50 protein-coding genes (1 of these 50 running past the window's edge) are annotated in these 56,363 nt (G+C 66.1%); 27 read left to right on the top strand and 23 right to left on the bottom strand.

Annotation, left to right across the window (positions count from 1 at the left end):
- Positions 1 to 293: the 5' end (the start) of a S41 family peptidase gene (locus LK540_RS12420; protein ID WP_229437614.1), read on the bottom strand. It extends 1,126 nt beyond the left edge of the window; the window shows 293 of its 1,419 coding nt (coding positions 1-293); it begins with the start codon at positions 291 to 293; the stop codon falls past the left edge of the window.
- 223 nt (positions 294 to 516) lie between these two features.
- Between LK540_RS12420 and LK540_RS12415 the strand changes: the two genes are divergently transcribed.
- On the top strand, positions 517 to 2,526 hold the full coding sequence (locus LK540_RS12415) for an MHYT domain-containing protein (protein ID WP_229437613.1): 2,010 nt from the start codon (positions 517 to 519) through the stop codon (positions 2,524 to 2,526).
- A gap of 17 nt (positions 2,527 to 2,543) precedes the next feature.
- Here the strand turns inward: LK540_RS12415 and LK540_RS12410 are convergent, their stop codons facing one another.
- Positions 2,544 to 3,128 carry an O-methyltransferase gene (locus LK540_RS12410; protein WP_229437612.1) on the bottom strand — a complete coding sequence of 195 codons (585 nt, stop codon included), beginning with the start codon at positions 3,126 to 3,128 and terminating at the stop codon, positions 2,544 to 2,546.
- Positions 3,129 to 3,302: 174 nt separating this feature from the next.
- Here LK540_RS12410 and LK540_RS12405 point away from each other — a divergent pair, with 174 nt between their 5' ends.
- The 4 genes from LK540_RS12405 to mnmC all read left to right on the top strand — a co-directional run bounded on the left by LK540_RS12405 (position 3,303) and on the right by mnmC (position 8,436).
- On the top strand, positions 3,303 to 4,976 hold the full coding sequence (locus LK540_RS12405) for an acid phosphatase (RefSeq protein WP_229437611.1): 1,674 nt from the start codon (positions 3,303 to 3,305) through the stop codon (positions 4,974 to 4,976).
- Between the two features lie 260 nt (positions 4,977 to 5,236).
- Positions 5,237 to 6,043, top strand: coding sequence for a DUF4142 domain-containing protein (locus LK540_RS12400; RefSeq protein ID WP_229437610.1), 807 nt, complete (start codon positions 5,237 to 5,239; stop codon positions 6,041 to 6,043).
- A 168-nt stretch (positions 6,044 to 6,211) separates the two neighbouring features.
- The gene (locus tag LK540_RS12395) at positions 6,212 to 6,778 is read left to right on the top strand and encodes a DNA-3-methyladenine glycosylase I (RefSeq protein WP_229437609.1); all 567 of its coding nucleotides are present in this window, start codon (positions 6,212 to 6,214) and stop codon (positions 6,776 to 6,778) included.
- On the top strand, positions 6,775 to 8,436 hold the full coding sequence (gene mnmC / locus LK540_RS12390) for an FAD-dependent 5-carboxymethylaminomethyl-2-thiouridine(34) oxidoreductase MnmC (RefSeq protein WP_229437608.1): 1,662 nt from the start codon (positions 6,775 to 6,777) through the stop codon (positions 8,434 to 8,436). The genes LK540_RS12395 and mnmC overlap by 4 nt, the downstream gene beginning before the upstream one ends.
- Before the next feature lie 113 nt (positions 8,437 to 8,549).
- Here the strand turns inward: mnmC and LK540_RS12385 are convergent, their stop codons facing one another.
- Positions 8,550 to 9,197, bottom strand: a complete 648-nt coding sequence (locus tag LK540_RS12385; RefSeq protein ID WP_229437607.1) for a TonB family protein — start codon at positions 9,195 to 9,197, stop codon at positions 8,550 to 8,552.
- A 279-nt stretch (positions 9,198 to 9,476) separates the two neighbouring features.
- On the opposite strand from LK540_RS12385, the gene LK540_RS12380 reads away from it, so the two are divergent.
- Together LK540_RS12380 and LK540_RS12375 are read left to right on the top strand one after the other, a co-directional pair.
- Positions 9,477 to 10,193, top strand: coding sequence for a sensor histidine kinase KdpD (locus LK540_RS12380; protein ID WP_229437606.1), 717 nt, complete (start codon positions 9,477 to 9,479; stop codon positions 10,191 to 10,193).
- Positions 10,190 to 11,884, top strand: coding sequence for a tetratricopeptide repeat-containing response regulator (locus tag LK540_RS12375; RefSeq protein ID WP_229437605.1), 1,695 nt, complete (start codon positions 10,190 to 10,192; stop codon positions 11,882 to 11,884). The genes LK540_RS12380 and LK540_RS12375 overlap by 4 nt, the downstream gene beginning before the upstream one ends.
- 216 nt (positions 11,885 to 12,100) lie before the next feature.
- Here LK540_RS12375 and LK540_RS12370 read toward each other — a convergent pair whose 3' ends face one another.
- The 3 genes from LK540_RS12370 to LK540_RS12365 all read right to left on the bottom strand — a co-directional run bounded on the left by LK540_RS12370 (position 12,101) and on the right by LK540_RS12365 (position 16,147).
- A complete protein-coding gene (locus tag LK540_RS12370; RefSeq protein WP_307729175.1) occupies positions 12,101 to 14,524 on the bottom strand; it encodes a hypothetical protein in 2,424 nt (807 codons plus the stop codon).
- Between the two features lie 30 nt (positions 14,525 to 14,554).
- Positions 14,555 to 15,361, bottom strand: coding sequence for a patatin-like phospholipase family protein (locus LK540_RS25345; protein ID WP_307729174.1), 807 nt, complete (start codon positions 15,359 to 15,361; stop codon positions 14,555 to 14,557).
- A 147-nt stretch (positions 15,362 to 15,508) separates the two neighbouring features.
- On the bottom strand, positions 15,509 to 16,147 hold the full coding sequence (locus tag LK540_RS12365; RefSeq protein ID WP_229437604.1) for a PhaM family polyhydroxyalkanoate granule multifunctional regulatory protein: 639 nt from the start codon (positions 16,145 to 16,147) through the stop codon (positions 15,509 to 15,511).
- A 112-nt stretch (positions 16,148 to 16,259) separates the two neighbouring features.
- On the opposite strand from LK540_RS12365, the gene LK540_RS12360 reads away from it, so the two are divergent.
- Complete coding sequence (locus tag LK540_RS12360) at positions 16,260 to 17,390, top strand: DUF3108 domain-containing protein (RefSeq protein WP_229437603.1); 1,131 nt, start codon at positions 16,260 to 16,262, stop codon at positions 17,388 to 17,390.
- 2 nt (positions 17,391 to 17,392) lie between these two features.
- Entirely contained in the window at positions 17,393 to 18,139 is a 747-nt protein-coding gene (locus LK540_RS12355; RefSeq protein ID WP_229437602.1) for a DUF3108 domain-containing protein, read from the top strand.
- Between the two features lie 50 nt (positions 18,140 to 18,189).
- On the opposite strand, the gene LK540_RS12350 is transcribed toward LK540_RS12355, so the two are convergent.
- On the bottom strand, positions 18,190 to 18,378 hold the full coding sequence (locus LK540_RS12350; RefSeq protein WP_229437601.1) for a hypothetical protein: 189 nt from the start codon (positions 18,376 to 18,378) through the stop codon (positions 18,190 to 18,192).
- Positions 18,379 to 18,748: 370 nt separating this feature from the next.
- Between LK540_RS12350 and LK540_RS12345 the strand changes: the two genes are divergently transcribed.
- Genes LK540_RS12345 through LK540_RS12335 form a run of 3 tightly spaced genes read left to right on the top strand, consistent with a single transcriptional unit; the run spans position 18,749 to position 23,642 of the window.
- Positions 18,749 to 20,116 (top strand): hypothetical protein, encoded by a 1,368-nt coding sequence (locus LK540_RS12345; RefSeq protein WP_229437600.1) that lies wholly within the window; start codon positions 18,749 to 18,751, stop codon positions 20,114 to 20,116.
- Positions 20,109 to 20,813, top strand: coding sequence for a hypothetical protein (locus LK540_RS12340; RefSeq protein ID WP_229437599.1), 705 nt, complete (start codon positions 20,109 to 20,111; stop codon positions 20,811 to 20,813). Before LK540_RS12345 ends, LK540_RS12340 begins: the two co-directional genes overlap by 8 nt.
- Positions 20,814 to 20,819: 6 nt before the next feature.
- Complete coding sequence (locus LK540_RS12335; RefSeq protein ID WP_229437598.1) at positions 20,820 to 23,642, top strand: ATP-binding protein; 2,823 nt, start codon at positions 20,820 to 20,822, stop codon at positions 23,640 to 23,642.
- A 311-nt stretch (positions 23,643 to 23,953) separates the two neighbouring features.
- Here LK540_RS12335 and LK540_RS12330 read toward each other — a convergent pair whose 3' ends face one another.
- Positions 23,954 to 24,466 carry a hypothetical protein gene (locus tag LK540_RS12330; protein ID WP_229437597.1) on the bottom strand — a complete coding sequence of 171 codons (513 nt, stop codon included), beginning with the start codon at positions 24,464 to 24,466 and terminating at the stop codon, positions 23,954 to 23,956.
- Positions 24,467 to 24,600: 134 nt separating this feature from the next.
- Here LK540_RS12330 and LK540_RS12325 point away from each other — a divergent pair, with 134 nt between their 5' ends.
- The gene (locus LK540_RS12325) at positions 24,601 to 24,768 is read left to right on the top strand and encodes a hypothetical protein (RefSeq protein WP_229437596.1); all 168 of its coding nucleotides are present in this window, start codon (positions 24,601 to 24,603) and stop codon (positions 24,766 to 24,768) included.
- Positions 24,769 to 24,811: 43 nt separating this feature from the next.
- Here LK540_RS12325 and LK540_RS12320 read toward each other — a convergent pair whose 3' ends face one another.
- Positions 24,812 to 29,257, bottom strand: coding sequence for a translocation/assembly module TamB domain-containing protein (locus tag LK540_RS12320; protein WP_229437595.1), 4,446 nt, complete (start codon positions 29,255 to 29,257; stop codon positions 24,812 to 24,814).
- On the bottom strand, positions 29,257 to 31,122 hold the full coding sequence (locus LK540_RS12315; RefSeq protein ID WP_374041357.1) for an autotransporter assembly complex family protein: 1,866 nt from the start codon (positions 31,120 to 31,122) through the stop codon (positions 29,257 to 29,259). Before LK540_RS12315 ends, LK540_RS12320 begins: the two co-directional genes overlap by 1 nt.
- A 152-nt stretch (positions 31,123 to 31,274) precedes the next feature.
- On the opposite strand from LK540_RS12315, the gene queC reads away from it, so the two are divergent.
- Positions 31,275 to 31,991 (top strand): 7-cyano-7-deazaguanine synthase QueC, encoded by a 717-nt coding sequence (gene queC, locus LK540_RS12310; RefSeq protein WP_229437593.1) that lies wholly within the window; start codon positions 31,275 to 31,277, stop codon positions 31,989 to 31,991.
- Positions 31,992 to 32,171: 180 nt separating this feature from the next.
- Here queC and LK540_RS12305 read toward each other — a convergent pair whose 3' ends face one another.
- The gene (locus LK540_RS12305; protein ID WP_229437592.1) at positions 32,172 to 32,546 is read right to left on the bottom strand and encodes a hypothetical protein; all 375 of its coding nucleotides are present in this window, start codon (positions 32,544 to 32,546) and stop codon (positions 32,172 to 32,174) included.
- Positions 32,547 to 32,763: 217 nt separating this feature from the next.
- Between LK540_RS12305 and LK540_RS12300 the strand changes: the two genes are divergently transcribed.
- The 3 genes from LK540_RS12300 to LK540_RS12290 all read left to right on the top strand — a co-directional run bounded on the left by LK540_RS12300 (position 32,764) and on the right by LK540_RS12290 (position 34,115).
- Positions 32,764 to 33,024 (top strand): hypothetical protein, encoded by a 261-nt coding sequence (locus LK540_RS12300; RefSeq protein ID WP_229437591.1) that lies wholly within the window; start codon positions 32,764 to 32,766, stop codon positions 33,022 to 33,024.
- Between the two features lie 55 nt (positions 33,025 to 33,079).
- Positions 33,080 to 33,580, top strand: coding sequence for a hypothetical protein (locus tag LK540_RS12295; protein WP_229437590.1), 501 nt, complete (start codon positions 33,080 to 33,082; stop codon positions 33,578 to 33,580).
- 70 nt (positions 33,581 to 33,650) lie between these two features.
- The gene (locus LK540_RS12290) at positions 33,651 to 34,115 is read left to right on the top strand and encodes an HAD domain-containing protein (RefSeq protein WP_229437589.1); all 465 of its coding nucleotides are present in this window, start codon (positions 33,651 to 33,653) and stop codon (positions 34,113 to 34,115) included.
- 48 nt (positions 34,116 to 34,163) lie between these two features.
- Here LK540_RS12290 and LK540_RS25250 read toward each other — a convergent pair whose 3' ends face one another.
- Both LK540_RS25250 and LK540_RS12285 read right to left on the bottom strand, forming a co-directional pair.
- A complete protein-coding gene (locus LK540_RS25250; protein WP_267498772.1) occupies positions 34,164 to 34,295 on the bottom strand; it encodes a hypothetical protein in 132 nt (43 codons plus the stop codon).
- Positions 34,296 to 34,310: 15 nt separating this feature from the next.
- A complete protein-coding gene (locus LK540_RS12285; RefSeq protein ID WP_229437588.1) occupies positions 34,311 to 34,625 on the bottom strand; it encodes an EthD family reductase in 315 nt (104 codons plus the stop codon).
- 199 nt (positions 34,626 to 34,824) lie between these two features.
- On the opposite strand from LK540_RS12285, the gene LK540_RS12280 reads away from it, so the two are divergent.
- Both LK540_RS12280 and LK540_RS12275 read left to right on the top strand, forming a co-directional pair.
- A complete protein-coding gene (locus LK540_RS12280; protein ID WP_229437587.1) occupies positions 34,825 to 36,777 on the top strand; it encodes a GAF domain-containing protein in 1,953 nt (650 codons plus the stop codon).
- 115 nt (positions 36,778 to 36,892) lie between these two features.
- Positions 36,893 to 37,231: a hypothetical protein gene (locus LK540_RS12275; protein WP_229437586.1), complete on the top strand. Its 339-nt coding sequence runs from the start codon at positions 36,893 to 36,895 to the stop codon at positions 37,229 to 37,231.
- A gap of 107 nt (positions 37,232 to 37,338) precedes the next feature.
- Here the strand turns inward: LK540_RS12275 and LK540_RS12270 are convergent, their stop codons facing one another.
- From LK540_RS12270 to LK540_RS12255, 4 genes are all read right to left on the bottom strand, one after another.
- Positions 37,339 to 37,746 carry a PPC domain-containing DNA-binding protein gene (locus LK540_RS12270; protein WP_229437585.1) on the bottom strand — a complete coding sequence of 136 codons (408 nt, stop codon included), beginning with the start codon at positions 37,744 to 37,746 and terminating at the stop codon, positions 37,339 to 37,341.
- A gap of 105 nt (positions 37,747 to 37,851) precedes the next feature.
- Positions 37,852 to 38,325, bottom strand: coding sequence for a hypothetical protein (locus tag LK540_RS12265; RefSeq protein WP_229437584.1), 474 nt, complete (start codon positions 38,323 to 38,325; stop codon positions 37,852 to 37,854).
- On the bottom strand, positions 38,313 to 39,842 hold the full coding sequence (locus LK540_RS12260) for an HD domain-containing phosphohydrolase (RefSeq protein ID WP_229437583.1): 1,530 nt from the start codon (positions 39,840 to 39,842) through the stop codon (positions 38,313 to 38,315). Before LK540_RS12260 ends, LK540_RS12265 begins: the two co-directional genes overlap by 13 nt.
- Before the next feature lie 175 nt (positions 39,843 to 40,017).
- Positions 40,018 to 40,755: a DNA-formamidopyrimidine glycosylase family protein gene (locus LK540_RS12255; protein WP_229437582.1), complete on the bottom strand. Its 738-nt coding sequence runs from the start codon at positions 40,753 to 40,755 to the stop codon at positions 40,018 to 40,020.
- 130 nt (positions 40,756 to 40,885) lie between these two features.
- On the opposite strand from LK540_RS12255, the gene LK540_RS12250 reads away from it, so the two are divergent.
- Entirely contained in the window at positions 40,886 to 41,422 is a 537-nt protein-coding gene (locus tag LK540_RS12250; protein WP_229437581.1) for a DUF3016 domain-containing protein, read from the top strand.
- Between the two features lie 138 nt (positions 41,423 to 41,560).
- On the opposite strand, the gene LK540_RS12245 is transcribed toward LK540_RS12250, so the two are convergent.
- From LK540_RS12245 to LK540_RS12225, 5 genes are all read right to left on the bottom strand, one after another.
- Positions 41,561 to 42,004 carry a thioesterase family protein gene (locus LK540_RS12245; RefSeq protein WP_229437580.1) on the bottom strand — a complete coding sequence of 148 codons (444 nt, stop codon included), beginning with the start codon at positions 42,002 to 42,004 and terminating at the stop codon, positions 41,561 to 41,563.
- A 19-nt stretch (positions 42,005 to 42,023) separates the two neighbouring features.
- A complete protein-coding gene (locus LK540_RS12240; protein WP_229437579.1) occupies positions 42,024 to 43,502 on the bottom strand; it encodes a PQQ-dependent sugar dehydrogenase in 1,479 nt (492 codons plus the stop codon).
- Positions 43,503 to 43,603: 101 nt separating this feature from the next.
- Positions 43,604 to 43,921 carry a hypothetical protein gene (locus LK540_RS12235; protein WP_229437578.1) on the bottom strand — a complete coding sequence of 106 codons (318 nt, stop codon included), beginning with the start codon at positions 43,919 to 43,921 and terminating at the stop codon, positions 43,604 to 43,606.
- Positions 43,918 to 44,745 carry a hypothetical protein gene (locus tag LK540_RS12230; RefSeq protein ID WP_229437577.1) on the bottom strand — a complete coding sequence of 276 codons (828 nt, stop codon included), beginning with the start codon at positions 44,743 to 44,745 and terminating at the stop codon, positions 43,918 to 43,920. The genes LK540_RS12235 and LK540_RS12230 overlap by 4 nt, the downstream gene beginning before the upstream one ends.
- Positions 44,746 to 44,762: 17 nt before the next feature.
- Positions 44,763 to 45,299: a DUF882 domain-containing protein gene (locus tag LK540_RS12225; protein WP_229437576.1), complete on the bottom strand. Its 537-nt coding sequence runs from the start codon at positions 45,297 to 45,299 to the stop codon at positions 44,763 to 44,765.
- Between the two features lie 122 nt (positions 45,300 to 45,421).
- On the opposite strand from LK540_RS12225, the gene LK540_RS12220 reads away from it, so the two are divergent.
- Together LK540_RS12220 and LK540_RS12215 are read left to right on the top strand one after the other, a co-directional pair.
- Positions 45,422 to 46,612, top strand: coding sequence for a PQQ-dependent sugar dehydrogenase (locus tag LK540_RS12220; protein WP_229437575.1), 1,191 nt, complete (start codon positions 45,422 to 45,424; stop codon positions 46,610 to 46,612).
- A 76-nt stretch (positions 46,613 to 46,688) separates the two neighbouring features.
- Positions 46,689 to 47,279 carry an isochorismatase family protein gene (locus LK540_RS12215; RefSeq protein WP_229437574.1) on the top strand — a complete coding sequence of 197 codons (591 nt, stop codon included), beginning with the start codon at positions 46,689 to 46,691 and terminating at the stop codon, positions 47,277 to 47,279.
- A 61-nt stretch (positions 47,280 to 47,340) separates the two neighbouring features.
- Here the strand turns inward: LK540_RS12215 and LK540_RS12210 are convergent, their stop codons facing one another.
- Positions 47,341 to 48,339: an LLM class flavin-dependent oxidoreductase gene (locus LK540_RS12210; protein ID WP_229437573.1), complete on the bottom strand. Its 999-nt coding sequence runs from the start codon at positions 48,337 to 48,339 to the stop codon at positions 47,341 to 47,343.
- Positions 48,340 to 48,537: 198 nt separating this feature from the next.
- Between LK540_RS12210 and LK540_RS12205 the strand changes: the two genes are divergently transcribed.
- The 5 genes from LK540_RS12205 to LK540_RS12185 form a co-directional block, all read left to right on the top strand.
- Positions 48,538 to 49,824 (top strand): serine hydrolase, encoded by a 1,287-nt coding sequence (locus LK540_RS12205; protein ID WP_229437572.1) that lies wholly within the window; start codon positions 48,538 to 48,540, stop codon positions 49,822 to 49,824.
- Between the two features lie 131 nt (positions 49,825 to 49,955).
- Positions 49,956 to 50,681 (top strand): hypothetical protein, encoded by a 726-nt coding sequence (locus LK540_RS12200; RefSeq protein ID WP_229437571.1) that lies wholly within the window; start codon positions 49,956 to 49,958, stop codon positions 50,679 to 50,681.
- A gap of 341 nt (positions 50,682 to 51,022) precedes the next feature.
- Positions 51,023 to 52,600 (top strand): TolC family protein, encoded by a 1,578-nt coding sequence (locus LK540_RS12195; protein ID WP_229437570.1) that lies wholly within the window; start codon positions 51,023 to 51,025, stop codon positions 52,598 to 52,600.
- Positions 52,601 to 52,613: 13 nt separating this feature from the next.
- Positions 52,614 to 53,399: an efflux RND transporter periplasmic adaptor subunit gene (locus LK540_RS12190; protein ID WP_229437569.1), complete on the top strand. Its 786-nt coding sequence runs from the start codon at positions 52,614 to 52,616 to the stop codon at positions 53,397 to 53,399.
- A gap of 44 nt (positions 53,400 to 53,443) precedes the next feature.
- The coding region (locus LK540_RS12185) for a DUF4347 domain-containing protein (protein ID WP_229437568.1) at positions 53,444 to 56,363 on the top strand (2,920 nt) is incomplete at its 3' end.

Genomic DNA, 56,363 nt, shown 5'->3' with positions numbered 1-56,363 from the left:
CCCACGTATTCTCCCAGCCGGTCCTGTTCCAGCCCGGCCAGCTCGTCCTTGCCGAGGTATTGCGAGTGCGGATCGAGCGAAGCGAGCATGCCGCCGATGGCGGCCTGCAGGAGCTTGCGCTCGTCGGGCGCTTCCACGTACTGCGACTTCACCAGCGCATACGCCGCGATCAGCTGGTCGAGCTCTTCCTTGGGCAGGGTGACGGAGGCGTTGTCGGCGGCATGGGCCGGGGCGGCGCAGGACAGGGCGGCACAGGATAGCGAAACGAGCAGGGCGAGGCGGCGAAATGGCATGGTGGTTTCCTTTCTGCCAGCAATTCTGTCGCGACCTGGCGTTAGCTGCGGTTATGCATTCGTAAGCAACTGTAAGCGGGGGAATGCCGATTTCGATGTATCTTTACGGAAATATTGCCGTCTTTTGATGCGTCTGGCTCAAGCGGGTTTATACTGCGGGCGCGGATGTATTTACGCTAACGAGTCCGGCCGGCAAGCCGCACTGCAGGAGACCCATCACCCCATGCTCATAGGACGTTACGACCCATCCCTGGTGCTGGTCTCGGTGCTGGTGGCGATCTTCGCGTCGTACACCGCGCTCAGCGTGGCCGGCCGTGTCAAGCAGGCGCATGGCGCCGCCAGCCTGGCCTGGACCGCGGGCGGAGCGCTGGCCATGGGCAGCGGCATCTGGGCCATGCACTTCATCGGCATGCTTGCCTTCAGCCTGCCGATCCCGCTGGGCTATGACGTGCCGCTGACCCTGCTGTCGCTGCTGCTGCCGGTGCTGGTGTCCGGCATGGCGCTGTGGCAGCTGCGCGCGCCGCTGCTGCGCCCGCGCGACCTGGCCTCGAGCGCACTCCTGATGGGCCTGGGCATCAACGCCATGCACTACACCGGCATGGCGGCGATACGCATGTCGCCGGCCATCGACTACGATCCCTGGCTGTTTGCGCTGTCGGTGCTGATTGCCGTCGGGTCCGCCGCCGGCGCGCTGTGGATCGCCTTCCGCCTGCGCCAGGGCACGGCCGGCGCCTGGGTGGCGCAATCGGCGGCCGCCGTGGTGATGGGTTTTGCCGTCGCCGGCATGCACTACACCGGCATGGCCGCCGCCGGCTTCCCGGAAGGGAGCGTGTGCCGCGCGGCCACCGGCTTGATCGGCCAGCAGAACCTGGCGCTGATCGTCACCGCCGTCATCGTCGGCCTGCTGGTCGTGGCCTTGCTGTTCTCGGTGCTCGATGCGCGCCTGCAGGCGCGCGCCGCCAGCCTGGACGCTTCGCTGGCCGTGGCCGAGGAGCGCAAGGCCCTGTACCTGCAGGAAGTCGAGGCCCGCGTCGAGGCCGAGCGCATCAACCAGCTGAAGGACGAATTCCTGTCCACCGTGTCGCACGAACTGCGCACGCCGCTCAATGCCATCCTCGGCTGGTCGCAGCTGCTGGCGCAAAAGCAGGCGCCGAGCGAGGAGATGCTGCGCAAGGGGCTCGACACCATCGAGCGCAATGCGCGCGTGCAGGTGCAGCTGATCGACGATTTGCTCGACATGAGCCGCATCCTGTCGGGCAAGGTAAGGCTCGACCTGCAGCCGGTGAAGCCGGCCGAATTCGTCGGCGCCGTGGTCGAATCGCTGCGCCCGACCGCGATGGCCAAGCGCATCCGCCTGGAGGCCGAGCTCGACGAGGAAGCGGGTCCGGTGCTGGCCGACAGCGGCCGCATGCAGCAGGTGATGTGGAACCTGGTGTCGAACGCGGTCAAGTTCACGCCCGGCGGCGGCCTGGTGGAGGTGGCGCTGTGGCGCGAGGGCGAGCAGGTGGCGATCCGGGTGCGCGACAACGGCGCCGGCATCCACGCCGACTTCCTGCCGCACGTGTTCGACCGCTTCCGCCAGGCCGACACCTCGACCACGCGCCAGCACGGCGGCCTCGGGCTGGGCCTGTCGATCGTGCGCCAGCTGGTGGAGCTGCACGGCGGCACGGTGACGGTCGACAGTGCCGGCGAAGGGCAGGGCGCCAGCTTCACCGTCTGCCTGCCGCTGCAGCCGGCGCTGCCCGACTGGAGCCTGGCGCCGGCCGCATCCGGCGAAGACGGCGCGCACCCTGGCGCGGGAGTCTTGCCCGACTTGTCCGGCATGCGCGTGCTGGCGCTGGACGACGATCACGATTCGCTCGAGATGCTGCGCACCATCCTGGCCGGGGCCGGCGCCCACGTCGCCGTGGCGCGCACGCCGCAGGAGGCGTTCGAGCTGCTGCGCGTGGAACGCCCGCAACTCTTGATCAGCGACATCGGCATGCCGGGCATGGATGGCTTCGAATTCATCGGGCGCCTGCGCAACCTCGACGACACCGGGCTGTGCCTGATGCCGGCGCTGGCCCTGTCCGCCTTTGCGCGCAAGGAAGACCGCGACCGCGCCTGCGCCAACGGCTTTACCGATTACCTGGTCAAGCCGGTCACCCCGAGCCTGCTGGTCGAGGCGGTGGCGGCGCTGCGGCCCGCGGCGCTGGCGGCGCGCACACCGTCAAGTCCTGAATTCAAGTCCTGAATTTCAGGCAGGGGCAGTCAGGTCTTCACGGCCAGGAATTCGCCCTTGCCGACCGGGACCAGGCTGGTGCTGAAGGCGGCGTCGTCCTTTACCGCGGCGACGAAGTCCGCCATCTCGTGTGCATGCGAGCTCGCGTTGTCGACCACCAGCAAGCCGCCCGCGCGCAGCACGCGGCGCAAGTCCGGCCACCAGGCGAGATACAGGCTGCGCGCCGAATCGAGGAAGACCAGGTCAGCCGAGGCGTCCGGCGCCTGCGCCAGCCAGGCGCCGGCGTCGCCTTCGACTTGCGTGATGACGCCGTCCAGGCCGGCCGTGGCGATGTTTTCGCGCGCCATCGCCACCTTGTCCGGCGCGCGCTCGATCGTCGTCACGGCGCCGCCGATGGCGCGCGCGGCGTCGGCCAGCCACAGCGTCGAGTAGGCGTTCGAGGTGCCGATTTCCAGCACGCGGCGCGCCACCGTCGCGCGCACCAGCACGGACAGGAATTCGCCGGTGTCGGGCGTGATGTTCAGCATGCGCGTGCCGCTCTTGCCGACGGCGGCGTCGTTCGTGTTGCCGAAGTCGGCGAGTTGTTCGAGCTGGCGTTTCAATGCGAGGTCCATGTGGGTTTCCTTGATGACTAACCTGGCCATGCTGCCATAAATGCATCGCGCTTGCCGCGGGCTGGATGTTGTTATCCCACGTCCATACGCTATGTCCGCCGGCAGCTGTGGGTTCCCCTTGGGAAAGAAAGGAACGATAATCATCGTTTCCGGTTAGCGAATACAGGAGCAGTAATGCAAGACCACGACCATCGCGACGATCACAATCCCAGCGACAAGCGCGATAACGCCCAGCCCGCCAGCCCGGGCCGCCGCCGCATCTTCCAGGCCGCCGCCGCGGCCGGAATCGCCGGCAGCCTGCCGTCCGCCGCGCAGGCCGCGCCGGCCAAGCGCGCCGCCGCCGCCAAGCCGGCCTCGCTCGACGCCAAGCTGAAGGCGAACGTCAAGAACGTGGTCGTGATCTACCTCGAGAACCGCAGCTTCAACAACTTGTTTGCCAACTTCCCCGGCCTGGCCGCGCCGCTGCCGGCCAGCGCGCCGCAGAAAGACCGCGACGGTTCCATCCTGCCGACCCTGCCGAAGATCTGGGGCGGCATGGTGCCGGGCCGCCAGGACATCGGCGGCAAGGAATACCTGATCGGCGAAGACAAGATCGCCAACCTGCCGAACGGCCCGTGGAAGCTGGTCGACGGCGACGGCAAGCCGCTGCCGGAAGGCCTGGTCACGCGCGACCTGGTGCATAATTTTTATCACAACCAGATGCAGATTAACGGCGGCAAGAACGATGGCTTCGTTGCCTGGGGCGACTCCGGCGCGCTGGTGATGGGCCATTACGGCGAGACCGACAAGCACCTGGGCCTGTGGCAGATCGCGCGCGAATTCACCCTGTGCGACAACTTCTTCATGGCGGCATTCGGCGGCTCTTACCTGAACCACCAGTTCCTGATCAGCGGCCGCACGCCGGAATTCTTCAACGCCGCCGAGACCCCGGCGAAAAAGAAGATCGCCGTGCTGGAAGACGGCCCGCAGGGCACGCGCCTGGCCGTCGCCCCGGATTCGCCGAAGTCCGCGCTCGACGGCAAGCCGAAGTTCGTGCACTCCGGCGCCATCACGCCGGACGGCTACGCCGTGAACACCATGGCGCCGCCTTACCAGCCGAGCTGGGTGCGTCCGGCGCCGGGCGGCGACGCGAACGTGGCCGACGCCAGCGACCCGTCGGTGCTGCCGCCGCAAAGCTACGACACCATCGGCGATTTGCTGTCGCGCGCAGGCGTGAGCTGGGCCTGGTATGGCGGCGCCTGGCAAGCGGCGATCGACGGCCGCGGTGCCGGCCAGCGCCCGAACTTCCAGCACCACCACCAGCCTTTCAACTACTTCAGGCAGTTCGCGCCCGGCACCAAAGCGCGCGAAGAACACCTGCGCGACGGCGGCCTGGGCGACAGCCCGATCTCGAACAAATTCATCGCCGACGCGGTGGCGGGCAAGCTGCCGGCCGTGAGCTTCTACAAGCCGCAAGGTAACCTGAACCTGCACGCGGGTTATTCGGACATCGAGTCGGGCGATGCCCACGTGGCCAACGTGATCGAACACTTGAAGAAGTCGCCGCAGTGGCAGGACATGGTGGTCGTCATCACCTTTGACGAGAACGGCGGCTGGTGGGACCACGTGGCGCCGCCGCAGGGCGACCGCTGGGGCCCAGGCTCGCGCATTCCGGCCATCGTGGTGTCGCCGCATGCGAAGAAGGGGGCAGTGGACCACAACTACTACGACACGACCTCGATCCTGCGCCTGATCACGCGCCTGCACGGATTGCCGCTGCTGGAAGGCCTGGCGGCGCGCGATGCGGCGTTTGCGTCGCGTGGCGCGCGCGGGCCGGGGGATTTGACTGCGGCGCTGAGCTTCCGCTGATCCGCATTTTCCTGGATGGCCGGCCGGATTTCCGGGCCGGCCATTTTTTTTTATATCCATATTCACAAAAATGTTGCCAAGCGGCTAACGCGCGCTGGGTTCGTCAACGCGGCGATACACTGCGGTTTGGCTCGAATCTGTTGTCGTTCCGTTACCGCGTGTGCGGTGCGGGCCGCCTGCGGATATGCCGATGTCACATTGAACAGGAACCGGCACAGGAGACGTGATGCCGGCGCCTTCCCCAACCCCAGGAGAGCATCATGCAAAAAAACAAAGCACTGAAAGGACTGCTCGCCGTATCGGCAGCAGCAGCCATGTTCGCAAGCTATGGCGTCCACGCACAAACCGCAACCGAACTGCAGAGCCAGGGCGCGCAAACCGGCACCAACATGACCGGCAAATCGGCCGCTGACGGCGCCGTGAGCAACACCAACAGCCAGGGCATGGAAGACCGCAGCGCCCAGGTCGGCTCCAGCACCGCCGGCCAGACCGGCTCGTCGTCCTCGTCGTCGCACAGCGCGCACGGCATGAGCGGCAGCACCGGCGCCTCGGCTGCCGGCATGGACCAGTCGTCGGGCGCCTCGGGCGCAGCCGGCGCCACCGGTTCGAGCCTGAGCAAGGCCGACAGCAAGGGCATCATGGACATGGCAATGGTGAACATGGCCGAAGTCGAAATGGGCAAACTGGCACAGAGCAAGAGCCAGAATCCGGAAGTCAAAACCTTCGCCCAGCAAATGATCGACGACCACACCAAGGGCCTGCAGGAAGTGCAAGCCGTGGCGCAAGCCAAGGGCGTGACCCTGCCGACCGAACTCGACGCCAAGCACAAGGCCATGTCGGAAAAGCTGGCCAAGCTGAACGGCGAAGCCTTCGACCGTGAGTACATGAAAGTCGGCGGCGTGGCTTCGCACAAGGAAGCCCTGGCACTGCTGAAGAAAAACCAGAAGTCCGCCAAGGATGCCGACGTCAAGGGCCTGGCCGCCAAGATGCAACCGACCGTCGAGCAGCACCTGAAAGCTGCCCAGCAGGCGCCGACCGCCAAGTCGGGCACCACGTCGGGCAAATAAGCGGGCAAGTAAGCGGGTAAATAGGCAGATCGATTGACCATCGCCATGCGGTGGTCGATTGATTGCTGAAAGAGCACGCGAGGTCTTCGGACTCTGCGTGCTCTTTTTCGTTTTGCCGAGGCGGTGTCTTCTCTGTCTCGCCGCTTTCGCCTGGCGTATACTTCAGGCATGACGATCCCACGCTGCAGCTGGGCCAATCCGGCCAATCCCCGCTACCTCGACTACCACGACCACGAGTGGGGCACGCCCTGCCATGACGAGAACCGCCTGTTCGAGATGCTGAACCTGGAAGGCGCCCAGGCCGGCCTGTCCTGGGAAACGGTACTGAACAAGCGCGACAGCTACCGCGCCGCCTTCGACGGCTGGGACGCCGAAAAAATCGCCTGCTACGACGAAGCCAAGGTGGCCGAGCTGTTGGCCAATCCCGGCATCGTGCGCAATAAGTTGAAAGTGGCCGCCGCCATCAGCAACGCCAAGGCCTATCTCGCGCTGCGCGCCGAAGGCCAGACCCTGGACAGCTATTTGTGGGGCTATGTCGACGGCAAACCCATCGTCGGCGACTGGAGCGACGGCACGCGGCCGACGAAGACGGCGCTGTCGGACCGCCTCTCGAAAGACCTGTCGAAACGCGGCTTCAAGTTCGTCGGCTCGACCATCATCTACGCCTACATGCAGGGCATCGGCATGGTCGACGACCATGCACCGCACTGCTTCCGTTACGCGGGCGCCAAGTGAATCCATCGTCGTTCTGGCAGGGGCGCGAACGCTATACGGTGTTCGACACGCGCCATGGCGACGGCAGCCGGGTGCAAGCACTGGTCGAAGCCTGGCGCCGTGACCCTGCGCGGCCTGCGCGCCTGCACATCGTGGCGCTGGCGGAGGGCCTGCTGCCGGGTTTTCATCGCGTGCCGCAGGAGGATGACGCCGTCACGCTCGATCTGCTGTGCGCACCGCTGGAAACGGCGCTGGCCCAATTGTCGGCGCGGATCGACTTCGCGTATGTGCATGGGGTGCCGGAAGCCGGCTTCGCCCGCGCGCTGGCACGGCTGGTGGCGAGCGATGCGGTCCTGGCCGCCGACGCGCTCGACGCGCAGCAGGTGGCCGCGCTGGCAGCGCAGGGTTTCGTGTTCGACGAGGACAAACGCGGCGCACGCTTCGCCAGCCGCAAGCCGCGCCAGCCTTTGCCAACTGTGCCGCCGCGCCATGCCATCGTGATCGGCGCCGGCCTGGCCGGCTGCGCCGCTGCCCAGCGCCTGTGCGCGCGCGGCTGGCAGGTGACCCTGGTCGAACGCCACCCGCAGGCGGCGATGGAAGCCTCTGGCAACCTGGCCGGCATCTTCATGCCGCTGCTCTCGAAGGACGACAACATCCCGACGCGCCTGACGCGCGCCGCCTACCTGTACGCGCTGCGCTACTGGGACAGCATCGGCGGCATCGGCCGCGCAATCGAAGGCGCGGCCTGCGGCGTGATGCAGCTGGCGCGCGATCCTGGTCACGCCGATGCCTCGCGCGCCATTGCGGCGGCAGGTTCGACTCCTCCGGAGTTTGCAGAATGGCTGGAGTCGCCGGAGGCGGAGGCCTTGCTTGACCTGCCGGCGCCCGACGGCGCCTGGCTGTTCCGCCAGGGCGGCTGGGCGCGGCCCGGCAGCGTGTGTGCGGCGATGATGGCGGCCTGCGGTGACCGTTTGACGGCGCGCTTCGGCGTCGGCAGTGTCACGCTGGAACGCGTTGGCGATAGCGTTGATGATGACTGGCTGGTGCGCACGCTCGACGGCGCCGTCGTTGCACAGGCGCCGACCGTGGTGCTGGCCGGTGGTGCGGCCTCCGGCGCCTTCGCGCAGGCGTCGCGCCTGCCGCTGTCTGCCTTGCGCGGCCAGGTCACGCACCTGGATGCATCCACGCTGCCGTCGCTGCCCTATGTGCTGTGCCGCGAAGCCTACCTGACCCCGGCTGCGAACGGCCTGGCCTGCGCCGGCGCCACCTACGATCTCGACGCCGATCCAGCCTTGCGCGCAGCCAGCCAGCAGGAAAACATCGAACGCCTGCAGGCGCTGGTCTCGAACCCGGAGGCGGGCAGGGATGCACCGCTGCAGGGCCGCGTCGGATTCCGCTGCGTGGCGCCGGACCGCCTGCCGCTGGTCGGCGCGCTGCCCGATTTCGATGCCGCCGGCACGACCGAGCGTTTGCGCGACGTGCCGCGTTATCCCGGCCTGCATGGGCTGCTCGGTTATGCGTCGCGCGGTTTGATCTGGGCACCGCTGTGCGCCGAGCTGCTGGCGGCGCGCCTCGAAAACGAACCGCTGCCGCTGGAGGCCAGCCTCGTCGATGCGCTCGATCCGGCGCGCTTTGTGTTGCGTGCGCGGCGTAACAGCCGGGCGCCCCAGGGCGACTGACAAACTTGTCGGGTTACCCGGTCTGGATGTCTGCGCATCCCGCCTCACGGTGCGCAAACGATGAAATGGCTGCAACTGGCCATGATGGCGATCCAGCGCCCTGGATCTGTCGTTCAAGGGACCGGGGCATCGGCTTCCAGACGCTGGATGGCGAATACGTCACCCTGTGCCGCGGCTTTCTTATACCAGCGTAAGGCTTCGGCCTGATCCGCCGGTCCGCCAATGCCTTGCTCGTGAAGCTGTCCTATCTTGAACTGGGCATGCACATGACCGAGGTCTGCCGCACGTTTGAGCAGGGCCCGAGCATGCTCCTGATCGGCATCGGATGGGGGATGCTTCAGCTTCAGCAAAGCATAGTAGTAAAGTGCGTTCGCATCATCCTTGTTTTTCTGCAGGGCCAGATCGAGCCGCATCGACACGCGGGACATATCGGAATCCGCTTCCAAAAACCAGTTATACGAGACTGAAGCCCATACCGGTATTGGCTGGCCATTCGATGTGACGGGCCGGAACACGCATGTCGACAGTATTTCTTGCGGAGCCCTGTCGAGCGTCGCCGAACCGCTGGGATTCAAGATGACCGTCTTCTTGACGATACCGTCGGTACCAATGAGGAAGCCGATTTCGGTGATGCCTTCTTCGCTCAGGCGGAGTGACTCAGGAGGGTACTGGATCTTGTCGCAGGGCTTGGTCTGCACGCGGTTTGCCGTCTCTTCGGCAGCGGCCAGGTTGACCGTGCAAGCCAGGAGAATGAGTGCCATGAAGCGTCGCGAGGCGGGAACGCGCATAGTGTCCTATCAATTTGTGTGAATGAGGATGGCGACCAGGGCATGCGATTCCTGTTTTAATCCGTCCAAATCCGCTGCCGGCTGTATTGAAGTGTACGATCTTGTTGCAATTTCAGCAAGAAATGAGTTGTAGCGGACACGCACACACTGTTGCGCCAGAATAAACCGCGTATCCGCTGCGCTGGCCTGATGTTATCTGTGCGTATAATTGGCCTGTGGCAACTTTTCTGCGCCGGAAGGAGGGCGCCGGCGATGGACGACACCCAACACTCCCAGCAGCTCGCCCTGTTCCTGGCCTCGACCGCGCACGACATGAAGAACTCGATCAGCGTGCTTTCGGGAACCCTGGAGCGCCTGCTCGACGGCGCTTCGCCGCAGACCGACACCGCCGATCCACAATTCGCGCAAATGGCGCAGATGCTGTACCAGACGCGCCGCCTGAACGACAACCTGATGCAGCTGCTGGCCTTGTATAAACAGGTTGGCCAGCCCGAATATCCTTTCGACGTGCAGCCCATTCCGGCCATCGAACTGGCGGAGCAGGTGGCGGCCCTGGGAAGGGTGCTCCTGCAATCGCGCGGCATCGCCTTCGAAGTCGAGGTCGATCCGAACCTGATCTGGCACCTCGACGAAGATCTGATCGTCGGCGTGGTGTCGCACGCCGTCAACAATGCCGTCAACTACACGCGCGACCGGATTCGCCTGTCGCTGCGCCAGCACGATGAGGTACTGGAAATCCGCGTCGAGGACAACGGCGCCGGTTATCCGCAAGCCTTGCTCGATGCCGGCGCCGCGGCGATGAGCGGCGTGTCCAGCGGCGTCGACTTCCGCACCAACAGCGCCGGCCTGGGTTTGTACTTCGCACGCGAGGTCGCGCGCATGCACCGCCACCGCGGCCGGCATGGCGCGGTGCGCCTGGAAAACGGCGGCAGCTTTGGCGGCGGCTGCTTCATCCTGACCTTGCCATGAGCAGCCCGCTGGAGCGCAAGGCCGAGCAGATCGACTGGGCCGGCAAGAACTACCTGGTGGTCGACGATTTCATCGGGGTGCGCCAGCTGCTGCGCGAAAGCCTGCGCAGCCTCGGCGCCCGGAACATCGACCAGGCCGCGAGCGGCGGCGAAGCGATCGCCTTGTTGGCGAAAACACGCTACGACGTGGTGCTGTGCGACTTCAACCTCGGCGACGGCAAGAACGGCCAGCAGGTGCTGGAAGAAGCGCGCGTGCGCAACTTCCTCTTGCCGTCGAGCGTGTGGATGATGGTGTCGGCCGAGAAGAGCGTGGAATCCGTGATGGGCGCGGCCGAGCACCAGCCCGACGCCTACCTGGTGAAACCGATCACCGAAGGCGTGCTGCTCACGCGCCTGAACCGCGCCTGGCACCGCAAGCAGGTATTCCGCCCGATCGATCAGGCCTATGCCGAGAAGGATTACCTGCGCGCGGCGCGCTTGTGCGACGAGCAGATCGCCGCCAGCCGCGTGCACGAGACCGAACTGCTGCGCATGAAGGCGCGCCTGATGGAAAAGAGCGGCGAGCCGGAAAAGGCGCGCGAAGCCTACGAGCGCGTGTTGGCCGGGCGCGAATACCAGTGGGCGCGTTCCGGCCTGGCGAAGATCCGCATGGTGAACGGCGAACTCGAACAGGCGCGCCAGATGTTCCTCGGCGTGATCGCGGAAAACCGCTACTACATCGACGCCTACGACCAGCTGGCCCAGGTGTATCAAAACATGGGCAAGTACGAGGAAGCCTGCAGCATCCTCGAACGCGCGACCAAGCTGTCGCCGAACTCGGTGCCGCGCCAGCGCAATCTCGGCAAGGTCTGCCTGAAGCTGGGCAACGTGGCGATGGCGGAAAAGGCCTTCCGCAAGTGCATCGCGATCGGCGAATACTCGGTGCGCAAGACGCCCGACGCCTACTTCGGGCTGGCGCGCGTGTGCGGGCTGAAGAACGATCCGAAGGAGGCGCTGGTGCTGCTGGGTGCGGCGCAGCGCGAGTTCGGCGCCGAGCACCCCGACATGCCGCTGCGCGCCAAGATCACCGAGGGCCTGGTCTACCACGAAAGCGGCGACTACCGCCATGCGCGCAAGGCCGGTGACGAGCTGGAAGCGCAGCTGAATGCGCGTCCCGAACGGCCCGACGTGCCGACCTGCCTGGAGATGGCGACCTTGCTGTTCGCGGTCGGCGTAAAGGATGCGCCGGTCGAGCTGCTGTGCTACGTGGCGCGCAACAACCACGACAACGCGGTGCTGCTCGACGAAGTGCAGGCGATTTTCGAGAAGGCGCGCATGGGCGAGGAGGGCGCGTCGCTGATCCGCGCGGCGAAGAAGGAAGCGTCGGACCTGATGAACCAGGGCGTGCTGCTCTGGAAGACCGGCAAGCTCGGCGAGGCGGTGGCATGGATGCGCAATGCGCGCACCAAGCTGCCGAACAACCAGCGGATTTTGTTCAACGCGGCCCAGGTGCTGGTATCGCACATGAAGGAAAAGGGCTATGACGAACTGATGGCCGCCGAGGCGCACGAGGTGCTGGCGCATGTGGACCAGCTGCAGCCGGGGCAGCAGCGGTTTGCGCAGTTGATGGAGCAGCTGGCGGCGCTGGTGCCGAAGGTGGAAGAGGCGCCGGCCGAGGAAACACCGACGCCGCCAACGGAGCCCGAGGCCTGAACCGTACGGTGGCCACTCCGTGCCCACGCGGGTACGTGTTCGGCCGTAGTCAGCGGCCGTGATCATTCGCCCCGAAACCTCACCATCATTGGATAAACTGGCGAGACGCATTTGGAAACGCTGCGAACATGCATTAGGCGCGGCGACATCCGGCGCCAACATTGACCATCGTTCCGCGTGGGCACGGGGTGCCCACCGTACGGTCGGCACAACGGGTTACCGGAACTCGTCGCGGCTGCCTGGAGGTTGTGGTGTTGGCACCGGCGCCGCCACCAACCCATGCGCCCCCATCAAATGCGCACACAGCTTCGCCACATCGTGCGACCCATCCGCTCGCTCCGAGGCCGCCGCCGCCGCGGCCAGCGCCGCCTTGGTGATGTGGTACCCCAGCGCCCGGTAACTTTCGAACTGGGCCTCGTTGAACCACTGGTCCGCCGTGCTCTGGTGCGGGTAATCCGGGTGCGCCTTGCGGTAGTTGAGCACATCGGCATTCTCCGAGCCCACGATGGCCGGCTTGATGTACAGGAGCGTGCCATCCACGCCGCCCGCATCCACGTGGCTGTAGCGCACCGTCCCCACCGCGCAGCTGGCGCCGCACAGACTGGTCGAGGGCAGCAGGTCCATCTTCGAGACGTCGATCTCCACGTTCACATGCAAATCGGTGGCGCATTTGCGAATGGCGTTGCCGAGGTCCTCGAAGGCCATGCCGCGGTCGCTGGCGACGTCCACCGCCACGATCAGGCGGCAGCGGCGGCGCACCAGTTCGTAGATGCCGAGGTTCTCGAAGTGGCCGCCGTCCGACAGGTAGACGTAGTTCGCGTCCGCATTCGTCATCCCGAACAGCTCCGCGATCAACGAGAACAGGCCGATCCCCGGCGAGGAATGCGTCCACACGGCCTTGCGCGGGTTCGGGCACCAGCGCCCCAGACGCACGTTAAACATCGTCATCAGGAAGTTCAGCGGCGGCGAGGAGTGGGTGCCCATGTTCGGGCTGGCCGCCGCGCCGGACATCGCCACCGCCATGCCGAGGCGCACCTTGGCGTCGTCGTCGCCGGCGCCGGACTTCGAGGCGTATTCGCGCGTGGGGCGGTAGGCGCCGCGCTGGGCGTCGCGCAGGCCCTGCTTCGGTCCCTGCGCCGGCATCAGCGGCATCTCGAAGCCGCAGTAGCGCGGCGTGAAGGCAAACGAGGCCGCCTTGCGCGTCTGCCAGGCCAGCTCTTCGCCGCTGACCAGGTTCAGCGCCGTGTTCACGATGTGGTAGGGGCGCTGGTCGGCCATGTCGGCCAGCTGCGGGTCGTCTTCCGGGTCGAAGCCGGTGAAGGGGTGCGGCTTGCGCGTGCCGCTGCTGGCGCCGAAGTAGGCGCGCACCAAGCGGTTCCGGTACAGCATGTAGAGCGAGAACTTGTTGATGTCGACGCGCCAGCCGAGCAGCAGCGCGGCGCCGAGGAAGAGCGCGAACGCCAGCAGCAGCGTGGCGCCATCGGTGGCCAGGGTGGCGTTCGCGTGGGCCGCGTACACGCAGGGCAGCGATATGGGCTTCGGGCAGCGCACGTCGGGCATGGCCACGCTGGCCTGCACCAGGGTCGAGAGCAGCATGAACACGCCGACCGTGAAGAAGTAGGGCGCCAGGCGCGCCGCCAGTTCGCGCTTGGCGCAGTTGCTGCCCGGCGCACCGGTGGCGCTGCCGCTGCCAGCCTTTAGCCCGATGATGGTCATCACCAGCCAGCCGGCGGCGGTGCCGGCATTCGCGATCGGCTCGTAGGTCAGCCAGGCCCAGTGCAGCAGGGGCGCGGCAAAGAAGGCGACGCCGAACATGATCACCCAGCCGATCGAGAAGATCGAGGACCAGGCGCCTTGCCGGCTCCACCACTCGCGGCTGGCGTCGCTGTACAGGCGGCCGATCAGGCCGATCATCAGCGTCATCGTCACCGAGAACAGCGTCATCATCAGCGGCATGCCGAAGGTGGACAGCGCGATCGCGTTGTTCAGGATCGGGTGCTGCTGCGGATCGGGCAGCAGGGCCAGGCCGGCCAGCAGCAGCAGGGTGCCGACCGCCAGCGCGCCGATGGCGCAGGCGAAGTGGCTGAAGCCTTCCAGCAGTTCGGCGCGCGAGACGTCAGCCGGAAAGCGGCAGCGCCCCAGTCGCCGTTCCAGCGCCAGCGCCGCGGCGCCGATCAACAGCGCCACCGTCAGCATCGGGATCGCCGGCCAGGCCAGCATGCGTGCGCTCGCAAGCGGCATCAGCTGGACCACGGTGGCCGGCGCAAAGGCCAGCGCCGCCTCCAGCGACACCGCCAGCACCGCACCCGCCCCGGCCAGGCAGATGACGTAGCCGGCATTCCGGTAGGGGCTGGTGCGGTCGTGCGCCAGATACCAGCCGCAAGCCCAGACGATGAAATACACCAACCCCGGCACCAGCAGCCAGGCCAGGCCCCAGCCGGCAAAGCGCACCGGCAGCCCGTCTTCCCAGAGCGCCGGCACCGCACCGCCGTAGCGCCACAGCCCGATGCTGACCAGGAAGCCCGCCGCCAGCAGCGGCAAGTTGATGCATACCAGCACCGCGCCCTGCTCGAGCGGAAAGCGGCGCAGCCCGCGCGAGCTTTCCGGCTTGCTGGAAATGCTGAGGGCAATGCAGAACACGGCGACCAGGAACAGGGCGATGCCGAGCAGCTAGGCGGCATCGGACCAGGCGGCCCAGCGCCCGTCCGGGCCGATGATGCGGTGCACGCCCCAGACCGCAAAGCGCGGCAGCACCAGCAGGGCGCAGAGCCAGGCCACCAGCATCGCCAGGTTCAGGCAGGTGTTGCGCACATAGGTGCCGATCAGGGTCCAGGTGTCGGCGCTGAAAGTGCCGCTCTTCGGCGACAGGTAGTTGCTGTACTGGCGCAGGAACTGGATTTCGGTCGGCTCGCAGGACACGGCCTGGCCGGCGCTGCCCTGCGTGAGCATGGCCTCGACCTGGCGCACGTCGCCGCGCCGCTCGCGGATGCATTTCGACAGCCAGCCGCCAATGAAGCCGCCGCCGGATACGGTCGACAGGTAATCGAAGTCGCGCAGCAGGCGCAGTTCGGCCAGGGCCTGCAGGGCGCCGAGGTTGAAGGTGGCGCTGCGTACCCCGCCGCCCGAGAGCGCCAGGCCGGCGAGGGTGCCATCGTGCGAGCGCTGCAGCAGCGCGCAGCTGGAGGCCGGCATGACCTGCGTGGCGTCGCCGTCCGGTCGCGGGCGCAGCAGGTCGAGTTCGTTCTGGAAGACTTCGCCGAACACGCTGCCGCTGACCGCATCGAGGCGGCGCCAGGTGGCTTCGTCGAGCGGGCCGCTGGCGGCGATGCCCTGCGCCTTGCGGAAGGCGGCAATGGCGCCCGCCAGTTCTTCCAGGGTAGACGCGCAGGGCGGCACGGTGCAGCCGGCGCTCTCCAGCTTGCGGCGCAGGTCGCCTACCTGCTCGGCCGTCAGTTGGGAAAAATCGAGATGGGCCATGTCTTGCCTCCCACAAAGTAAGTGCGGATGGGAAAGCATGGAATGTCAAGCGCCCCAGCCGTACTGATCAGTTCAGCACGGTTGGGGCGCTTGTGATGCCCGTCAAATCAAATGCCGGGCGAACGGCAGGGAGTATTGCCGGAAGACTTAACTTTTATCGGCTTTCGTGCGGGTCGTGCGGGCGCCCATGTCGGTGGGTTCTTTCACAGGCTGTTCCCTGGCGGCCGGCGCTTCCGGCGCGGCGGCGGTGGCGGAACCGTCAGGCGGCATGGCGCTTGCCACGGCCTGGCGGAACTGTTCCTGCAGCAGATTCCACCACGCGACGGCGGCGGGCATCGTGGCGTCTGCGCCAGCTGCTGGCCCCGAGGCCGGGTCGGCGCCGGCGCCCGGCGTGTTGCTGCCCGGTTCCGGCGCGCCGCTGGCGGTGAAGAAAGCGGAGAAGGGCGGCAGCGAGGCGGTCTGGTCGCCACCCTGGCCGGCGTGGCCGCTGAGCGCCTGGGTCATGCTGTCGCTCATCGATTTCAATGCGGCGATGGTGCCGCGCTGCACTTCCATGGCCTGGATCGAGGTGCGCAGCATCGACAGGTTCAGGTTCAGCCAGCTTTCCACGGCCTTCAGGTCGGTGATCCGCTTGTCGAGCTCGTCCGTGGACAGTCCGCCGCCGAGGCTGCCGGCCCCCATGCCCGGCATGCCCATGCCGGGCACGTTCATGCCGCCCCACAGATTCTTTACGAACTCGAGCGTATCCGTCATGCCGGGCACATTCTGCGATGGTGGTTTGAGCATGCTTGGTCTCCGTTGGTTGTTGGCCTAGCGTAGCAGATAAAGGAGGCGGGTTCAAAGGCTGGCGCAAGCTGCTGGACAGCAGGCGTGCACGTGGCCGGGTACACTATGGCCCATGGGTATCGCTTCCTACATTGCCGGACGGCGCCGCGCGCTGGTGCTGGGCACGCTGATCGTGCTGCTGCACGCGCTGCTGTTTGCCTGGATGGGCGGCCATGTGGGCCTGCCGCGCACGATCGCGCCGCCGGCGATGGACATGGTGCAGACGCGTCTGCTGCCGGAACCGGCCGCGCCGCCCCCGCCCGACGCCGCGCCGCTGCCCCAGCCGGCACCGCTGCCGCCGCCGCCCCTGCCCGAACTGCCGCCGCCGCCGCTGCCTGAGCCCGGCCCGGTGCTGGCCGACGACGCCATCGGCCCGCCGGTCGCACCGGGCACGGGCGGTACGGGGGAAGGCATGCCGGCCGCAGGCGAGGCGGCGCCCGCGCTGGCCGCAACGCCCGCGCCCGCACCTGCACCCGCACCCGTGCCCGAGCCTGCGCCGGTTCCCGAACCCCAGCCGGAACCGCGCCGCTACAAGGTCGACATGCCGCCGCCGGCGAAAATGACGATGGACGTGGCGCGCACCGACAAGGACGGCACCCAGTGGAGCGGCGAAGCCCAGCTCGACTGGACCTACCGCGACGACACTTACCACATCAATTTCGAGGCCGGCATCCGCGTCGTGTTCACGCGCGTGAACCTGGCGGTGCTGACCAGCGACGGCGCCGTGGCCGCGACCGGTTTCGCGCCGATCAAGATGACGGAAAAGCGCCGCGGCCGGGCGCTCACCGCCACCCACTTCGACTGGGGCGCCAACAAGATCAGCTTCTCGGCTTCGCAGAAAAGCTTCCCGCTGGCGGCCGGCGCCCAGGACAAGGCTAGTGTTCCATTGCAACTGGCCGCCATCGCGCGCGGGGATGTCGCACAATTGAGCGGCAACATAGACATGCTGGTCGGCGAAGACCGCGACGCCGCCGTGTTCCGCTTCGTCGTGGTCGGGCAGGAAGAAATCGACACCAAGCTCGGCAAGCTGCAAACCTGGCATCTGTCGCGTCCGCCGAAAGAGGGTTCCTACCGCTCGCGCCTGGACGTCTGGCTGGCGCCTGCGCATGGCTGGTATCCGGTGCGGATTCGCAATACGGAGGCCAACGGTGCAGTGACCACGCAAACGGTGAATAATATAGCTTTAAGCGATACAGGAAAGTAATAATGAGAAGCAACCTATTCAAGTGCTCCGCACTGGCGGGCCTGCTGGCGCTGGGCGTCTCGACAGCCATGGCCGCGCCTGCCGCCCCGGTCAAGCGCGCAGTCGAATTGCCGCCCTCGGCCGACCTGGCCTACGACCTGAACGCCCAGCAGAAAAGCATCGGCCTGAAGGGCGACGCCCTGATCACCTGGCGCGCCGGCGAGGGCAAGTACGACGTCAACGTCGAGGCGAAAGTGCAGCTGCTCGGCAAGCTGAACGAATACCGCAGCCAGGGTGCGGTCGACGCCTATGGCCTGGCGCCGGACACCTTTACCGAAAAGCGCTACCGCAAGGATGCGACGACCACCACCTTCGTGCGCGACGAGAATGTGATCAGTTTCAGCGGGGCCAAGCTGCCTTATGTCATGAAGGGCGGCGAACAGGACCGTGCTTCCGTCACCTGGCAGCTGGCCTCGGTGGCGCGCGCGGCCGGCGAAGCGAAGTTCAAGCCGGGCAGCGAATGGACCTTCATCGTGGCCGGGCGGCGCGATGCCGAGCCCTGGACCTTCAAGGTGATCAAGCAGGAAAAGATCCGCACCGGCATGGGCGAACTCGACACCATCCACGTCAAGCGCGAGCCGCGCGACAGCCGCGGCGACAGCGTCGAAGTCTGGCTGGCGCCGGGCCAGGAATGGTATCCGGTGAAGATTCGCTTCGAGGACGAGCGCGACACCATCGACCAGACGGTGAAGAGCATCACGCGCAAATAAAAAAAGCCGGCGTCGCGAAGACGCCGGCTCTTGTCTTGTCAGCTAGCCGATCAGTAATCGTAGCCGCACATGTCGCGCAGGCAAGCCGTGCGTTCCGCGGCGCATTCCGCCGCCGGGGTACCGCCCGCGACGCAGACGCGATAGTCGGACGCGCAGTAGAACTCGCAGCTGGCAAAGGCCGGTGCGGCCGCGGCGCCCAGGCCGATGGCAAACAACAGGGTGGCGATTTTCTTGTTCATCCTCTCTCCTCATCATGATGCAACGGTGTTATTGGTGTGAAGCTGCGCCGTTGCGTCGCAGCGGCTGGGGACCGGGAAGGGGCTCAGGCTCCCGCGGTCGTGCTTAGATTCAACCTCTGCCGTTTGCCTGTCAAACCGGCATGCATATATATGTTTAACTCATAAGAAATCCCCTTTCAGAAGCATTTCTTATAGTTTATACAAGCCGTACGGTATGCCGGATTTTTGTGTCGTTTGTGCAAAACCACACCAGCCGCCGGGGAATATTGCTGCCGATTAAGCTAGCTGAACTGTTATACTGGCGCCCCCCGCGGACACATCGGCTTGCCTGCTCAGGCAGTGCGGTCCGCATGCAGACTGGTATCCCAAGATGATCGACACACAGGCGGCCCTCGCCGCGGAACCCCATGGCATTGCACAGGACGAGCTGGACCCGCTCCAGGTGCATTTCCAGAACGGCATCGCGCCGGACGAAATCGAGCAGGTTTTCCACCTCAAGAAGGCCCAGCCCATGCTGTCGGCCTTTTCGGCGCTGTTCCACGGCAGCCAGGACGGCGTGCTGGTGCGCCTGCTGGTGCTGCGCGAGCTGGCCGCCGACACCGCCAGCTCGGCCTTCTCGCGCGCCGACATCAACCAGAAGCTGGCCTACCTGATCCCGGAAAGCCTGGAAACGGTGCTGAACCGCCTGCGCACCCACGGCCTGCTGGCCTGGGACGCGCCGAGCGCCGTCTACCGCATCACGCCGCTGGCGCGCAACGTGCTGTCCGCGCTCGACACCCTGCTGGCGCTGGGTAAACCCGAGGACGACGAAGCCGAGATGGGCTTCCTGCTGTCCCAGGTGGCCGGCGCCCAGGCGGTCGGCGGCGTGACCGTCGAACAGCTCAAGCATTTGCTGGGCCGCCTGGTCGAACTGACCGAGGAATTCCGCGACGCGATTGCCTCCGGCTCCGAATTCAAGCTGCGCAATTCGCAGGCGAAGTGGCACATGGCCTGCGACTGGGTCGAGAAGGGCTCCGTGATCCTGCGCGCGATTACCTCCGACGAGCGCGCCGATTCGGCCACGCACAAGGCGGCGCAGGCGATCGGCCGCGCGCAGAGCGCCTTGCTCAACATGCAGGGCATGTTCTCGCGCGCCCTGAACCAGATCGAACGCCAGCGCGTACACCTGGGCCAGTCCGGTTTGTCGACCACCGACGTCAAGCGCTGGCTGCTGGCGCACGACGATTTGGCCAGCCTGGCCGAAGGCGCGATCGACCGCCCGGTGGTGCCGCTGTTCGGCACGCCGGCCGAGATGATCGACGTCGCCGAGACCGAACTGCTGGCCGAGCGCGCCGTGGTGGTTGGCCAGAAGGGCCTGCCGAGCGGCCAGGATGCGCCGCTGACCATCGACGACAACCCGGCCATGCAGGCCGAACTCGACGACTGGATCAACAAGCTGGCCGACTTCGCGAACCTCGGCAACTTCCCCGAATTCTCGGACGTCGGCCCGAAAAAGGTCGAGCTGCACGAGTCCCTGCTGCCGGCATCGTTCGCCGTGGCGTCCTACCGCGCTTCCTTGCTGCCGCTGCTGGGCGATGCTTCCGAGGCCAGCCTGCAGGGCGCCACCGCCGAACTGGCGCGCCTGCCGATCAAATTCGAAGCGCGCGACGAAATGGTGGCGCTCGACGACCCGGAAGTGGCCGCCATGTCCTTTGCAACCCTCTCACTAGATCTCGAAAGCGGCACGCCGAATGAATGACGATGCACAAATCCTGATTGCCCGCCTGCTCACGCACCAGACCCTGCGCCGCGACGACAAGATGGTCAAGCGCGCGCTGTCGGACGAGCAGTTCCGCGGCGAAGTCGACAAGCGCCTGCTGGAGTCGGGCCTGAAACTGCTCGACAACGTGTACGCCGACCATGTGACGATCGCCCTGCACCGCAACGTCGAGCCGAAGATCTTCGGCGCCAAGGACATCTGGCAGAACAATAACTTCGGCCTGACGCGCGACGGCGTGGCGCTGCTGGTGGTGCTGTGGGCGCAGATCATCCTGCCCAAGCGCGAGCGCCAGGAAACCCACACCGCCTTTGCCGACGACCAGAGCGACATGTTCGACAAGGACGCGCCGATCCCGCGCGCCGAAGATGCCTCGATCGGCATTTCCTATACCGCGCTGCTGTCGGACTTCGGCGACAAGCTGGGCAAGAAGACGCGCATGGACATGAACCTGGGCGTGCTCTCGAAGCTCGGCTTCATCGAGCGCCGCGGCGACGTGATCCTGGAAGGCCCGCTGCTCGACCTGATGATGGACACCGACCTGCTGAAGGAACGCATCATCAATGGCGCCCTGTCGGACGTGTTCAAGCGCGCGCCGCTGGCCGTGGTGCCGCGCAAGGCCGCCGACGCAGCGAACGACGCCGACCTCGACGCCGAACAACTCGATACCCCGAACTGAGATACCATGTTCCACATCAAATCACTTGAGCTGGTCCACTGGGATTACTGGCAGCGCATCAAGAACATCCCGCTCGACGCCAAGATCATCACCATCGCCGGCCAGAACGGCTCCGGCAAGACCACGCTGCTCGACGCCCTGCGCACCCTGTTCGGCCTCGACTGCTCGATGGGCCGCACGTACAAGCACTATGCGCGCCACTCGGGCCAGCAAAGCGCCTGGCTGCGCGCCGTGGTCGACAACAAGCCGGTCGGGCGCCAGCTGTCGAACCGTCCGTTCCGCCATTCGGGCTTTTTCGCCGACGACGAAGTAACCTTGTTCTGCCAGGTGCAGAAGAACGGCGGCGACTGGAAGCGCCAGTACCTGATGCGACCGGGGAACGTGCAGATCGAGGAAGTCACCGAAGCCTCCGACTGGCTCGGCGTGGAAAACTACAGGAAACGCTTGGCTTCAGCAGGCCTGTCGCCGGCTATGTCCAAGGTGCTGGCCCTGGAGCAGGGCGAGACCGACAAGCTGTGCGAATACGCGCCGCGCCAGCTGCTCGACCTGGTGTTCCAGGTCTTCGGCGACAAGGAAGTGCTGGACGCCTACGACGAAGCCAAGCGCCACCAGCGCGACACCGAGACGGAACTCAAGCGCTTCGAGGCCGAGCTGGAAACCTCGCGCATCAACCTCGAAGGCCTGCGCCTGCGCGTGGCCAACTACCACCAGTGGGAAGACCTGAATAAGGAAAAGGGTAGCCTGCGCGAAGAAGTGCTGCCTAGCCTGGAATACCACGAGGCGCGCGAAAAGGCGGCCGCCATGAGCCGCCACCTGCGCGAGCAGCGCAAACCCATGCTGCAGGCCGACAGCCAGCTGGCCGAGAAGCGCCAGGCGCTGGCCGCCCAGCAGCGCGCGCTGACCGACTCGCAGGCCCAGGAAACCCAGCTCGAGCAGGAAGGCACGGCCCTGGCGTCGCGCCTGACCGCCATCAACCAGAAACTGAAGCCCCTCGAAAACCTGCTGGAGCAGAAGGAACGCCTGCAGAAGCTGTCGGCGGAAGCCGGCGCCGACATGGCGGAAGTGGCCTCCCAGCTGGAAGAAAAGGAAGCCGAGCTGGCGCGCCAGCGCGCCGCGCGCGAAGCGGTATCGAGCAAGATCGCGGTCGAGATGCAGACCATCTCGGCCTTGCAGGGCAAGAGCGCGATGCCGGAGCCGGAAGCCCAGCGCCAGATGCGCCGCGCCCTGCGCGACGAGGGTATTCCGCACGCCATGCTGTCGGACATCGTCGAAGTGACGGATCCGAAGTGGCAGGGGGCGGTCGAGGGTGTGCTCGGCGGTTACGCCTCGGTGGTGCTGCTGGAGCGCGCCAAGGACGCGCCGGCGGCCTACCGCCTGGCCGAAAAAGAACGCTATCGCCACTTCATCGTGCCGGACTGCGTCGAGGCGCCGAAGATGAAGGACGACAGCCTGCTGTCGGTGGTGAACTTCTCGGCTGCCGCGCCGTCGTGGCTGATCGACCAGCTGGCGCGCATCGACCGCGTGGATTCGGTCGATGCCGGCTTCAAGTCGGGCTCGGACGAGTGGATCACGCCGGACGCCTACCACCGCGAACGCCGCGGCGGCCGCTCGCTGTACGTCGAGCCATCGCGCTACCGTTTCGGCGCGGCCGGCAAGACCCAGCGCCTGGAAGCGATCCAGAAGTCGCTCCCGGCGCTGGAAGCGAAGGAAGACGCGCTCACGCTCACGATCAGCAAACTCGCTGCCGAAGTGGGCGGCCTGAAGGCGCGCATCGCCGGCGTCGATGCGGCCAAGGAGCTGGCTGCACGCCAGGCCGAGTTCGAGGAAGCGACGCGTTCGATCGCGCCATTGAAGGCCGAGCGCCTGGAAGTGGGCGCGCGCCTGGGCGAGCTGCAGACGCTGACCAAGAACGCGACAGTCGCGCGCACCCGCGCCGACACCGTGTGGCAGAACGCGCGCATGGCCTTGTCGGAAGCGGAAGCGGGCCTGCGCCTGAACCACCGCCGCCAGATCGAGCAGCGCGCCGAGCACGCCAAGGCGCTGCTGGGCATGCGCCGCGAGTGGCGCACCGTTCCGGCCAACTGGAAGAACCCGGCGCGCCGCGCGGCCCTCGTGGCCCAGCACCAGAACGCGCACCAGGTGAATTTGCGTTTGTCTTCGCTGGAGCACGCACTGGCGCGCGACGACTGGGAGCTGGATGCGACCGTCATCGACCAGTATGCGCGTTTGAACGAGCAGCTCTCGGGCCGCCAATCCGAAACCGAGGAGCGCCGCTACCAGAACAACCGCGCCATCGAAGCCACCGGCAACGCGCGCGGCGCCTACATCGAGCGCCTGCGCTACACGATCAAGACCTACTCGAAGAACATCAAGGAGCTGGGCGAACTGGCCGGCATCGACGTCCAGGCCGACCCGGTGCGCCTCGAGAACGACGACGTGCAGCTGGCGCAAGCCGGCCTGCACGTGCGCTTCAAGTTCGACGGCAAGGACCAGATCGGCATGAACGACGGCGAGGCTTCGGGCGGGCAGCAGGTGATGAAGTCCCTGGTCCTGCTGATTGGCCTGCTCAAGTCGGAAGAGGGCTCGGGCGGGTTTGTCTTCATCGACGAACCGTTTGCGCACCTGGATATTCGCAACATCCAGCTGGTGGGCGAGTTCCTGAAGAACACCGATGCGCAGTATTTGATGACCACGCCGCTGACGCACAATACCGACGTGTACGACCCTTCGGAACTGACGCTCATCACGAGCAAGAAGAAGAAGGACACGCAGTGGGCGCAGCCGATTTTCGTGCTGCAGCGAAGGAAGGAAGAGGCGAAAGCCGCTTGAGTGAAGGGGCCCGGTGGGCCCCTTTTTTGGTGAAAACCCGGTGGGGTTATCGGTGTGCTTCCGGGACGTTGGCGGTTTGCGTGCATATCGACCGGAATGCGGCCGCGTGTATGCGCGCTTCCGCGTGGGCACGGGGTGCCCACCTTACGGTCGCCGTTCCGGATGATAACGGCGGATCGGCCGGTTTTCGTAGGGTGGGCACTCGTGCCCACGCGGTGATGAAGACGCGACCACGGAGCCCACGACAACATCTACGCACATCAACAATCACGCGGCCGCACAAAACAGCAACCACGCGGCCCAACCAGCAATCACGCCAAATCAATCGCCCTGCGCAACTTGCGCCGCCACACCAGCAACCCCACCGAATACGCCAGGAAGTACCCCCCGGTCAGCCCCACGCACAGCATGCTCAGCGGGCTCTCGGTAAACCCCGTCGCCGTCGCCCCCGTCCCCTGCAGCGTGTACAGCTCGAACACCACATACAAAATACGCGCCACCAGCACCATGGCCATCACGATCCCGAGCCGCATCGGCGGCGTGAACCAGTAGCCCTCCTGCGTATCCTCGTAACGCGTGCGGCGCAACCCGAACACGCCCCAGAACACGCCCAGCGCCGTACCCGCCGCCAGCGCCGCCAGTTCCATCGGCCGCGCAATCACCTGCGCCAGCGGCACCAGGATCAAGGCCCCGAACACCAGCACGCCCGTGTAATGGCGCGACATGATCGAGCGCTGGCGCGCCATCTGCGTTTTCAGGCGCGAATAAATGCGCCAGACGAGAATGGGTGTCAGGGCGAGCAGGGCGAGGGTGGTGATGTTCATCGTGGAAGAGTTGGCTGCCGGTTGAGTCGAATCGGGCATTGTAAACGAGGGGAACGGGGCGCGCCGCCAGCGGGACGGCGGCCGCAAACGGCGCATGCTAAGGTAATGGCATCATTATCCAGGAGAGCCCGACCATGATTCCAGCCCTGCCAGTGCCGCTGCGCCTGCACCGTGCCCCGGACCCAGTACCCGTCGAAGAACCGCTGCAAGAACCCTTCGACGCACCGCATCCACACCACACCCCGGTCCACACGCCCCAGAACGAAGACCCGGTCCCCGATCCGAAGCCGAGCCTGCATTAAAGCGTCGAGCGTCTGACAGGCTTCAACAAGATTTGTCAGGCGCTCAGTCGAAGGCCCACGCATACAGCACGTCGAGTGCCGTATTCGTCCCCGTCTGGAACTGCAGCGTCCAGCGCGGATTCAGTTTATAACGCAGGCGCACCAGGCTCGAAGCCGTGGTCGCGCCCTGCTCGAAGCTCAGGTAAGCGCGCGAGGAAATCCGCTTGCCGACCGTGACCACCGTGTTCGCCAGGCCCTCGGCGTCGCCGTTGCGGCCCTGGCCGACACCGAGTTCATCCACGCCCAGCGAGTTGGCCAGCTTCGAGGTGATGCCGCCGGTGCCGCCCTTGCCGCCCAACAGGGCGCCCGCCGCCGCGCTCAGCACGTCCTTCTCGTTGCCGCTCGTGCCTTCCATGCCGTGGCCCAGCACTAGCCACGACAGTTTTTCGGAATCCGGCACCGATGGCGTCGACACCAGCTTCGCCACCGGCGCCTGCGCCGTGCCGGTCACCTGCACGCCGGCTTCGACGTTGGTTTCGCTCAGCTGCGTGCCTTCCGGCTGCTTGCGCACGGCCAGCACGTCGAGCGAGGGGTTGTCGTAGCGGCCGTTGAAGGTTAGCACGCCGCGGTCGATGGTCAGCTTCTGGCCATAGGCCGCATACTGGCCGCTGGCCACGCGGATGGTGCCGTTCACGCGCGGGTCGCCATTGCCCACCATGCGCACGCGTGCGCTGCCGGCCAGGTAGGCGTCGATGCCCAGCCCGCGCAGGTGGAAGTCGTCGCCCAGGTCCGCAGCCAGGTTGATCGTGAGCGGCATTTCCGCTTCCTTCTTCTGCGGCGCGGCTGGCGCGCCGCGGCCCAGCACGATCACGTCCTCGGAAATCGTCGGGCGGCCCTGCGGCGCGAATTCGATCAGGGCGCGGTCGGCCTTGAAGTTGCCGTCGAGGGCGAAGCGCTGGGCATTGCGCACCAGGTTGGCTTCGCCGGAGACGATCACCGTGCGGTCCGGGCGCGACAGCGCTTCCAGCTTGTTCGCCACCAGGCGCAGCTGCATCGCGCCGTCGGTGCCGAAGCGCACCGAGCCGTCGGCGGTGGCATTGCCCTGCACGCCTTCCAGATACAGGCGCTGCAGCACCAGGCGGTCGCCTTCGAGTTGCGAGCGCAGCTGGCCATTACGCAGGCGCACGCCCTGTTCCGGCCAGCGTACGGCGAGGGCGTCGCCGTTCACGGTGCCGTTCAGCGACGGCGTACCGATGGTGCCGCCGGCCGTCAGGTTGGCCTTCAGGCTGCCGTCGAGTTCCAGGTCGCGCTGGCCGGCGAGCGGGGCCAGCCAGGCGATCGAGGCCATGTCGGCCGTGGCCGTCATGCGCAGCGGGCTGTCGGCGTCCACGCGCCCGCCCAGCATCTGCACGGTGCCGTCGACACGGGCACTGCCGGTACGGGTACCGTCGAGCGCCACCTGCGTGCGCAGCGAGCTGCCGGCGACGTCCGCGCGCAGATCGAGCGTGCGCAGGCCCAGGGCCACCGGCACGTCGGCGCCGACAATCGCGTCGCCGCCTTCGCGGAACACGTGCACGCCGCCGGCCAGGGCAGGGGCGGCGCTGCCATTCGCCACACGCATGTCGAGCGACCAGTCCGCACCCAGCGTCAGGTTGCCCTGCACGTTTTCGCGCAGCGCCGGCGAGAACTGGGCGATGTAGTTCAGCGGCACGCCGGCCGCCGCGCCGCGGCTGTTCCAGCGCGGGCCCTGCTTGGTGAGCGAGGCGATGTTGATGGTGCCGGTCGGCAGCTTGATCACGGCGCCGTTAAAGGCGAGCGATTCGGGCGAAGCCAGGCCGGCCACGCCGGCGCCCGGCGCCACGCCGATCTTCAATGGCACCGGCTGGGCCAGGGTCATCGCATAGCGGCCCTTGTTCTGCAGGGTGGCCAGGGTGCCGTTCCAGGCATTCCCGCTCCAGCCGCCGCGCACTTCGACCAGGGCGTCGAAGTCGTCGCTGCGACCGGCTGCGCGCAGGGTGTGCGATGCGCGGGTGCCGCCCGTTTGCAGGCTGGCGGCGGCGATGCGCGTGTCGCCGTTCGCGTAATCGAGCACCTGGATGTCGCTCACCAGCGGGTCGGCGCCGCCACGGCCCGAGCCGAGATTGGCGCTGGCGCGCAGCGAACGCACCGTGTGGGTGCCAAGGAATTTGAGGTTCTGGCCTTCCAGCGCGGCGGTGAGCGAAGGCGTTTCCATGGTGCCGGTCAGGGTGCCGTTGCCGCGCAGGGCGCCGCCGAAGTCGGGGCCGAGGGCAGCCAGCTGGCCGGCGTCGATGCGCCAGTCGAGCTGGTCGCGCCCGGCGCCGAAGCTGCCCTTGGCCGCGATTACGTTCGGGCCGATGTGCAGATCGACGTCGGTGTTCGAGATGTGGCGGCGGTCGGCGTTCAGGCGCGCATAGCCCCAGAACGGCGACTTCGACAGGGTCGAGTCTTCGACTTTCAGGTCAAGTGCACCGCGCCAGTCGGCGCCGGAACGGCCGCTGGCAGCAAAGCTGCCGTTGATGCTGCCCGGGAGCGGGCTGCCGAAGGCGGCCGGGTTGAAGCGGCTCATGCTGCCGTTCGCCTTGACCTCGACGAAGCGCGCGTCTTCGCTGCCGGCGAGCCAGGCTTCGCCGCTCACGCGCAGCTTGCCGTCGTTGGCCTTGCGCTGGGCCGCGACCCAGCCCAGGCCATTCGCATCGACCTCGAAGGTGGTGCGCGGCGCCTGCATGGTGCCGGTGACGACGCCGCTGGCGTTTACGGCGCCATACAAGTCGGCGCGCAGGGCGGCCAGCTGGCGGCCATCGAGGCGCCAGTTGAGTTTTTCGCCGGGCGCACCAAAGGCGCCGTTCAGATCGACCTTGTTCTGGCCGAGGGCGATCGTCGCATCCACGCCGCTCACGTGCTTGGCGTCGGCGGCGAGCTTGCCGCGCCCGGACAGCGGCTGGTCGAACAGGCGGCTCGGACGCAGGGCGAAGTCGGTGTTCACTTTCCACTCGGGCGCCAGCACGCCGGCGGCGGTGATGTCGGCATTCAGGTCGGCTTGCGGATAGTCGCCCAGCGCGGCCGGGTTGAAGCGGCTGGCGTTGGCTTTCACGTTGAATGCTTTGTCGTCGGCCAGCTTGGCGTTGCCGGTGACGGTGATCACGCCCTTGCCGGCCAGCAGGCGCGCTTCTTCGATGTCGACGACGTTGTTTTCGAGCTTGGCGCGCGCAGCCAGGCGCAGGCCGGCGTCGACCAGGTTCAGGTTCAGCGACTGCACGTTGCCGGCGTTGGCCACGGCGATGTCGCCGGCGATTTTGGTCGGCTTCATGCTGCCGTGGATCTGCTTCAGGTCCAGGCGGTCGGTGTGCAGGGCGAAGTTGGCGGTGCCGATTCCCTCTTCATCTTCGCCGCGCTGCACGCTGCCGCTGCCGGTAAAGCTGCCGGCGCCGCCCAGGTCGACCAGCACGTCGGAAATCTTCATCGCATCCAGGTTGCCGCCCAGTGCGCCGCGCATCGCGCGCAGCGGCAGGCGTTGCTGGTCGATGGTGCCCGTCGCGCCGTCATTTACCAGATTGACGCTGCCGGAGATGTTGCGCTTGTCGTCCAGGCTGGCTTTGACCACCAGGTTCAGGTCGGCCGTCGGCAGTTCGGGATTGAAGAAGCCGGGGTCGATGTTCTTCGCGTTCAGGTCCATGCTGCGCAGCGGGATCTCGGCGAAGGGCGACAGCGCGATGCGCGCCTGGCCGCCGGCGCGCCCGGCCGAACCGGATGCGTCGAGCTGGGTCAGGTTGAGGTCGCCGCCGGCGTGCAGTTTCAGTTGCGCCGGGGTGGCGCCGCCGGTTGGCGTGCCGGACAGGCTGGCGTTGGCATCGAGCTTGAACGGACGCTGGGCGCCGATGCTGCCGCCTGCCGCCAACTGGCCCCATGGCGTCGTGGCGACGGCGTCGCTGAGCTGCCATTTGACCTTATCGCCATGCAGGCGCAGGCGGATGTTCGAGATTTCGGTATTCCCGCCCTTGCTGACGAACGTGGCTTTCGCCAGGCGCGCATCGTCGAGCGCGATCTTGAACGGCGCTTCGAGCGTGGCCGGCATGGTGGTCGGCTCCTCCGACTCGCGCAGGGTCTCCATGCGCAAATCGGCCGCGTGGAGTTTACTGATCTCGATGCCGCGCGACAGCAGCTGGCGCGGCGACCAGTCGATGTCGATATTCGTGGCGATCACCAGCTGCTCGTCGGTGCGCCAGACCAGGCGATCGATGTGCATGGCGCCGTAGATCGAGCCGCGGATGCCGGTCATGGTCAACTTGCCGTCGGTGGCGCGCGCGGCGCGCTCGGCGATCATCTGCAGCGTGGTTTCGCGGCCCAGGTACCAGGCGGCGCTGCCGACCAGCACGCCGGTGACGACCAGGCCGATGGCCACGCGGCGCGGCCAACGGCGCTGCTTGGGCAAGGGCGCCTGCGGCGGTTGCGCTTGCGCGGAAGGGGTGGAGTTGTTGTCGACGCTGTCCATCAGAAGGTAAATCCAAGTGAGAAGTGCAGGCGCGCCTTTTTGACGGCGTGGCCATAGGCGACGTCGACGTTGATCGGGCCGACCGGGCTGCGCCAGCGCGCGCCCACGCCGTAGCCCGACTTCGGATGCAGGTCGCTGAACTTGTCGCCGGCATTGCCGGCATCGTAGAACACGGCCACGCCCCAGGGTGGGCGGAACCAGTACTGGTACTCGGCGCCGGCGGTAAGCAGGTAGCGCCCGCCGACGATGGCGTTGCCTTCCTGCACGCCGAGCTGCTGGTAGCCGTAGCCGCGCACCGACTGGTCGCCGCCGGCACGGAACAGGAAGCTGCTCGGCACGCCGTCCTTGTCCTTCGAGAAGACGGCGCCGGCTTCGCCGCGCAGGATCAGGGTGCCGGTTTCGCCGACCGGGCGGTAATACACGCCGCGCGTGTAGCCGCGGATGAATTTTTCGTCGGTCAGCAGCGGCAGCGGCGCCACGCCGACCTGCCAGTTCAGCGCATAGCCGCGCGTCGGCTGCAGCAAATTGTCGAGCTTGCGGCGCGTGACGTTGTAGGTGAGCGGAATGCTGCGCGAGTAGGTGGTGTCGAGGCCGGCGACTTCGCGCTTCTCGGCCAGCACCTCCAGGGTCAGGCTGCGTTCGAGTTCCGGCGTGCCCCAGGCGCGGCGCGCGGCCACGCTGGCGGTGGTGGTAATTTCGCCGCGCACGTCTTCGCGCTCGACGCCGCCGCCGACGCTGTCGTTGTAGCCGTCGGGCGTGGTCGGCCAGTAGAAATCGGCGCGTGCGCTCTGGCGCTTCTGTTCGTAGATGACGTCGCTCTTCATGCGCTTGCCGAACACGTTCAGGTCGTCGTAGCCGATCTGGGCGCGGGCGCCGGTGTCGGTCGAGAAGCCGAGGCCGACTTCGACGTTCTTCTGTTTGTTTTCGGTCACGCGCACCAGCACCGGCAGCACGGTCGGGCCGGGAGCAGGGGGCTTGACGCCGGTGGCGGCCTGGCCGGGGACGGCAGGCGCGTTCGGGTCGGCGGCCTGGGCAGTGGCCGACGGCGCCGGCGCATCCGGATCGTTGTCTTCCTTGATGTCCTGGATCTCGGCGTTGAGTACGGCGCGCATGTCGGCGCTCACTTCCACGGTCGAGAAGTAGCCGGTTTCCTGCAGGCGCGATTGCAGCGCCTGCAGCGCCGTTTCGCTGTATTCGTCGCCCGGCCTGATCTTGTTCAGGTTGGTAATCACGGTGGACGGATAGCGCTTCAGGCCGCGGATGCGCAGCTCGCCGAAGCGCATTTCCGGGCCGCTGTCCATCACCACGCGCAGCGAGGCCTTGCGGGTTTCCGGGTCGACGGTGGCACTGGTTTCCACCAGCTGCGCGCGCGGGAAGCGCGACTGCACGACTTCGCGCAGCAGGTCGCGCTTGGCGCCCTCCCAGTCGGCCTGGCGGAAGCGCGCGCCGACCGGCAGCGACCAGCGGTTGCGCAGGGCCGCGGCGTCGTAGGGCGCGCCGCCTTGTTCGAAGGGCACGAAGCCTTGCAGCACCAGGTCGATGTCGCTCACCAGGGTCGGCTCGCCGGGTTCGACGATGACGCGCGCCACCGGCGTGCCGCCGCTCGTGTCGAGGCCGGCGGACACTTGCGGCGAGTAATAGCCTTCGGTGGCGATCAGGGCCTTGGCTTGCTCGGGCGTGTCGCGCACCAGGCGCTGGAGTTGTTCGAGGTCCACGCGCGCGTTGCCGCGCCAGCGCAGCAGGTCGAGGTTATCCTCGAGCAAGTCGTCGAGCTGGCGGGGTGCGTCGATGCGCACGTTGTAATTGATGCCCTGGGTCTGGGCAGTGGCGGCCTGGGCGCCAAGCACGGCGTACACGGACAGCACGATTTGTGCCAAAATCCGCAATCGCCGTGGCGCCGCTACGGTCCGCTGGGATGGTGCGAGGACCATGTCTCTCCATTCAGTGTCAATGCTGAGGTCATCTTAACGGAATTGCAAAAATGCTGGCGAACGATTAACTAGCCAAGAATCCACACATGCTGCCTCCCGATACCGCCCTCGTCCTCTTCAGTGGCGGGCAAGATTCCACCACCTGCCTGGCCTGGGCCCTGCAACGTTACCAACGCGTCGAGACCATCGGCTTCGATTATGGCCAGCGCCACGCCATCGAACTCGAGGTCCGTCCAAACGTGCTGCAAAAGATGCGCGCGCTCTCGCCCGAATGGGATGCGCACCTGGGCGAAGACCACATGATCGACCTCGGGCTGATCGGCAAGATTTCCGATACGGCGCTGACGAGCAATGTGGCGATCGAGATGCAGGCGAACGGCTTGCCGAATACCTTCGTTCCCGGCCGGAATTTGATGTTCATGATGGTGGCAGCCACCGTCGCTTACCGCCGCGGCCTGAACGTGCTGGTGGGCGGCATGTGCGAGACCGATTTCTCGGGCTATCCGGATTGCCGTGACGACACGATGAAGGCGCTGCAGGTGGCGCTGAACCTGGGCATGGCCACGCGCACCAAGGTCGAGACGCCGCTGATGTGGATCGACAAGAAGCAGACCTGGGAACTGGCGGAGCAGGCCGGCGGGCAGGCCCTAGTGGATCTGGTGCGCTTCGAAACCCACACCTGCTACCTGGGCGAGCGCGGTGCGCGCCACGACTGGGGCTATGGCTGCGGCACTTGCCCGGCCTGCGCGCTGCGGGCACGGGGGTATGAGCAGTACGCGGCCGAGAAAGCGGTACGCGAATAAACGAAAAGGCGCCGATATGGCGCCTTTGCATTTCGTAGGGTGGACACCTGTGTCCACGCTGTCTCATCATTTGATGGAATGCGCTGTCGAAAAATCGTTTGCGCATGCAAACCTTTATTTGCATGCGCAACCACGTTTCAGCTGCCGTACCGCGTGGACACAGGTGTCCACCCTACAAAATCACACGGCCTGCGCATGCACCACGCGGTTCTTGCGCGACCGGCTCACCAGATACCACACCAGCACCAGCGCCAGCAGCGGCAGCATGAAGGGCACGATGGCCGCTGCCACCGCCACGCCGGCCACACCGAGCGCCGCCAGCAGCACCACGCCGACGCCGGCAAACACCACTGCCAGCACCACGCCCACCACGACCGCCACCACCACGCCGAGGATCGCCCCACCAGCCCCGAACAGCAGCGCCAGCGCGGCGCCAATCGGGCCGTCGACCGTGTCGCCGTCGATATGGAAGGTGGCATCGCCAAAGCTGAACAGCAGGTCCCAGAGCAGCAGCGCGCACAGGATCAGGACGATGTAGGGGACGATTTTTTTCATGGTGTTCTCCTCATGAGGTCAGGTGGTATGGCTCCACTGTAGGCCTCTGTCCGGGGCGCCGCGAGCGGCCTGCGACAAACGGCAGGTTTGACGGGCCGGAGTGCGGCAAAGGACGATAAACGCGAACGATCGCTTAAGCGTTACCTCAGTCTTTTGACCTTGCATTGCGCGGCTCGCCACCTATACTGACAGCCTGCTTTTGTTGTAGGAGGGCCTCATGCATCCTCTCAGCACCATGATGAACTCGCCGTACCGCCAGGCCTGGGCGGGGGGAGGGCCGAAGGGACCGCCATCGGCGCCGCCTACCATTCCGCCCATCATCATCAACCCGTTCAATCGCGAAGCGCCGCGCCAGCCGAACATCGACCCGCTGCGCACGCCCTTGCCGCCGCCGGTCCGTCCGCCGCGCCTGCCCGGCATGCGCATCCGTGCAAAAGATGCGCCCGGCAAGCGCGATCGGCCGCACCCCCTCGCCTGATTTCCTCTATGATCTTGCTTTGGGCGCGAGCCCGGCAAGATGGAAGCAGCGAGCAATGAATGACGATGTAAACGACCTGGAAACGGGCGACGACGACGCGCCGGTACAAGAGCCGCGCCTGTGGCAAGGCAACGGCTGGACCGCGAAGGTGATCAAGAACGAAGACGACGAAGGCTGGGCGGTCGCCATGTACAAGGATGGCGAGCGCGAGCCGGCGCTGGTCGGTCCCTGGACCATGGGCCGCGACAAGAAGAACCCGAAGCCGCTCGACGTCAACGCCTTTAATACGCTGATCAAGACGGCCTCGGAAGTCATCCGCCGCCACGAGCAGCATTTGCACGCGATGCTGCACAAGAGCACCGTGGTCTCGACCGAAGGAGGCGAGCTGAAGGTAACGCTCGACATAGTCCCAGACGATGACGATCCGTACGCGATGCTGGCCGCCACCGACGAGATGGGCGAGGAAGTGGCCAAGGTGCGCGTGGCGCCGACCTTCAAGCTGACCCCGGCGTCGGCCCTGGCCTGGATCGAGAACGATTTCCGCGCCCCGCGCTGAGCCGTCCGGCAGCGTAGGAGAATACGCGACCAGCCCGAACGATCCGGGCGGCATCTTGTGGAGCGGCCGGATGATTCTATTCCTGGACTTCGATGGCGTGCTCCACCCTTATCCCCTCGGGCGCGCCGGCAAGCCTCTTTCGGCCTTGCCGCGGCTCTGGCAGATCCTCGATGCGGTTCCCGAGCTGTCCGTCGTTATCTCGTCCACGTGGCGCGAAGAATACTCGCTCGCCGAGTTGGCTGGATGGCTGACGGCAGGCGGGGGAGAGCGTTTCGCGGCGCGTTTCATCGGCGTGACGCCGATCATGGACAGCCCTGACGACTACGTGCCGGGCATACGCCAACGGGAAATCGAAGCATGGCTGGCGGCACACCATGCCATGGAGCAACCGTATGTAATCGTGGACGACATGGAAGCCTACTTCGATGTGTCTTGCGAACACCTTTATCTGGTCGATGCAGGCACCGGACTGACGCCGGCCGATGCGGACAGGATCGTTGCGCGTTGCGCCGCCCTGAAGCGCAACGCCAGCTGACACGCCATCGCCCGGCAGCGGCACAACGGGCAGCTGGCGTGCCGCATGCTACGCGGCGCTATCGTCGGCGAGATACTGTTCGAGTTGTTTTTCGAACTTCCTGCGATCGCTCGCGTTGACATACAGAACCCAGCCGAGGCCAAGGACCGCAAGAACCGATAGCAGGGCGGCGGCGAGCATGGCGGTCTGGCCGACTCAACCCACCAGCACTTCGCTGATCTGGATCACCGGCTTCTGGTTGGTGTAGTTCGGGATGTCGGCCATGATTTGCTTCGTATGCGGACCGAACCCGGCCTGGAAAGCTTCGACCGACTCGCAGAACAGATGGCCCATGGCGATATAGGGCGCGTTCGCATCGGACGCGCTTGATGCAAGCGCCCGGTCGACGGAATAGGACTTGCAATGCTCGCCCATCAGCTCCTTGACCATCGGCATGTGCTTGTCCCGGTAATACGCCTCGTCGAAATGGGCGTCGGGGCCGTTCGGGTACATTACGCTCACCTTGATCATGCTCGGTCTCCTTGTTGGTTGGGCTGAGGTGAGCCCATCCTGCTCCCTTGCTCGGCACTTTGCAAGTTCAGCACGCGCGTTGTCTTTCTGCCGCGTACAGGCGGCCGCATTCCCAAAGAGCTATTTGCCAAGGCAAACTACTGCTAATATTTCCTTAGTGCATCACTTGGCGGTCATTAGTTCAGCATAAGGGGAAACCATGGAACGTCTCGACCGGCTGGAAGCGGTCCAGTCAATGCTGCTTGAAATCGGGCAGACCTCGACCAGTTGCAGCGACATCACCGAATTCATCCGCGCCGTGCACCGCGCGCTGGGCCGCATCATGTACGCGGCCAATTTCTATGTGGCCTTGTCCGACCGTGACGAAGGCACGGTGCGCTTCGTCTACTTCGTCGACGAATCCGACGAGGGCCCCGAGCTGAACCAGCCAGTGCGCCTGGCGTCGCCCGACGAGTCGCCCACTGCCTGGGTCATCCTGAATGGCCGCAACCTGGTGGTCACGGCCGACGATTTCCATGCCCGCGAACGCGAAGGATCGAGCTTCGGCGCCGGCAGCGCGGCCGAGCACTGGATGGGCTGCCCGCTGCTCGACCAGCAGCACCTGCCGCTGGGCGCCATCGTGATCCAGAGCTATACCCCCGAACACACCTACAGCGACGAAGACCAGGCCCTGTTCGCGGTCATCGCCAACCACGTGTCGGTAGCGCTGCAGAGCCTGCAAAGCATGGACCGCCTCGAGCGCGCCGTGCAGGAACGCACCGCGCGCCTGGCGCACGAGGTGGCCGAGCGGCGCCGCGCCGAGCAGGTGCAGCACGCGCTGTACCAGATCGCCGATCTGTCGGCCAGTGCGCTCGACACCGACACGCTGACCGCCAGCCTGCACCGCATCATCGGCGAACTGATGGTGGCGGAGAATTTCCTGATCGGCCTGTATCACCCGGAAACCCAGGACTTCAGCATTCCGTATTTCGTCGACCAGAAGGACAGCGAGGCGCCGGTCAAGCGCTTCCCCTACGGCAAGGCGATGTGCTCCTACCTGCTGCACTCGAAGCAGGCGCAATTGCACGATGCCGGCAGCTTTGCGCGCCTGGTGGCCAGCGGACAGGTCAGGGAGCCGCTGGGCAACGTCGACATCGCCAGCTGGATGGGGGCGCCGATGCTGGTGCACGACAAGCCGCAGGGCGTGCTGATCGTGCAGAGCTACGACCCGTCCGTGGTCTACACCAAGGCCGACCTCGACTTGCTCGCCTTCATGGCCAGCCATGTGGCGGTGGCGATCGCGCGCATGCAGGCCGACCGCAAGCTGCGCGCCACCAAGGAACAGCTGGAAGAGCAGAATGCGGCCCTGAACACGGCGCTTACGCAATTGCAGCAGGCGCAGGGCGAGCTGGTGCGCCAGGAAAAGCTGGCCTCGCTGGGCGGCCTGGTGGCGGGCGTGGCCCACGAGATCAATACGCCGCTGGGCATTTGCGTGACGGCCACCAGCCACCTGGTGGAAGAGCTGCGCCTCACGCGCGAAGAGCTGGCCAATGGCGAGATGACCGAGGATAGCCTGGGCAATTTCTTCGACATCGTCGACCAGTCGCTGCGCATCATGACCACCAACACCCAGCGCGCGGCGGCCCTGGTGCGTTCATTCAAGCAGGTTGCGGTGGACCAGTCCTCGGGCGACATCCGCAGTTTTAACCTACGCAATTACCTGAACGAAGTGCTGCTCTCGCTGCAGCCCAAGCTCAAAGGACGGCCTGTGCAGGTGGAGGTCGATTGCGCGCACGACCTGGTGCTGGACAGTTATCCGGGCGCCGTGTCGCAGATCGTCACCAACATGGTGGTGAACTCGCTCGTGCATGGCTTCGAGCGCGAGCAGGCCGGCAAGATCGCGATCCGTGCGGTGCTCGATGGCGAGACGGTCACGCTCACCTACGCCGACGATGGCGCCGGCATGGACCGGGAGTCGCTCGACAAACTGTTCGATCCCTTCTTCACCACCAAGCGCGGCAGCGGCGGCAGCGGACTGGGGGCGCACATCCTGTTCAACCTGGTAACCGGGGCGCTGGGCGGGACGGTGCACGTGGACAGCATGCCGGGGCAGGGGCTGCGTTACGAATTGCGTTTCCCGCGCAGCATGCGGGCGGAGAAGCTGGCGGCGTGAACCTGTTCCGCAAAAAAACAGCTTACACTGACTCCTGTGGCTGACCTGGCGGGTTCGCGATCGACCCGCTGGATGCATACAGCCGATAACGGATAACATTTTCTAAGGCGAACCGATGTCGCGCGCTTTGCTCTACACCCTCCTTGGCTGTGCACTGCTGCCGCTGAATGCCCTTGCTGTCTGGGAGTATTCGGCATCGGCTCAATTGGCATTGTTCGATTCAGTCGAACATCGTTGCCGTTCCTTCGATCCAGCTCTCTTCCGAAGAGAATACGACAAAATGCTCGCGGCTTTCACTATCGAGGAACGGTTCGGGATAACAGCGATCCGGCAGTCGGCCGAGTACCGCGAAGTGCTGGCCGAGGCGAATAAGGAACTCGAGGAGAGGATTGCCGCGGCCGGCAAGGACGGCGAAGCCATCGTCTGTAAAGAAATGATGGAGAAGGTCAGGTAAAAAAGCGGCCATAGCCGACAAGGACGATCGGGCGCATGCCACGCTAAAACCGGCGCCGTTGTCGTTGAACCAACGCGCGTGTTGGTCAGCCCCTGGCCAGTCCCTGGCTAATCCTGCGAGTGCGCACGTGCGATCGACAATTCCGGAAACCCGGTGGCGTCGTCCAGCATGCGGCGGAAGCGGTGCTGGGGCAGCAGGGCGACCAGGATCTCTGCGGTCGTGCGCACCGTGCAGCCGGCGCAGGCATGGCCGCCGGTGACGCGGCCGTCGGCATCGGCCACCGACATGTGCAGGTGCGCGCCGTCGGGTGAAAGGGAACCAGCCAGTGTCAGGATTTCGAGGTCGCCGCGCAGTTCGGTCGGAGCGGGCCGCCCGGCGAGGCGTAATTGCGCCACGCTCAGGCTGCCGATGCCTTGCAAGACATAAGCGGCGCCGGCCCCGTGCTGGCGCAGCAGGGTTTCCAGCGCGGAGCGCAGGTCGGCGCCGGGCGGAAGGCGGACGGGAAGCAGTTCCATGAAGTCGCTCGCAGATGCGTGATCGGATGCCGGTTCCAGGCTCTGAATGGCTGGTCATGCTAGTACCGGCTGCATGCAAGCGTCAAGCGAACTGCCGGCAGCTACTCAGCAGCGCAGGTCGGTGAAGCGCTGGCGCAGGGTGAACAGGTCGCGCTGGATAGTGGGTCTTGCGGTTTTGTCGGCCGCCTTTTCCATGGCTTCGAGCTGGAGCAGGGTGGGATCGAGCTGGCGGCATTCCTGTTTCGCAGCCGTGCTCAGCTTGAAACGCCGTCTGTAGACTTCGTACTCTTCCCGAGTCATGCCAGAGATTGGCTGGAAAGCATCCGCCCAGATTTCACGGCTACGCTCGTCCTGTACGTCTTTTCCGATGCGCTCCGTACCACTGAGCTTGTTGACGCCGCGCGTCGGTGTCACGGTCAGCCGTTCGGCCCCGAGGCAGGGCTTGTCCGAGTACGAAGTCACATTCTTCGCCGTGCATTTGTACATGGTGCGCGACGGCGCCGGCAGCGACTGGGCCGCAGCCATGCCAGCGCAGCCGGCGAGGACCAGGCCAATGAGTGCGCGCTTCAATCCGGCCATTGCCGATTGATCTCCACCGCCTTGTCCATGTTCTTGATGAGCAAATCGACGTAGTGGGGATCGAGGTGCTTGCCAGCTACTTCGCGCAGGTAATCCCTTACCTGCTCGACCGGCCAGGCTTCCTTGTAGCAGCGCTCGTGGCTGAGGGCGTCGAAGACGTCGGCCACGGCGACGATGCGCGCGTACGGGTGGATGTCTTCGCCCTTCAGGCCTTGCGGATAACCCGTGCCGTCGAATTTCTCGTGGTGCTGGTGGGCGATTACGGCGGCGGCCTTCAGGATCGGGCGGGTTGAACCGTCGAGGATCTGCAAGCCCACCGTCGGGTGCTGTTTCATGATTTCCCACTCGTCCGGCGTGAGGCGGCCGGGTTTCAGCAGCACCGCGTCGGGCGTGGCGATCTTGCCGACGTCGTGCATCGGCGCGGCGTGCATCAGGGTCGCCACTTCCTCGTCCGGCATGCCCGATGCCTGGGCCAGCAGGTGGCACACCTGCGACATGCGGCGCACGTGGTTGCCGGCTTCGTTCGAGCGCGATTCCACCACGTCGCCCAGGCGCAGGATCAGTTCGGCCTGGGTATCGGTGATTTCCTGGTTCAGCAAGATGTTATCGAAGGCTATCGCCACGCCCGAGCAGAACACCTCGAGCAGCTGGGCGTCGATGTCGGAAATCTCTTCCACGCCATGCAGCACCAGCAGGGAGGCCTTGCCGCTGTTGTTCGGGAAATAGCCGACATAGGTGTCGCCGTGCAGCTTGGAGATGCGGTTGCGGCGCGCGTCGTCGAGCTGGGCCAGCAGTTCGGGGCCGATGACGTTGCTGGCCCCGTCGGCGCCGCCGTCGTTGCCGAAGTCGCCGATCCGGGCCAGCACCTCGTACTGGCTCTCGCCGGTGATCACGCTCGCGCCCTTCAAACGCAGCAGCATGCTTTGTTCCAGGCGCAGCAGCGCGACGACCTGCTGCAGCAGGCCGCTGGCGAAGTCTTTCAGGTTACGTTGCTGGAAGATGTGGCTGGAGGCGGCGATCACGCGCTCCAGGCCTTCGCGGTAGCTCTGCTGGACGCGGCGCGCATCCTCCACCTTCATGATGTCGCGGTAGGCGCGCAGGGCGGCAAAGGTGGTGGTAAACAGTTTGGTCCGGTCGAGCTCGGTCTTTTCCTTGTAGTCGTTGATGTCGTAGTCGACGATCACGCGCTCTTCCGGCGCCTGGCCCGGCTGGCCGGTGCGCAGCACGATGCGGGTGAACTGGTTGTCCAGGTCTTGCCGCATCCAGCGCGCCACTTCCAGGCCGCTGTCTTCGTGTTCCATCACCACGTCGAGGAAGACCAGGGCGATATTGTCTTCGCGCGCCAGGATCTCCTTGGCCTCGGCGCCGCTGTAGGCGTGCAGGAAGCTGAGGGCGCGGCCATCGAGACGGAAACGGTTCAGCGTCAGCTTGGTGATGTCGTGGATGTCCGGCTCGTCATCGACAAGAAGAACTTTCCAGGGGGCGAGTTTGGGCGCGGCTGCAGACAGAAAAGACATGGCGTTTCCGATACCGTTGAAGGGCGCTAGAAAAAGGCGAAACGGGTAAAAAGGAACCAAAAGGCATTGCGCTGGGTCAACAACCAGGCAAATTAATTGTAGTAGGTCTTTAGTTACTTAACAACAGGCAATAGATGAGCCGATACAGCAAGACCCAAAGTGTTGCCCGAAAGACTCATTCGTAGCGCTTCTGGCAGCGCTCGCAGAAAAAGCTGCGCCGCTTGCTGCGGCCAAGGACGGCTTTCTTGAAGGGGAGATTGCAGCGTGGGCAGGTGGTCTTGGCATGGGCCAGCCAGTGCTGTTTCAGCACATACTGTTTTTTCCAGGCCAGGAAATCGAAACTGTACTGGCGCGCTTCCTCGACCAGCGCGCGCAGCTTCGGCGCCGGCAGCGCGCCCATCGTCGACAGCGGGTGCACGCGGATGCGGAACAGCACTTCGTTCTTGATGATGTTGCCCACGCCGGAAAAAATATCCTGGTCGAGCAGGGCGTCGCAGGCCAGCATGTCGGGATGGGCACGCAGTTTCTTGCGCGCGCGTTTCGGGTCCCAGGCGTCGGACATGACGTCGGCGCTCCAGTCGTACAGGCTGTCGAGTTCGCCCTCGATTTCGCGGACCGAACACGCATAGAAGTTGATTTCGCCGCCATCGGCCACACGTATTGATAGCCGCGGCTGCTTATCGCGGCGCTCGTCGATGCGGTACGTGCCGAACAGCAGGAAGTGGATGCGCACGACCATGGCCGGCGTTTCGATCAGGAAGTGCTTGCCCCAGGTGCGCAGGGACAGGATGGTCTGGCCGACCAGGCGCGAGGGATCGATGGCGCGCACATTGCCGCCGGCCTCGACGATTTCCTGGCCGACGAAACGGGCGGTGTCTTCCTTCAAGATGAACAGCGATGGTCCTTCGGGCACGATCGACCTCCTTTGCGTCATTCTGGCGGAGCAGGCCGAGCCCGGCTGTGCGAGGACTAACAATTCGAAACAGGATTTACCTGTCGAAGACACCGCGCGCGCGCATACGGGCGTACTATTTGAACGGTAAATGAACAGTGAAAAGATTACGACAGAAAGGATCGCCATGAAGACCGTGATTCGCCACCTGGCTGCTGCCGGGTTGCTGGCGCTTGGCGCCGGCAGTGCCTTTGCCGGCACGACCGTGAACTATATCGACCCCGATCGCTTCTCCGACGTACCGTTCGCGACCTGGGAACGCGATGAGGTGCTGAAGGAATTGACCGACCACTTCAGCAAGCTGGGGGCGCAATTGCCTCCGGGGCAAAACCTGCGTGTCGACGTCAAGGATGTCGACCTGGCGGGACGCGAATATCCGACGCGCGGCGTCCGCGACCTGCGCGTCGTGCGCAGCAACGGCGTCGATTGGCCGCGTATCGACCTGCAATATACCGTCGAGCAGGATGGGCAAGTGCTGCGCAGCGGCGCCGCCGAGTTGCGTGACATGAACTTCATGGACCGTATCGGCCGCGTCAACGACAGCGATGCGCTGCGTTACGAAAAGCGCATGATCGATGACTGGTTCTATTCGGCGATCCTGCCGCGCGACCGGGCGGCCCGCCGCTGACCGGCAAGCCGGGGCTGCGTTGCCCGGCCACAGACGATACTGCCGCGCAGCAGGTCATTGCGACCTGCTGCGCGGTTTTTATTTGTCGGTTCTTTTGGCGGGACGAGGCGACGGCCGCCCGCGCCCGGCCGATCCGGTTCAGTCGACCCAATTCACCCGTTCGAACTTGTTACGGAAGTCCTCGGGCATGGCCACGACTTGGCTGGTCTTGTAGTTGAAGAAGACGAAGCCCGACTTGGCCATGGCCACCAGGGTCTTGTCGCGCGGGCGGGTGATGCGGAAGGTGATGTCGCCGCCGTACTTGTTGAAATCCATGACGCCGACTTCGAACAGCAGCTGGTCGCGTGCATGCGCTTCAGCGCGGTAGGTCGTCGCCAGGTCGGTGACGATGATGCCGGTGCCGTCGCGCTCGGTTTCGCCGATGCCGAACTCGAACAGGAAGCGGGCCCGCGCCTCGGAGATCATCGAGATCATCGAGTCGTTGCCGAGGTGGTTGGCGCCGTTGATGTCGGTAACGCGCACCGTCAGCGGCGTGGAATAGTAGTACTGGTCTTCGGGGAAGGAGAGGTGTAAGCGTGCCATCCGAAGATTGTACCGCCTCTCAGGCCGATGGTCCTCTCACGATCCGGTAGATGCGGCCGTTCGCGCTCACGATGTAGAGCTCGCCCGAGCCGTCGCGCCCGAAGGACACCACCTGTCCGGCGCCCGTGATGTTCCAGTTGCGCGCCTCGCTGACGGTGCTGGCGCCGCCGCCCGTGGCCAGGAAACTCTTCAGGTAGCCGCCGCAATAATCCGAGTACAGGTAGCGCCCGGCCAGCTCGGGCAGGGCGCTGCCGCGGTAGACGTAGCCGCCGGTGATCGAGCAGCCGTTGGCATTGTTGGCGCCATGCTCGTATTCGAAGGCGGGCAGAACCAGGCCGCTGCGGTTGCAATTGGCGCTGCCGTAGCAGCGCGTGCCTTCCATGATGTCCCAGCCGTAATTGGCGCCGGCCTGGGCCAGGGCGGCGATGTTCACTTCCTCGCGTTCGTCCTGGCCGACGTCTGCAATGTAGAGCCCGCTTGTATCGAAGGCGAAGCGCCAGGGGTTGCGCAGGCCCGAGGCCCAGATTTCCGGACGCGTGCCGGGCTGGTTCAGGTAGGGGTTGCCGGGCGGGATGGCATACGGCTGGCCGGCATTCGCATTGCGCACGTCCACGCGCAGCAGCTTGCCGAGCATAACGGCCAGGTTCTGGGCATTGCCGAACGGGTCGCCGGCGCCGCCGCCGTCGCCGGTGCCCACATACAGCAGGCCGTCCGGCCCGAAGGCGACCAGCCCGCCGAAGTGGTTGGTGTACTGCGGGTGGGGGATGCGCAGGATTACCAGGCCCGAGGTGGCATCGGCCACGTTCGGCAACTGCGAGGTGCCGAAGCGCTCGACCACGATGTTCTGCTGCAAATCGGTGTAGTACACGTAGAAATAGCCGTTGCGGCCGAAGTCCGGGTCGAAGGCCATCGACAGCAGGCCGCCTTCGCCGCCGGTGAAGACGCGCGCGCGGATGTCGAGCCAGGGCACGGTGAGCGGCGTGCTTGCCGTGCCGTTCTGCAGGACGCGGACGATGCCGTTGCGCTCGACCACGAACAGGCGCTCGTCGCCGCTTGGCGCGGTGACGAAGGTCGGGTTGTCGAAGGTGTTCCCGACCTGGCTCAGGGCCAGCGTGAAGGTGCCGGCGCTGTAGGCAAGCGTGGCGCTGGCCGTGGCGCCGGCGGTGACCGTGACGGTTTGCGTGGCCGGGGTGGCGGTGTAGGTGGCGCTGCCGGCGCTGACGTTCGCGGCGGTCACGGTATAGCTGCCGGGCGCGAGGCTGGCCAGCGTTCGCGAGGCGCTCAAGTCTTGCGCAAAGTTGTTCGGGCCGGTCACGCGCACCGCGGCATTGACGCCGGCGGGCAGGGCATTGATGTTCACCTGCAGGCTGCCGGTGCTGCCGCCCGGGTCGGGCACGGGATTACCGCCGGCATTGCCGCCACCGCCGCCGCAGGCGGCTAGCAAGAACAGCAAGGGCAGGAGGGACAGCAGGAACTTCCGTGCGCGATCGACCAGCATGATGGGTCTCCACAGGAATAGGCACATCCACGTGCTTATTCTGCCAGCGGGCGCGCGGACGCAGCGCACGCTAGCGGCAGAGCAATCGCAGCGGCCTCGCCTCAGGGCGCAGGGGTGGAAGTCGGTCCCTGGCGTGTCTTGGCGACCACACCCTGCGGATTGAGCAGGATCACGAATTCGGTAAAACGCCCGTTGCCGGCCGGCGACTGGTAGAGCCAGGCCTCGTAGCCGCTGTCGAAGACCACGGTCTTCGTGGCGCCGAGCGTGGCAAGCAGCTCGGCCCGGGTAGTGGTGCCGGGCACCACGGAGGCGGCAAGGCGTTCGGCCGGGACCTGGGTGCCGGGAGGAACAGGGCTGGTGGCGCAGCCGGCCAGGGCGGCGAGCAGGGCCAGGGCAGGGAACAAGGCGCGGGCGCTCATGGCTGGGCCTCCGGCAAGTCGGTCATGTATTCGAACTCGACCAGGGTGTCGTCGGGCCAGCTGGTGTCCCAGAGCGGCACGTAATAGGTGCGGTCGAGCAGCACCTGGCAGTCGCAGAAGGGCAGTTCCTCGCGCGGCAGGCCGCCGCCGGCGTACAGGAAATGGAAGGGAAGCACCTCGCTGCGTGCACCGGCACGCAGGCGCACCGCGAACACCGGGCGTTCGGCGAAGAACAGGTAATTTCCGTTCGGGCTGGTACAGACGTCGTCGGCGCCCGTCAGGGCATTCGACAGCCAGCCGAACAGCGGCGAACTGTTCGATACCAGGCCGGCTTCGACGCCGACCCGGCACTCCAGGCGCATGTCGCCCAGGCGCCGCGTGCCTGCGGGCAAACCAGGGGTGACGATGGTGGCGCGCCAGGTCATACTGGTGGTCTTGCGGTTGGCGAGCACGGCAGCGTCTTCGCGCAGGGCCTGCTCGTTACGCGGCAGCACGAAGCTGTTGTCGGGCTCGACCGGCACCTTGAGCGACAGCGTGTCGCCGGCCACGCGCAGGGTGATGCCCTGCATGTTCACGTCGGGCGTGCGCGGCAGCAGCTGGAAACGCAGGCTGGCGGCAGGGGCATAGGCATGCTCGCGTTCGAAGCGTTCCATGCCTTTGATCATCTTGCGGTAGGATTTGTCGACCGGATCGCGGGTCGTGGTGACCTTGACGGTGGCGACAGCAGGGTCGGACGGGGTGTCCTGGGCGTTTGCCGCCGCGCTTGCAGCAGCGCTTGCAGCAGCGGCAAAGGCCAGAAGGAGGCAGCGCAGATGAGTGTGCATTGGCGGCCTCATGGTGCTCACCAGTAGCGCACGCGCCCGGTGTCCATGTGGACGAACTGCGAGTCCGGGTAGTAGCCGACCCCGCCGCGGTGCATGGTCATGGCGGCCTTGCGCAGTTGCGCCAGGTCCTTGCCCGGCAGGCGGATGTCGATGGCCTTGCCGTCCATGTGCATGCTGTGCTTGGCCACGCCGCTGGATTTGGCGTGCAGCTTGGCGTTCGATTCCGGCGAGCGGTAGCCGGAAATCACGTGGATCAGCGGGTTATCGCCGAACTTGCCGCCCACTTCGTTCAGCAGCACCAGCAGTTGTGGGTCGATCGGCGCGACCTTGTTGTTGCGGTGGTCGCGCAGGACCTTGTTCAGGTCTTGCAGGGCATCGGGAATGAACTGGCCGTCGGCCCAGAACACGCTCTTCACGGTTTCCCCGGTATGGGTGTTGTACAGGCGCAGCGTGCGTTCGCCGGGTGCGGCCTGGGCAGCCTTGGCCAGCGCGGGCATGCCGGCAACGGAAGCAAGGGCGAGAGAGGTTTTCAGGAACGAGCGTCGTTGGTTCATCGAAGATCCTTGCGCGAATTCAGAGGAGACCGCCATGATACCCCGGTTTCGATCATTCTGCAGGAAATCGACGTAAATGCGCCACGATGACTGAAAGATAACAACTTTTAAAGGAGAATTGCATGCAATTGCGTCAACCTCAAGCAGTCTTGCGTTACCTGGTCGGTTGCGCCATGCTGGCCGGCGCCGCGCTACCGGTCCTGGCTCAGGTGCAAGCAACCGGCGCCCCACCGGAAGTCAAGGGCTGGCGTGCCGAGACCGTGACCGATGCCCTGCCGCGCGCCTGGGGCATGGCCTGGCTGGCCGATGGCCGCATGCTGGTGACCGGCAAGGCCGGCACCCTGCACCTGGTAAACGGCAAGCAGGTGACCGAGGTGCCGATCGAGAAGCTGCCGACGCTGATGGATAGCGGCCAGGGCGGCCTGCTCGACATCGCGATCCACCCGGCCGACAAGGCAGCGGGGAAAGAGAACAACGCGCGCGTCTACATGACGATGGCGAACGGCACCAGCAGCGAGAACCGCACCATCCTGGTCCAGGGCATCTTCGACGGCAAGAAGGTACACAGCGTGAAGACCCTGTTCCAGGCGTCGCCCGCGAAGAACGGCGGCCAGCACTTCGGTTCGCGCATTGCCTGGCTGCCCGACGGCACCCTGTTGATGAGCATAGGCGACGGCGGCAATCCGCCCCAGCGCGTGGGCGACATGCTGGCGCGCGACCAGGCCCAGAACCTGGGCAGCCACAACGGGTCCATCCTGCGCCTCACCGCGGAAGGCAAGGCGGCGCCGGGCAATCCGCTGGCAGGCAAGGCCGGCGCGCTGCCGGAAATCTGGTCCTACGGGCACCGCAACGTGCAGGGTATCGTGGTCGACCCCGAGGGCAAGGTCTGGGCCAGCGAGCACGGCCCGCGCGGGGGCGACGAGATCAACCGCGTCGAGGGCGGCAAGAACTATGGCTGGCCGCTGCAGAGCTTCGGGCTGGACTACAGCTCGCGCGAGCCGATCGGCAAGCACAGCGTGCCGGGCATGGCCGACCCGGTGGTGGCTTGGGCGCCGTCGCCGGCGCCCTCTGGCCTGGCCTGGTACACGGGCTCGGCCTTCCCGCAATGGCGCGGCAGCCTGTTCAGCGGCGGCCTGGCCAGCAAGGACCTGCGCCGCATCGCGTTCGACAAGAGCGGCAAGGCCGTGCGCCAGGAAGCACTCGACATCGGCGCACGCGTGCGCGACGTGCGCCAGGGGCCGGACGGCCAGCTCTACGTGCTGACCGACGAGGACAAGTCGCGGATCCTGCGCATCGTCCCTGAAAAATCGTAAGCAGGAAACGGACGCCGCCGTCCATCGCTTTGCCCGATACTGGCTTCGTTCCCATGTAAAGGAAGGAAGCATAGCGATGGACGATTTTTCGATAAACCCGGCCAGCACCGCGCTGGTCCTGATTGACCTACAAAACGGCAACATGGCGCGCGAGCTGGCGCCGTATTCGAGCCGGCAGGTGCTGGGCAACTGTGTTTCCCTGGCCCAGGAAATGCGCGGCCGCGGCGGCATGGTGGTGTTCGTGCGCGTGTTGCTGAACGAACTGCAGATGCCGCCGTCGGACGCGCCCCTGCATGCGCCGGGCGCGCCGCCACCGCCGCCGGATGCCTCGCAGTTCGCGCCGGATGCCGGCGTCGAGGCGGGCGACGTGGTGATCACCAAGCGCCAGTGGGGCGCCTTCCATGCCACCGAGCTCGACCAATTGCTGCGGCGGCGCGGCATCAAGACCATCGTGCTGGGCGGCATCGTCACCAATATCGGCGTCGAGTCGACCGCGCGCGCCGCGCATGACCTGGGCTACAGCCTGGTGTTCGTGGAAGATGCGATGAGCGGCATCACGGCCGAGGCCCACGATTTCGCCTGCAAGAACACCTTCCGCATCATGGGCAAGGTGCGCAGCACGGCGCATGTGATCGACGCCTTGCAGGCAGGCTCGGGCGACGCCTGAGCGATAAATCGAAGTAGAGGAAAGCGCCGCCGGAACAGTATCCGGCGGCGGCAGGGCTGCGTCAGTTCGCGGCGTGCGCTGCGGCGTGGATAGCGGCCGTGATCTCGTACGAGCGTAGGCGCGCCGCGTGGTCGAAGATCTGCGAGGTGATCATCAGCTCGTCCGGACGGGTGTGCGCGATGAAGGCCTTCAACTGGGCCGCCACCGTTTCCGGCGAACCGATAGCCGAGCACGAGAGCACGCTGTCGAGCATGGCGCGTTCGGCCTGGCCCAGCGATTCCAGGTAACCCTTGACCGGCGGCTGCAGGCGCGACGGACGGCCAGTGCGCAGGTTAACAAAGGCCTGCTGCATCGAGGTTGCCTGGAAAGCGGCCTCTTCGTCGCTGTCGGCGGCAAACACGTTAAAGCCGAGCATCACGTACGGTTTGTCGAGCTGGGCCGACGGACGGAAGTTGGCACGGTACAGTTCGATTGCCTGCATCATCATCTGCGGCGCGAAGTGCGAGGCGAATGCGTAGGGCAGGCCGAGCGCGGCGGCCAGTTGCGCGCCGAACAGGCTGGAGCCGAGGATCCACAGCGGCACGTCCAGGCCGGCGCCCGGCACCGCTTTTACCTGGCGGCGCGGCGAATCGCTGAAGTAATCCATCAATTCGACGACGTCCTGCGGGAATGCGTCGGCGTCCGAGGCCAGGTTGCGGCGCAGGGCGCGTGCGGTCACGTGGTCGGAACCCGGCGCGCGGCCCAGGCCGAGGTCGATCCGGCCCGGGAACAGCGACTCGAGCGTGCCGAACTGTTCCGCGATCACCAGCGGCGAGTGGTTCGGCAGCATGATGCCGCCGGCGCCGACGCGGATGGTCTTGGTGCCGGCCGCCACATAGCCCATCAGCACCGAGGTGGCGGCGCTGGCGATGCCCGGCATGCCGTGGTGTTCCGCGAGCCAGAAGCGGTTGAAGCCCCAGCGCTCGCCATGCTGGGCGAGATCGAGGGAGTTGTTGAAAGAAGCGCGCGCATCGCTGCCTTCGGCGATGGGCGAGAGGTCGAGTATGGAGAAGGGAATCATCAGCACATGATACGCCGACGAATTTTTTCTCGCTGTCCGGGTCGTCAAAACGGCCGCCGCCCCAGGGCGCGGCGCGTGCAGGCACGCGGCGTCAATATTGACCATGAGCTTGATCCACGGATAATGATTGCCTATTACTCAAGGCTTTTGCGCCCCCGTCCGCCGGGCTGGAGCGCGCTGCCTCCGACCAGGATTCCCATGCGTCTTTATCCCACGAATACCTTGCTCAGGCGCCAGGCCGCGCTCGCCGGCGCCTGCCTGCTGCTGCTGGCGGGCTGCGCCGGCCTGCCCGAGAGCGCCGCACCACCCGCGCCCGCTTCCGTTCAAGCCGGGCTCGACAGCGCACGCTTCGCCCAGATCGACAGCGCCATCGGTGAGGCGATCGGCGAACGCCGCCTGCCGGGCGCCGTCTTCCACCTCGAGCGCGACGGCGCCGTGTACGAGCAGGCCTATGGCCGCTTCAGCTACGAGCCCGATGCCGCCGCAGTCATGCCCGGCACTGTGTTCGACGCCGCGTCGCTGAGCAAGGTGCTGTCCACGGCGCCGTCGGTGCTGTTGCTGGCCGAGGAGGGCAGGATCGATCTCGAAGCGAAGCTGGCCGATTACTTTCCCGAATGCGCCGGCGGCGGCAAGGACGCGATCACGATCCGCCACCTGCTGACCCACACCTCGGGCCTGGCGGCCGGCCTGCCCGCCAAGCCGGCCTGGAGCGGCGACACTGCCGCGCACGCGCTGGCCTGTGCCCAGGCCGTGACGCATGCGCCGGGCAGCTTCTTCCGCTATTCGGACATCAACTACATCCTGCTCGGCCAGCTGGTGCGCAAGGTGTCCGGCATGCCGCTCGACGTCTTTGCGCAGGAGCGGATCTTCGGGCCGCTGGGCATGCGCGACACCGGCTACCTGCCGCTGCGCCGCATGGCCGCCGCCGCCATCGCGCCGACGCAAAAAATCGCGGCGGACGCCGGCGCTTCCGTGCACGGCGATGTGGCCGGAAACACGGCCGGCGGCCTGCTGCAGGGCGTGGTGCACGATCCGACGGTGCGCCGCATCGGCGGCGTGGCCGGCTCGGCCGGCGTGTTCACGACCGCGCGCGACGTGGCCCGCTTTGCGCGCATGCTGCTGAGCGGCGGCACGCTCGACGGCGTGCGCATCCTGGGCCCGGACAGCGTGCGCCTCCTGGTCACGGTGCAGAGCCCGCCGGGCATCGCCGCGCTGCGCGGCCTGGGCATGGACATCGATTCGCCGTATGCCCTGCGCCCGCGCGGCAGCCTGTACCCGGTCGGCAGCTTCGGCCACACCGGTTTCACCGGCTGCATCCTGTGGATCGACCCCGGCTCGCGCAGCTTCTACGTGCTGCTATCGAACCGCGTCTATCCCGACGACAAGGCCAACGTGCTGCCGCTGTACACCCGGCTCGGCACCCTGGCGGCGCAGGCATCCGGCCTCAGCGAACCAGGGGTGAAAACGGACGCTGCGGCACCCTGAAGCACAACCCGCTTAACTTGCCGGAGGGCTACCGCGCGCCCCTTCCTCGTCGACCTCTTTAGACTCGGCCTCCTCAATTATGTCATTGATATTGTTGAGGAATTAAGCCCCCAATACATTAGGAGATTGACATGAAAATGCATAAACTGTTGAAAGGCCTTCTCGGTGCTTCCGTTGCCGCGGCAATGGCAACCTCGTTCAACGCTCACGCACAATCGAGCAGCACCTCGGGCAACACGACCGACCAGACCAGCTCGCAAGCACGCGGCTCGTCGGCATCGAACCAGGATGGGTCGAGCACCAAGCACTCCAGCAAGAAGCAGAAGAAACAAAGCAGCTCCAGCAGCGGCACCAGCGGCAGCGCGGGTTCGACCTCGGGTTCCTCGTCGGGTTCCTCGGGCAGCACGAGCGGCGCTTCGAGCGGCGGCACCGGCACCTCGGGCAGCGGCTCGATGGGCACCAGCGGCAGCAGCAACACTAGCGGCGGCACCTCGGGTGGCAGCGGTTCGGGTAGCGGCACCTCGGGCACCAGCGGTTCGTCGGGCACCACCGGCTCCTCGGGCAGCAGCGGCTCGATGGGCACCAGCAGCGGCAGCAGCGGCACCCTGGACAACTCGATGGGCACCAGCGGCAGCAGCGGCACCTCGGGCACCAGCGGCTCGATGGGCACCAGCGGCGCCTCCGGTTCGATGGGCACGAGCGGTACCTCCGGCTCGATGGGTACCAGCGGCGCCAGCGGCACCTCGGGCACCTCGGGCACCAGCGGCACGTCCGGCACCAGCGGCACTTCGGGCACGTCCGGCACCTCGGGCACCAGCACCGGTACCGGCGGCGGCACCGGCGGCCGCGGTTACTGATCGGCCACGTCCGACCCCGACCGAGCTGCCCCGGCGGGCAGCTCGTCTATACAAACACCAGCTTGCGGGCTGGTGTTTTTTTTCGCCGATCGCCTAATAATTGTTAAATTTTCAAGCGCAAATTTGGCGGTTACATGTTTTTTTGATAGCTTCTGCCGGTGTATTGACGGGTTCAAAGACTGTCGCGCCTTTGCCACAATACCTGACTGTTACCATAAGGTATCACCCGTTTGTCACTGCATCCCTTAAAATTGCTGTCTGTCATTCCTTTTTCCCATCCCGCAAATCATGTTCAGGCCACATCGCGCGGCTTGACGTACTGTTGCTTTTTCTATCACGACATGTCCAGCCTCCCACGTATTCCGTTCGCCACGCCCCGCAAACTGACCACCCTGAGCGCGATTGCCGCCGCGGCGATGCTGCTCAGCGCCTGCGGCACCGTCAAGGTGCAGCCGCTCACCGATACCGACGTGCGCCAGCAGGCTGCCGCCGACCGCCAGGCCGCCTTTGCCGGCGTGCCGCCGCTGGCCGGCAAGCTGTCGATGGACGAAGCCGTCGCGCGCGCCCTGAAATACAACCTGGACCGCCGCACCCGCCTGATGGAAGAAGCGCTGGCCATGAACCAGCTCGACACCGCGAACCTCGACATGCTGCCGCGCGTGATGGCGAATGCCGGCTACACCTGGCGCGACGAAGAGCTGATCACGCGCAGCGTCGACTCGGTCACCGGCCTGCCGTCGCTGGCCAATCCCTACATCTCGTCCGAGCGCAGCCGTCCTGCCTACAGCCTGGGCACCACCTGGAACATGCTCGACTTCGGCCTGTCCTACTACGGCGCCAAGCAGGCGGCCAGCCGCGTCGGCATCGCCGCCGAGCGCCGCCGCAAGGCCATGCACGTGCTGGTCCAGGATGTGCGCTCGGCCTTCTGGCGCACCGTCAGCGCGCAAAAGCTGCGCAACGAAGTGCGCGCCACCATCGACCTGGCCGAAGCCGCGCTGAAGGATGCGCGCAAGGTCGAGGCCGAGCGCCTGCGCTCGCCGGTCGACACCCTGCGCTACCAGCGCCAGCTGCTGGAAAACCTGCGCCTGCTGGAAAGCATCGAGCAGGAACTGGCCAGCGGCCGCATCGAACTGGCCGCCCTGATCAACGCGCCGCAGGACGCCGAGTTCGAGGTGGTGGAGCCGGCCGAAGGCGCCGACCCGACCATGCTCGAAGTGCCGGCCAGCCAGATGGAAGAACTGGCGGTGACCCAGAACGCCGACCTGCGCGAGCACTTCTACAACACCCGCATCGCGCTCGACGAAACGCGCCGCACCATGGTGCGCATGTTCCCGAACCTGTCGTTCAACTACGACCTGCGCTACGACTCGGACAAGTACCTGATCAACAACCGCTGGAACGAAGCCGGCGTGCACCTGTCGTACAACCTGATGAACCTGTTCACCGGTCCGGCCCAGAAGCGCCTGGCCGAAGCCGGCGTCAAGCTGGCCGACCAGCGCCGCATTGCCTCGCAGATGACGGTCATCACCCAGGTCCACTTGGCGCGCCTGCAGTACCAGATCGCCTACCGCCAGTACCTGCGCGCCGACCAGATCTGGCAGGCCGACGCCAAGATCGCCGAACACGTCAAGAACCGCGAGGCGGCCGAGGCGCAAAGCAAGCTGGAACAGGTTGCCAACGGCACCACCGCCATCCTGTCGCTGCTGCGCCGCTACCAGTCGCTGGCCCAGCTGCAAAGCGCGGGCAGCCGCCTGCAGGCCACCGTCGGCCTCGAGCCGGTGCTCGGCAGCGTCAGCGAACTGTCGCTCGAGCAGCTCACCGGCGAAGTCGGTAATTCGATGCGCAACTGGAGCAAGGCATTGACCAAGCCGGCCGCCGCCCCGGCCGTGGCTGAGCCTGCCGCTGCCCCTGCTAAATAAACCCGGAGAAGTCATGCACACCACTGCCCGCGTGCTGGCGCAAGCGACCCTTGCGCTGCTCGCCGTCACCAGCATCAACCTGGCCGCCGCGGCCGCGCCTGCACCCGCGCCGGCGCGCGCCGCGCTGGAAAAACAGGATATCCGCGCCCAGCTGTCGCCGCGCCGGTACACCACCGTCGCCGCCGAGATCGGCGCCAAGGTCAGCCGCATCGCGGTGGCCGAGGGCGCCAGCTTCCGCGCCGGCCAGACCCTGGTCGCCTTCGATTGCTCGCTGCAGCAGGCGCAGCTGCAAAAGGCGAAAGCGGTGCTGGCCGGGGCCGAGCGCACCTTCAGCGCCAACAAGCGCCTGGAAGAACTGCGCTCGGTCGGCAAGGTGGAACTCGAGGTCTCGGAAGCCGAGGTCGGCAAGGCCAAGGCCGACGTCGCCGCCAACAACGTGCTGCTGTCGAAGTGCGCGATCGCCGCGCCGTTCGCCGGCCGCGTGGCCGAGCAGAAGGTGCGCGAGCAGCAGTACGCGCAGCCCGGCCAGCCGCTGCTGGAAATCCTCGACGATTCCGTCCTCGAACTCGAATTCATCGTGCCGTCGCGCTGGCTCGCCTGGCTGAAACCCGGCCATGCCTTCCAGGTCCAGATCGACGAAACCGGCAAGAGCTACCCGGCCAAGGTGCAGCGCATCGGCGCGCGCGTCGATCCGGTCAGCCAGTCGGTCAAGCTGTCGGCCGCGATTGCCGGCAAGTTCCCGGAACTGATCGCCGGGATGAGCGGGCGGGTCGCCATCGGCGCGCCGGCCGGCCAATAAATCAAAAGATAAAGCACTAGTCCAGAATCCACACACGTCCTGCCATGAACAATCTTCGTCCGCTTCCCTACGCCCTCGACCCGAATCCGCAGGAAACCGCCGCCCGCCCGGCGCGGCGCCAGTTGCAGCGCCGTGCCCCGGCGCCGCTGGCGCTCGAGCAGCGCGTGATGTTCGACGGCGCCGCCGTGGATGCGGTGGTGCGCGCCGCTGCCGGCGCCGCTCCCGCAGCCGCCGACGCCGCGCGTGACCACGCGAGCGAAGGCGAGCGTACGCTGGCCCCGGCGGCGCTGGCCGCACCGTCCGCACGCAACGTGCAGGCGGAGGCCAAGCGCGAAGTGGTCTTCATCGAGGACAACCTGCCCGACTACCTGAAGCTGGCCGAGAGCGCGCGCCAGGGCGCCGAAGTGGTGGTGCTGGACCATACCCAGGACGGCCTGCAGCAGATGATCGCCGCCCTGCAGGGCCGCGAAGTCGACGCCATCCACCTGGTGACCCACGGCGCCAACGGCCAGGTCGACCTGGGCAGCACCCGCCTGTCGGCCGACAACGTCGACGCCAGGGCGGCCCAGCTGGCCCAGCTGGGCCAGTCGCTGTCGGCCGACGGCGATTTGCTGCTGTACGGCTGCAACGTGGCCGGCGGCGCCGGCAACGACTTCCTGGACCGCCTGGCCCTGCACACCGGTGCCGACGTCGCCGCCTCGAGCGATACCACCGGTTCGGCCGGCTTCGGCAACTGGACCCTGGAAGCGCACAGCGGCAGCATCGAGACCGCCGAGCGCGCCTTCGACAGCGCCGGCTGGCAGGGCGAGCTGGTGACCACGGTGTTCGACGCCCAGCAGCGCCAGCTGGTCTTCGCCGGCGCCGAAGCCGAGAAGCCGGGCTCCACCGGCCTGAACAACGGCGACGTGATGCGTTTCAAGAACGTGATCCAGGTCGGCACCCAGTGGATCGATGCCATCGTCACCACCACCATCAACAGCAACCTGACGGTCGGTACCTACGACTCGACCAGTTCGCCGGGTAGCGGCGCGGAAGCGGGCAAGTACTTCCAGCCGCTCACCACCGTGACCGGCGCCGGCGGCAGCGTCAGCTTCAAGTTCGATTTCGTGCTGCCGAACTCCACGACCGCCGTGACGCTGCAGAACTTCGTCGTCAACTCCTACGACATCGACAGCTCGGGCGACAACAAGCCGGACCGCCAGTTCCAGGAATTCAAGGGCTTTGCGCGCTACGAACTGTCGAAGGACACCCAGCTGACCGCGACCCCGCGCGCCGATGGCTCGGTGATCTTCGAGTACAACGCGGCCGTTTCGCACAACAACTCGCCGAACATCTACGTCGACGCCTACCGCGTGCAGGTGTACTACGATTCGGCCAGTTCGCTGACGATCCGTGCCGGCGCCAACGGCTACCAGGGCGCGACCTTCACCAGCGCGGCCGCCCACTTCTCGCTCGATTTCATGATCCGGCCCTGGCAGAATCCGGATACCGACATCATCGGCAGCCCGGCTCCCAACCTGGTCTACAGCGCCACCACCTTCCACGAGTCCGCGGGCGACGACGGCAGCATCACGAGCACCGCCACCATCACGCTGAACAACGGTAGCTTCACCGGTACCAACGGCCAGGCGCTGCAGGGCGTGGACTACGCCAACCTGCCTTCCGGCCTGCAGGCCAACGTGGTGCGCACGAGCGCCAACACGGCGCTCCTGACCTTCACGGGCAGTGCCGCCGCCCATGCCAACATCAACGACGTCAGCAACTTCGGCGTCATCTTCGGCAACGCGGCCTTCAGCACCGGGAACGCCGGCGCCGTCACCGGCGCCACCCGCAACGACCTGGTGATCGACTTCAACGACGACACCACGGCCCCGGTCATGATCAAGGGCCAGACCTTCGACTACGCCGAGAACCGCACCACCGATGCCATCATCGGCAAGGTCGTGGCGACCGACAACGTCGGCGTCACCGGCTTCCGTTTCGAAAACAGCGGCTTCAGCCCCGACCTCAGCCCCGACAACCGCTTCCGTATCGAAGCCGACGGCACGATCCGCATGACCGCGATCGGCGCGGCCAGCACCAGCAACGACTTCGAAGCGTCGCCGAACGGCACCTACAGCGTGCAGGCACGCGACCTGGCCGGCAACTGGTCGATCGGGCGCGACGTCGTCCTGAACATCACCAACCTCGACGACAGTGCACCCGTATTCAGCTCGCCCACCGTCGCCAGCGCGCCGGAAAACCAGAGCCTGCTGTACACCGCGCAGGCGGCCGACAGCGTCGAGTTCACGAACGGCGCCGTTACCTACGCGCTCGGCTCGGGCCTCGACGGCGCCCGGCTGCGCATCGACCGCAATACCGGCGCCGTGACCCTGGCCAGCGGCAGCCTCGATTTCGAGACCAAGTCCAGCTACAACTTCGTCGTCCAGGCGATGGACGAGAGCGGCAACATGCGCCAGCAAACCGTCACCGTCAACGTCGCCAACATCGACGAAGTGGGGCCGGCCTTTACCTCGCCGGCCAGCGCCACCGTGGCGGAAAACCAGAACCTGCTGTACACCGCCCAGGCCACCGACACGGTCGACTACACTAACCAGGTGGTCAGCTACACGCTGGACGCCGGCGGCGACGCGGCCCTGCTGCAGATCGACGGCGCCAGCGGCGCCGTGACCCTGAAGGATGGCAGCCTCGACTTCGAGGGCAAGCGCGACTACAGCTTCACCGTGCGCGCCGTGGATGCCAGCGGCAACGCCACCCTGAGGAACGTCGTGGTGACGGTGTCGAACATCGACGAAGTCGGCCCGGCGTTTACGTCGCCGGCCAGCGCGGTCGTACCGGAAAACCAGAACCTGCTGTACACCGCCCAGGCCACCGACACGGTCGACTACACTAACCAGGTGGTCAGCTACACGCTGGACGCCGGCGGCGACGCGGCCCTGCTGCAGATCGACGGCGCCAGCGGCG

This window comes from Massilia sp. IC2-278 (genome assembly GCF_020708045.1).
Lineage (GTDB): Bacteria > Pseudomonadota > Gammaproteobacteria > Burkholderiales > Burkholderiaceae_D > Telluria.
The sequence above is the reverse complement of the archived record's forward strand: the minus strand, read 5'-3'. Positions and strand labels throughout refer to the sequence as shown.

Bases quoted from the DNA above. Each gene is read 5' to 3' on its own strand.
- LK540_RS12415 (WP_229437613.1), top strand. From the start codon at position 517: ATGCTCATAGGACGTTACGACCCATCCCTGGTGCTGGTCTCGGTGCTG.
- LK540_RS12410 (WP_229437612.1), bottom strand. From the start codon at position 3,128: ATGGACCTCGCATTGAAACGCCAGCTCGAACAACTCGCCGACTTCGGC.
- LK540_RS12405 (WP_229437611.1), top strand. From the start codon at position 3,303: ATGCAAGACCACGACCATCGCGACGATCACAATCCCAGCGACAAGCGC.
- LK540_RS12400 (WP_229437610.1), top strand. From the start codon at position 5,237: ATGCAAAAAAACAAAGCACTGAAAGGACTGCTCGCCGTATCGGCAGCA.
- LK540_RS12395 (WP_229437609.1), top strand. From the start codon at position 6,212: ATGACGATCCCACGCTGCAGCTGGGCCAATCCGGCCAATCCCCGCTAC.
- LK540_RS12385 (WP_229437607.1), bottom strand. From the start codon at position 9,197: ATGGCACTCATTCTCCTGGCTTGCACGGTCAACCTGGCCGCTGCCGAA.
- LK540_RS12380 (WP_229437606.1), top strand. From the start codon at position 9,477: ATGGACGACACCCAACACTCCCAGCAGCTCGCCCTGTTCCTGGCCTCG.
- LK540_RS12375 (WP_229437605.1), top strand. From the start codon at position 10,190: ATGAGCAGCCCGCTGGAGCGCAAGGCCGAGCAGATCGACTGGGCCGGC.
- LK540_RS25345 (WP_307729174.1), bottom strand. From the start codon at position 15,361: ATGGCCCATCTCGATTTTTCCCAACTGACGGCCGAGCAGGTAGGCGAC.
- LK540_RS12365 (WP_229437604.1), bottom strand. From the start codon at position 16,147: ATGCTCAAACCACCATCGCAGAATGTGCCCGGCATGACGGATACGCTC.
- LK540_RS12360 (WP_229437603.1), top strand. From the start codon at position 16,260: ATGGGTATCGCTTCCTACATTGCCGGACGGCGCCGCGCGCTGGTGCTG.
- LK540_RS12355 (WP_229437602.1), top strand. From the start codon at position 17,393: ATGAGAAGCAACCTATTCAAGTGCTCCGCACTGGCGGGCCTGCTGGCG.
- LK540_RS12350 (WP_229437601.1), bottom strand. From the start codon at position 18,378: ATGAACAAGAAAATCGCCACCCTGTTGTTTGCCATCGGCCTGGGCGCC.
- LK540_RS12345 (WP_229437600.1), top strand. From the start codon at position 18,749: ATGATCGACACACAGGCGGCCCTCGCCGCGGAACCCCATGGCATTGCA.
- LK540_RS12340 (WP_229437599.1), top strand. From the start codon at position 20,109: ATGAATGACGATGCACAAATCCTGATTGCCCGCCTGCTCACGCACCAG.
- LK540_RS12335 (WP_229437598.1), top strand. From the start codon at position 20,820: ATGTTCCACATCAAATCACTTGAGCTGGTCCACTGGGATTACTGGCAG.
- LK540_RS12330 (WP_229437597.1), bottom strand. From the start codon at position 24,466: ATGAACATCACCACCCTCGCCCTGCTCGCCCTGACACCCATTCTCGTC.
- LK540_RS12325 (WP_229437596.1), top strand. From the start codon at position 24,601: ATGATTCCAGCCCTGCCAGTGCCGCTGCGCCTGCACCGTGCCCCGGAC.
- LK540_RS12320 (WP_229437595.1), bottom strand. From the start codon at position 29,257: ATGGACAGCGTCGACAACAACTCCACCCCTTCCGCGCAAGCGCAACCG.
- queC (WP_229437593.1), top strand. From the start codon at position 31,275: ATGCTGCCTCCCGATACCGCCCTCGTCCTCTTCAGTGGCGGGCAAGAT.
- LK540_RS12305 (WP_229437592.1), bottom strand. From the start codon at position 32,546: ATGAAAAAAATCGTCCCCTACATCGTCCTGATCCTGTGCGCGCTGCTG.
- LK540_RS12300 (WP_229437591.1), top strand. From the start codon at position 32,764: ATGCATCCTCTCAGCACCATGATGAACTCGCCGTACCGCCAGGCCTGG.
- LK540_RS12295 (WP_229437590.1), top strand. From the start codon at position 33,080: ATGAATGACGATGTAAACGACCTGGAAACGGGCGACGACGACGCGCCG.
- LK540_RS12290 (WP_229437589.1), top strand. From the start codon at position 33,651: ATGATTCTATTCCTGGACTTCGATGGCGTGCTCCACCCTTATCCCCTC.
- LK540_RS25250 (WP_267498772.1), bottom strand. From the start codon at position 34,295: ATGCTCGCCGCCGCCCTGCTATCGGTTCTTGCGGTCCTTGGCCTCGGC.
- LK540_RS12285 (WP_229437588.1), bottom strand. From the start codon at position 34,625: ATGATCAAGGTGAGCGTAATGTACCCGAACGGCCCCGACGCCCATTTC.
- LK540_RS12280 (WP_229437587.1), top strand. From the start codon at position 34,825: ATGGAACGTCTCGACCGGCTGGAAGCGGTCCAGTCAATGCTGCTTGAA.
- LK540_RS12275 (WP_229437586.1), top strand. From the start codon at position 36,893: ATGTCGCGCGCTTTGCTCTACACCCTCCTTGGCTGTGCACTGCTGCCG.
- LK540_RS12270 (WP_229437585.1), bottom strand. From the start codon at position 37,746: ATGGAACTGCTTCCCGTCCGCCTTCCGCCCGGCGCCGACCTGCGCTCC.
- LK540_RS12265 (WP_229437584.1), bottom strand. From the start codon at position 38,325: ATGGCCGGATTGAAGCGCGCACTCATTGGCCTGGTCCTCGCCGGCTGC.
- LK540_RS12260 (WP_229437583.1), bottom strand. From the start codon at position 39,842: ATGTCTTTTCTGTCTGCAGCCGCGCCCAAACTCGCCCCCTGGAAAGTT.
- LK540_RS12250 (WP_229437581.1), top strand. From the start codon at position 40,886: ATGAACAGTGAAAAGATTACGACAGAAAGGATCGCCATGAAGACCGTG.
- LK540_RS12245 (WP_229437580.1), bottom strand. From the start codon at position 42,004: ATGGCACGCTTACACCTCTCCTTCCCCGAAGACCAGTACTACTATTCC.
- LK540_RS12240 (WP_229437579.1), bottom strand. From the start codon at position 43,502: ATGCTGGTCGATCGCGCACGGAAGTTCCTGCTGTCCCTCCTGCCCTTG.
- LK540_RS12235 (WP_229437578.1), bottom strand. From the start codon at position 43,921: ATGAGCGCCCGCGCCTTGTTCCCTGCCCTGGCCCTGCTCGCCGCCCTG.
- LK540_RS12230 (WP_229437577.1), bottom strand. From the start codon at position 44,745: ATGCACACTCATCTGCGCTGCCTCCTTCTGGCCTTTGCCGCTGCTGCA.
- LK540_RS12225 (WP_229437576.1), bottom strand. From the start codon at position 45,299: ATGAACCAACGACGCTCGTTCCTGAAAACCTCTCTCGCCCTTGCTTCC.
- LK540_RS12220 (WP_229437575.1), top strand. From the start codon at position 45,422: ATGCAATTGCGTCAACCTCAAGCAGTCTTGCGTTACCTGGTCGGTTGC.
- LK540_RS12215 (WP_229437574.1), top strand. From the start codon at position 46,689: ATGGACGATTTTTCGATAAACCCGGCCAGCACCGCGCTGGTCCTGATT.
- LK540_RS12210 (WP_229437573.1), bottom strand. From the start codon at position 48,339: ATGATTCCCTTCTCCATACTCGACCTCTCGCCCATCGCCGAAGGCAGC.
- LK540_RS12205 (WP_229437572.1), top strand. From the start codon at position 48,538: ATGCGTCTTTATCCCACGAATACCTTGCTCAGGCGCCAGGCCGCGCTC.
- LK540_RS12200 (WP_229437571.1), top strand. From the start codon at position 49,956: ATGAAAATGCATAAACTGTTGAAAGGCCTTCTCGGTGCTTCCGTTGCC.
- LK540_RS12195 (WP_229437570.1), top strand. From the start codon at position 51,023: ATGTCCAGCCTCCCACGTATTCCGTTCGCCACGCCCCGCAAACTGACC.
- LK540_RS12190 (WP_229437569.1), top strand. From the start codon at position 52,614: ATGCACACCACTGCCCGCGTGCTGGCGCAAGCGACCCTTGCGCTGCTC.